Here is a 48,706-nt window from a genome sequence, read left to right on the forward strand (position 1 = left end):
GCCATCGGCACCCTGATGGCCGTCGGTATCATGATCCTGCCGGCCATTACCGCCCGTTACTGGACCAATCGTCTGAGCCACCTGCTGCTGCTGTCTGTCGCGCTGGCGATGCTCAGCAGTCTGAGCGGATTGCTGATTTCCTATCACCTGGGCTGGCCAACCAGTCCAGCCATTATCCTGACCCTGGGCGCCGGTTATTTTCTGTCGCTGCTCACCGGACACCAGAGTGGTCTGCTCTGGCGTTATATTCGCCGTTCCCATCTGCAAGCGTAAGGACTCCCCGATGCGATCTTTCTCTCTTCTTTTTTCCGTTCTGATAAGCGGCGTACTCAGTATTGCGCCGGCATGGGCGGATGAAAAAATTCCCGTCATGGCCAGTTTTTCCATTCTGGGTGATCTGGTGCAGCAGGTTGGTGGCAAACACGTGGCGGTGACCACCCTGGTGGCCAACAACAGCGATGCCCATGTCTATCAGCCCACCCCGCAGGACACCATCCGCCTGACCAAGTCGAAACTCTTTGTCGTCAACGGCCTGGGCTTTGAAGGCTGGATGGAACGCCTGGTCTCTGCCAGCCATTACAAAGGCAAGGTGATCACCGCCAGCAGTGGCATTCAGCCCCTGTCTTTCGGTGAGGATGCACATCATGAAGAGGAAGAAGAACAGCACGATGCCGCGGAACATCGGCATGGCAGTCAGGATCCGCACGCCTGGCACAGCATTCCGAACACCATTCAGTATGTCCGTAATATCGCCAATGGCTTAAGCCAGATCGACCCGGCCCATCAGGCCGATTATCAGGCCAATGCCGGCCGCTATATTCAGCAACTGGAACAGCTGGATAAAACCCTGCTGCAGGCCTTCGCAGCCATTCCGGCAGAAAAACGCAAGATGATCACCAGCCACGATGCCTTCGGTTATCTGTCCCACCGCTATCAGATCACGACCATCGCGCCGCAAGGCGTCAGTACCGAAGCGGAAGCCTCGGCCAGCGATGTCGCCAAGATCATCCGGCAGATCCGCAAAGAAAACATCAAAGCGCTGTTTGTAGAGAATATTTCTGACCCACGCCTTATGCAGCAGATCAGCAAAGAAACCGGGGTACAGCCCGGCAAGGCGCTGTTCTCGGATGCCCTGTCCGATAACAAGGGTCCGGCCTCTACCTATCTGGACATGATGCGTTACAATACTGCACAAATCCTGACCGCACTGAAGCAGTAAATGATTAACCGACTTTGCTTTCTGGTTTTACTGAGCCTCGCCGCCCCGCTGGCGGTGGCTCATCCTCATGCCTGGATGGACCTGCAGACCCGCTTTCTGATCAATGAGCAGCAGCAGCTCACCGGGCTGGATTTGATCTGGCATTTCGATGACTTCTATTCCGCCAACATCATCGAAGACATGAAACTGAAAGAAGAGCCACTGGAAAAACAATTTCAGGATTTTGCCAGACAAAGCATTGAATTCATGGCAGTGGACAACTGGCTGACACACCTGGAACTGAACGGCAAGAAACTGACCTTCAGCAACCCCACGGTCTATCGCACCGAAAAACAGGACTACCATCTGGTATTGCACTTTGTTTTACCGCTCAAAGAACCGGTGTCACTGAAAGGCAACAGTCTCAACCTGTCCATCTACGATTCGACCTATTACGTTGAAATGCTGCACCATAAAGCGAGCGCTGTCACTCTGTCGGACCAGGCCGCCAACCTGTGCGCTATCCGGCTGGAAAAACCGAATCCGCCGGAGGATATCAGCGCCTATGCCGCATCACTGGATATCACCCAGCAAAGTGAGAAAGGTCTGGGTACGCTCTTTGCCGAAAAGGTGTTACTGACATGTCAGGCATAAAAAAGACACAACCGGATCGCATGCATTTCATGCTGTTACTCGCCGGTTTTTTCACACTGTGTACTATCCTGACGCTGGCGTTACTGCACTGGCAGTGGCTGAGCTGGCAAATATTGCAATGGCAGGGGCAACTGCACCGGCAAATGGCCGTGTTACTGCGGGCCGCGTTAACGCCTTCTCTGGAAACCAAGCTGCTACTGCTCGGGCTATGCTTTCTCTATGGCGTCTTTCATGCCGCCGGACCGGGTCATGGCAAAGCCGTACTCACCACCTATCTGGCCACACACAACAGTCAGTTAAAACGGGCGATGTGGCTTTCACTTGGCGCCGCCCTGATGCAGGCGCTGGTCGCCATTCTGCTGATGACACTGGTGACCGCATTACTGGGCTGGACGCAGATCCGCGCACAGCAATTTGGTCAGCAGCTGGATAAATTCAGTTTCTGGCTGATCGTATTGCTGGGTATCGCACTATCCCTGCGGGCAGTTTACCGCCTCTGGCTACTGAGAAAATCTCGCCAGCTACTGAGTCCGATCAGGGTGCAACGATTACATCCTATCCGCCACAGTCTGACCGTTGGCGTCCGCGCTACGCACGCTCCGGCTACACGTGAAATCAGCCCTTGTGATTGTGGGCATACCCATACGCCGGATCTGCAGCAATTAAATCAGGCGCAGGACTGGCGCAGTCAGCTGGCGATCATGCTGACCATGGGTATTCGCCCCTGCACCGGCGCCTTACTGATTCTGGTCCTGGCCAAATCGCTCGGTTTGTTTACCTTAGGAATAGCCGCCATATTACTCATGGCGCTGGGAACCGCCGGTACCGTCTGCCTGCTGGCCTGGTTCAGCCACAGCATGCGTCATCTGGCACTGCGCCTGCTCAGCCACCGGGCCTCTGACGCGTGGTTAGGCTACAGCCTGGAAATGGTCTCGCTGCTGGGGGGTATTCTGCTCATTCTGATGGGATATGGCATGGCACAGGCCGTCAGTGTACAGGTATCCCCTTTCTTCCGGCCGGGTTAAGCACACGCATTCACTGCACAAAATCGAACGATTAAGTGGAAATAATCCACTTATTTTTCGACTGAGTAACAACCATACTGTAGTTGTAAACAAAATGTAGCAACAGGTGGTCGTATGTCACAGCTCAGTCGTAAAACAGAACAACTTGTACAAGGGCAGCCAACCCGTGATGGCGCAGGCGTCAATCTGGTACGAGTCTTGACGCATCAATGGCAACGTCGTCTTGATCCCTTCCTGATGCTGGATGAATTCCGCTCTGACGATCCCAACGACTATATCGCCGGTTTTCCGGAACATCCGCACCGCGGTTTTGAAACCGTCACCTACATGCTGGCAGGCCAGATGCGGCATAAAGACAATGCCGGCCATGAAGGCGTAGTCGGTCCCGGCGATGTGCAGTGGATGACGGCAGGTAAAGGTATTCTGCATTCGGAAACACCGGAGCAGGTCGCCGGCCTGATGCATGGTTTTCAGCTGTGGATCAATCTGCCGGGCAAAAACAAACTGGCGAAACCCAGCTATGCCGAAGTGCCAGCAGCACAAATTCCGGTTGTCACGACCGCTGAAGGTCATCAGGTGAAAGTGATTGCCGGATCGTGGCATGACGTTACCGGGCCGCTGCAACGTCCGGATACGCATCCGCTGTATCTGGATATTCAGCTCAACAACGAACAGCCGTTGTTTGTGCCGATTCCGGCCAGCCATAATGCCTTGGTCTATGTGGTCTCCGGCGAACCGGTGGTTGGCGGACAGCGCGTCACTGCGCGGCGCATGGCTGTGCTGGAAAATAATCCGCAGGCCACCGGCGTCTTGCTGCAGGGTCAGCCGCGAGAACAGCTCCTGGTTTTATCCGGTCAGCCGCTGGCCGAACCCATCGTACAGTGGGGGCCGTTTGTCATGAATACCCGGGAAGAAATCGAGCAGGCGATTGCCGATTATCAATCCGGCCGGTTCTGAACCCAAAAACAAAGGCGGCTCATGAGCCGCCTTTGAATATCACTTATTCCGCAAAGTAAGTGCCCCAGCCGTCATAATCGACGTGGTATTTCTTGCACAGTGGCAGCAGGGTCGCGATTTCTGTGGTGATACGTTCAACATCCAGTGACCCTTCTTTGGTCGCATCGAAACAGAACACAGTAGCACCGTCATCCAGTTCCACTTCTTCCGCATCTTCCACTTCAAATCCGGCCTTGAACAGATCAACTGCCAGCTTTTCCAGACTGTCGAAATCCACTGCCGCGAAATGATGTTCGATAGGATAATCCGCATCCGGATTGCTGCCATCTTCCATCAGTTCGGCAATAATTTCAGCGGTCTCTTCCTGCCATTCCAGTAATTCCTGATTCATTTCAGCTCCTTGCCCCGAACCATTATGCCGCGATACATCCTTCTTCGCTGATCCGGATTTTTCTTGTTTCATAGTTACAGACTAGCCAGTTTATCGGATGGCAGTGCCAGTTCCGCATTTTTATTGATACCCACACCACGTGCCAGAATGGTACGGGCGATGTCATGTGCCTCTTCCAGCGAATGCATCTGATAAGTACCGCACTGATACTCATTCAGTTCCGGGATCTTCGCCTGATCCACGACTTTCAGTACATCTTCCATGGCCGCTTTCCAGGCCGCCGCAACACGGGCTTCATCCGGCGTACCGATCAGGCTCATATAAAAGCCGGTACGACACCCCATCGGAGAAATATCAATGATTTCCACATCACTGCCATTCAGATGATCTCGCATAAAGCCGGCAAACAAATGCTCCAGGGTGTGAATCCCCCGCTCCGGCAGGATCTCCTGATTGGGTACACAAAAACGCAAATCAAATACCGTGATCGGATCACCGTGCGGCGTCCGCATCTGTTTTGCCACACGCACAGCCGGTGCCTGCATCCGGGTATGATCCACAGTAAAACTATCTAATAACGGCATGCTGCCTCCTCTGAAATTCTGTGCTTACAGTGAACTGCGACATTGCTGAAACTGAGCAGCATACCGCTTCGCCCGGGATTCTACGACACGCGAAGTTTTCAGCAACCAGCGTTTCTGATAATGGGTTCCCCGACGAAATCCGCCCCAGCCCTCATGGTAATTGAGATACTGATTATAAGCATCATTAGGCGAAATTTTGTTCACCCGGCTGGTTTTATAGGAATACCAACCCATAAAATCGATCGCATCGGCAAAATCATCCCGATCAGCCCAGCCATTGCCGGTCTGCTCTTTATAATCTTCCCAGGTCTCGTCCTTGACCTGTGCATAACCATACGCCGAGCTGCGGCGTCCCAGCGGAATAAACAGGAAATAATCCATCGGCGGCTGCGCATCGTGCCTGAAGCTCGACTCCTGATACATCATCGCCATAGAAACGGTCAGCGGCACTTTCCAGCGCTGCTGCATATCCAGCGCAGCTTCATACCAGTCATTATTCTGCCGGAAAATATCACAGATATTCTCCGGGTTATCCGGTCGCTGAGTGGTGGTGGAACTACAAGCTGTCAGCACCAGCAACATCAGCAGGACAATCGGTTTCAACATGACACTACTATCCATAAAAAACAAAACCACATCGCCGGCTGTCAGTCAAAACAGTAACGATGTGGTTGCAGGAAGAGATTAAATCGCTTCTTCGTTCTCTTCGCCGGTACGAATACGAATCACGCGTTCGACCGCAGTCACAAAAATCTTGCCATCCCCGATTTTACCGGTCTTGGCACTGCGGTTTATGGCTTCAATGCAGTTTTCCACGTCGTCATCATTGACGACCAGTTCCAGTTTTACCTTCGGCAGAAAATCGACGACATATTCAGCGCCACGATACAGTTCAGTGTGCCCTTTCTGACGGCCGAAACCTTTGACTTCAGATACGGTCATACCGCTGATGCCGATTTCGCCCAGCGCTTCCCGAACATCATCCAGTTTGAACGGTTTAATGATTGCTTCAATTTTTTTCATATCTACTGCTCTCCTGCCAGACCCTATCCTGTTATCAGCATGATACCCGCCAGGGCTGATTTCCACCACCCACTACGGTTCAGGGTTTGAACTGCGACATGATCTGATAACAATTAACATTCGTTATAGCACAAGTGCCGCTTTTTCCGGATAAAAAAAACCGCCTGGCTTGCGCCAGACGGTTTTTTCGCAACACAAATACTGAAACGTAAATATTAACGTTTGGAGTACTGTGGACGCTTACGCGCTTTATGCAGACCAACTTTCTTACGTTCAACGCGACGCGCATCACGGGTAACGAAGCCCGCTTTACGCAGTGTTGGACGCAGAGATTCGTCATATTGCATCAGTGCACGGGTGATACCGTGACGGATAGCGCCGGCCTGACCAGTGATACCACCACCAGAAACGGTGATGTACAGGTCGATTTTATCAGTCAGTTCAACCAGCTCCAGAGCCTGCATAACCACCATACGAGCGGTAGGACGACCGAAGTAATCCTGCAGTGAACGCTTGTTGATAACGATATTGCCGCTACCTACTTTAGCAAATACACGAGCGGTAGAGCTTTTGCGACGGCCAGTGCCGTAGTATTGATTTTCAGCCATTTGCCAGCTCCCGATTAGATGTCCAGTACTTGAGGTTGTTGAGCCGCATGGTTGTGCTCGGTACCTGCGTAAACTTTCAGTTTACGGAACATAGCACGACCCAGCGGGCCTTTTGGCAACATACCTTTGACTGCGATTTCGAGAACCATTTCTGGCTTACGATCAATCAGCTTTTCAAAAGTGATAGATTTCAGACCACCTGGGAAACCAGAGTATGAATAGTAAGTTTTAGCTGCTGCTTTGTTACCAGTCACAGCGATTTTCTCTGCATTGATAACTACGATGTAATCACCGGTATCAACATGCGGAGTGTATTCTGGTTTGTGCTTACCGCGCAGGCGGGAAGCGATTTCAGTGGCCAGACGACCTAAGGTTTTGCCTTCTGCGTCAACAACGTACCAGTCACGCTTAACGGTTTCTGGTTTGGCAACGAAAGTTTTCATCGAGTAAACCCAAATTACCTAAATAAAATAACGAATTACGTCTTCATTGAGACGTAACCTGTGAATGCTTTCGCTTGTACCCCTTCGAATACAAGACCAGCAGAGTTGCTAGTCCACGCGTAGCGGCGTGGGCACCGTCTACGGAGGTGGCCTGTAACGTGGGCCGCAAGATTATAGGGGAAGTTGCTGGGAAAAGCATCTTGATTTTCATTTTATCCCTGGAAAAAATATGTTCTGTTTAAGCGGTCCCGGGGGTTTTTATTGTGAAGTCACACTCCGTAGTGTCCGTTGAACAAAAGCGATACACTTACCGGAAGTCTGCGGCTATAGTGAGGCCGTGTCCTGTAATATATAAGGTGTTGTTATGACGACTGAATTCACCATGATCCTGTTTGTACTGGTTGGCCTGATTATCGGCTTTGTGGCAGGACGTTCCACTTCCCGTGCGGGTGATGCGGCCAAGCTGCACAAGGAACTGACCAAAACCCGTAAAGAATTCGAACAATATAAACGTGATGTTCAGGATCACTTCATCGGTTTTTCCGGCCTGATGGAACAACTGGATGCCCAGTATCAGCGGCTGTCGCAGCATATGACAGAACAGAGTGAAAAACTGACTAACAGCCAGACTATCTATAGCATCCAGCCTGATGTACCGGCGGAAGAAAAAGAACCGGCCGCGCCTGCAACCGAAGGCGTCCATCAGCCTAAGGATTATTCCGGCGAACCATCCGGTTTATTGAGTGATCATAAATCCTCGTGAACTCTTCCCGGTAATTCTTGTCATATAACAATGAGTTGGTAATTACCTGGTCTTGTTTGTAAGGAGCTGTAAACGCATGAGCAATACCCGACATCTGTTGAGCGCATTAGCATTAAGTTTGAGTATGGCTTTATCTGTAGCACCGGCCCAGGCGGCCCTGCCGTTGAGTGTTAACGGACAGGATATGCCAAGCCTGGCCCCGGTGGTCGAACAGGTGACGCCGGCAGTCGTCAACATTCTGGTTTCAGGCAAGAAAGTCACCCGTCAGGAGATTCCGGAGCAATTCCGTTTCTTCTTCGGTCCGGATATGCCTGATGCCCAGGTCCAGGAACAGCCGTTCCAGGCTCTGGGTTCCGGCGTGATCATTGATGCTGCCAAAGGTTATGTCATCACCAACCATCATGTGATTGATGGTGCAGACGAAATTAAAGTGACCCTCAAGGATGGCCGGGAACTCAAAGCGAAAAAAATCGGTGAAGATCAGCAATCCGATATCGCGGTGTTACAGATCAAAGCGGATAACCTGACTGAAATCAAACTGGCCAATTCCGAGCAGTTACGGGTCGGCGATTTTGCGATTGCGATTGGTAACCCGTTTGGACTGGGACAAACCGTCACTTCCGGTATTATCAGTGCACTGGGACGCAGCGGCCTGAATATCGAAAATATCGAGAACTTCATCCAGACCGATGCGGCAATTAACTCCGGAAACTCCGGTGGCGCACTGGTGAACCTGAATGGTGAGCTGATCGGTATCAACACCGCGATCCTGGGGCCAAACGGCGGCAATATCGGTATCGGTTTCGCGATCCCGTCGAATATGGTACGCGACCTGTCGGAACAGATCCTGAAATACGGTGAAGTCCGTCGCGGCGTCCTGGGGATCATGGGCGGAGAACTAACATCGGATCTCGCCAAAGCCTTTGGCACAGATAAGCAACAAGGCGCGTTTGTGAATCAGGTCATGGCGAATTCGGCCGCAGATGTCGCCGGAATCAAACCCGGTGACATTATTGTCAAACTGAATGGTAAAGCCGTGCGCTCCTTCGGCGAGCTGCGGGCCAATATCGCCACCATGGGCGCCGGTAAAACAGTCACGCTGGGTGTTATCCGGGACGGCAAAGAACAGGATGTACAGGTTACGCTGAAACAGGCCGACTTGTCAGAAACCAAAGCCAGTGTGCTGCATCCGGCTCTCGAAGGCGCCACCTTAGGCAACAGCGAGCCAGGCGCCAGCGTTACCGGAGTGGTCATTACTCAGCTGGAGCAACGTTCTGCCGCGGCCCAGGCCGGTTTGCAGAAAGGGGATGTCATCATCGGCGTTAACCGCACCCGAATCAACAATCTGCAGGAACTGCGGACAGCCATGAAAAACCGGGGCGAAATCCAGGCACTGAATATTCGCCGAGGTAACGCGACACTGTATCTGGTACTTCGTTAACAAACAGGCCTGCTGATCGACTGTCAGCAGGCCATCTTCCTGAAAGATATGCTATTCTTTTCATTCTGATTGAATGGAGAGAGCTTATGTGGATTGCAGCTTTACGTTATATCGGCAAAGCCGTGCTGTTAGGGCTGTTGCTTGCCGGATTGCTGCTCTGGGTTCCCTCCTTCCGTCAATATTTCAGTTTCGACAATATCGATCCGCGTGACGCACCGCCATTAAGTTATGCCTATGCCGCCAGCAGAGCCGGACCGGCCGTGGTCAATATCTATACCCGCAGTTTCCAGCAATCGGCTCTCAACGATAACCGGGAGTTAGTGCCCCAGAGCCTGGGCTCAGGCGTGATCATGCTGCGCAAAGGGTATGTGCTGACAAACTTTCACGTTATCTCCGATGCAGACCAAATCATTGTGGCACTGCAGGATGGCCGGGTCCTTAACGCCGAGCTGGTCGGCGTGGATGTCCCGACGGATCTGGCCGTGCTCTCCATTTCGGCGGACAATTTACCCGAGATCCCGCAGGATCCCGAGCTGTCACCGTTAGTCGGTGATGTGGTGCTGGCTATTGGCAATCCCTACAATGTGGGCCAGACCATCACACAGGGCATTATCAGCGCCACAGGCCGGATTGGGTTAAGTACCATGGGGCCGGACAGTAATGGCCGTCAGGATCTGCTGCAGACCGATGCGGCCATTAACACCGGTAATTCCGGCGGGGCGCTAGTCAACACCCGGGGGGAACTGGTGGGTATCAATGCCGGGGCCTATCATCTGGGCACATCGCAGGAAGGTTACGGGATCAACTTTGCTATCCCCTACCGGCTGGCAAAACGGATCATGGATGAACTCATTGCGCATGGTCGCGTCAAACGGGGCTATGTTGGCATATCCAGTGTCCAGATTGATTCCGTGACGGCCAAACTGCAGGATGCAGAAGTCACACATGGCCTGATTATCGAAAACATGGACAGTGCGGGTCCGGCAGTCAAAGGTGGCCTGAAGCGCGGAGATATGTTACTGCGGATCAATGACAAGCCCATTAACAACGTCAGAGATGCGATGGATATCATCGCCGAGATGCCACCGGGCACAAAGGCCAGGTTTACCGTTCTGCGTAACGGCAAGCAACTGGTTTGCACCATCACCGTAGAAGAAGATTTGCGTTTCTCTAAACTGAAAAACAATTAGAAAAAAGGCACCCGTGGGTGCCTTGATTCGTTCACAGAGAGAATTACTCGCCTTTGATACGTTCGATCTGGCCACCCAGGCCTCGCAATTTCTCTTCAATATGTTCGTAACCACGATCAATGTGGTAGATACGATCCACCATGGTGGTGCCTTGCGCCACAAAACCGGCAATCACCAGACTGGCAGAAGCCCGCAGATCCGTCGCCATCACCTGCGCACCGGATAAGCGCTCCACACCATGACAGATCACCGTATTGCTTTCGATCTCGGCATGGCCACCCATACGGATGAGCTCAGGGATGTGCATGAAACGGTTTTCAAAGATAGTTTCAGTGATAACCCCGGTCCCTTCGGCAACCATATTCAGCAGACTGAACTGAGCCTGCATATCGGTCGGGAATCCCGGATGTGGTGCGGTACGAATATTGACCGCTTTCGGACGACGTCCCACCATGTCCAGACTGATCCAGTCTTCACCCACTTCAATCTTGGCACCAGCATCCGTCAGTTTGGCCAGCACGGCATCCAGGGTATCCGGACGTGTATTCCGGCAAATCACCTTGCCACCTGTAACCGCCGCTGCAACCAGAAAGGTTCCGGTCTCGATGCGATCCGGCAGCACACGATAGACACCACCACCCAGTCGTGTCACGCCTTCAATGGTGATTTTATCGGTACCCGCGCCGCTGATTTTTGCTCCCAGAGTATTCAGGAAATTGGCGGTATCCACAATTTCCGGTTCACGGGCCGCATTTTCAATAATGGTTTTGCCTTCGGCCAGTGTCGCGGCACACATGATGGTCACGGTCGCACCGACACTCACTTTATCCATGACAATGTGAGCACCTTTCAGACGACCGTCAACCGCGGCTTTCACGTAGCCTTCTTCCAGCGTGATTTTGGCGCCGAGTTGTTCCAGACCGTTGATATGCAAGTCAACCGGGCGGGCACCAATCGCACAGCCTCCCGGCAGCGAGACTTGTCCCTGACCAAAACGCGCCACCAGCGGCCCCAGCGCCCAAATAGATGCACGCATGGTTTTCACCAGATCATACGGTGCGCAGAAAACATTAACCGGACCGGCATCTACATGTACAGAACCATTCCGTTCAACGCGGGCGCCCAACTGACTCAGCAGTTTCATGGTCGTATCAATGTCACGCAGCTTGGGAACGTTCTGGATTTCGACCGGCTCTTCAGCCAGCAGAGCAGCAAACAGAATTGGCAGCGCAGCGTTTTTGGCACCGGAAATAACAACTTCCCCAGAGAGCCGGGCTGGTCCCTGTACACGAAATTTATCCATAGTGACGATTACTCAATATTCAGACTTCATAGCGCGGACACTCCGCGCTGACTTAAAAACCGTTCAGTTTACGATCGCGTTGCCATTCTTCTGGCGTAAACGCTTTGATACTCAGGGCATGGATGGCATTGCTGGCGATATGTTCCGCTAACGGCGCATAAATAGTCTGCTGCTTTTTGACCCGGCTCATACCGGCAAACAGAGGGGAAACGGCAATAACCTGGAAGTGTCCGTTTTCACCCTGCACATATAATTCGTCCAGCGCGAGAGCGGCCCGAAGAATACTCTCAATCTCAGTTGGATGCATAATAATTTCTCGATTATTGCGGTAAATCCAGATCGAATAACGCACTGACCCCATACAGCGAGATCAGTTGCACCAATTCGGGTGAAGCGCCCTGTATTAACAAGCGCTGATGGTTTGTCTGACAGGTCTGGGCCCATTTCACTAAAAAGGCCACGCCTGACGAGTCAATCTTGTTCACAGCACTGACATCAACATTATCTTGCCGGAATAGTTCAGCTCGCTCAGGCCACCATGCGGTGACCTGCGCTGCATCCAGATTTCCGGTCAGTTTCATGACTGTTTACCCGGTAATGTGGCCGGTTTCAGATTATGTTGCTCCAGCATACTGCTGACACTGTCGATGCCTTTCTGACGAATCGAACCACCCAGTTCGGACTGTTTGGACGAAAGCAGACTGACGCCTTCCGCAATCATGTCAAACACCTTCCATTCGCCGGTTTTACTGTTTTTCCGTAACTGGAATATGACATTGATTTCCGGTTTATCCGGATCCAGCACGGTGACTTTGACAGAAATTTCTTTTTTCGCATCCAGAGGCTGACCGGATTCAACCCGGATAGTCTGCTTGTCATATTTGCCTAATGCATCTGCGTAAGTCGCAACGATGTAATCCGTAAAGGCTTTAACAAAACGCTCACGCTGCGGCGGCGTTGTACTTCTCAGCTCTTTACCAATCACCTTGTATGCCGCAAATTTATTGTCCACATAAGGCATCAATTCCTCACGGACAATCGTACGTAAATGATTCGGGTTTTGTTTAACCTGCGGCGCGTCCTGCTCCAGACGGGTAAACGTCTTTCCTGCCGCTTCTTTCACCAGCAGATAAGGATCCTGTGAATTAACAGCCAGCGCCTGTGCGGAAGCCAGTAACAGTAACCAGGCAGCACAACGGGTTACCCATTTAAACATTGCGTACTCCTCAAGGGTTTTAGTTATTAGTTTCTGTTGCAGCCGACGTCTGGTTATCTGATTTGCCATTCGCCTGACCGTAAACAAACTTGCCAATCAAATCTTCCAGTACCAATGCTGATTTGGTATCTGAAATTGAATCACCGTTTTTCAGTGTTTCCGTACCCATGTCTTCATCAGAAAAACCCGGGGTAATGCCGATATATTGTTCCCCCAGCAAACCCGAGGTCAGGATAGCGGCCGTGCTGGTATCCGACAGCTCGTTATAGCGGCTGTCGATCTGCATTTCTACTTTCGGCGTGAATGTTTTGGCATCGATAGAGACATCCGAAACCCGGCCAATCACGACCCCGCCAATTTTTACCGGGGAACGGATTTTCAGTCCGCCGATATTATCAAAACTGGCATACAGCGCGTAGGTATCCCCCTGACTGCCAAAGCTGAGGCCCGCCACTTTTAATGCCAGCATGATACCGGCGAAAATACCCGCCAGCATGAAACATCCTACCAGAAACTCAATCTTACTGAACTTCATCGCTCTCACCTGAACATGACGGCTGTCATTACAAAATCCAATCCCAATACCAGCAACGAGGCATGAACCACCGTACGGGTCGTTGCCTGACTGATCCCGGCTGCCGTTGGCAGACAGTCGTAACCATTGAATAACGCGACCCAGGTCACGACCAGCGCAAACACGATCGCTTTTAAAATTCCCTGAACAATATCTTCCTGCCAGTCCACTGCGGCCTGCATGGCCGACCAGAAACCGCCTTCATCCGCGCCGAGCCAGTCAACACCCACCAGCTTGCCGCCGAAAATACCGACAATACAAAAAATCAGCGACAATAAAGGCAGACTGATCGTTCCGGCCCAGAACCGCGGTGAAATAATGCGCCGCAGCGGGTCGACTGCCATCATTTCCAGGCTGCTTAACTGCTCGGTCGCTTTCATCAGACCAATTTCCGCCGTTAATGCCGAGCCAGCACGACCGGCAAACAACAACGCAGCCACCACCGGCCCCAGTTCACGCAACAGGGATAACGCCACTAATGGCCCCAGCGACGCTTCGGCGCCAAAATCAACCAGCACACGGTATCCCTGAAAACCGAGCACCATGCCGATAAACAGACCGGAGACCAGAATGATCAGCACCGACTCCACGCCCACCACATAAAGCTGCTGGATCAATAGCGGAAAATGCTTTCTGGGCTCCGGCCGGCCAATCAGCGCCTGATACAGCATAATGCTGGCTCGTCCGATTGCCGTCAGGCTTTGTATGCCACGCTGGCCGAGACGGCTGATTAAATCCACCAACATCTACAGCTCCTGTAATAGTTCAACGGCCGGATAGTGGAACGGCACCGGACCATCCGGCAAGCCCTGAATGAACTGCACAACCTCCGGATTGCCTTCCCGCCGCAGTTCCTCCGGCGAACCTTGTGCCACGATGGAATGATTCGCCAGCAGATAGACATAGTCCGCAATACTCATCACTTCCGCGACATCATGCGAGACGATCACAGATGTAATACCGAGCGACTGATTCAAATCCCGGATCAGTTTCACCAGTACCGCCATCGTGATCGGATCCTGCCCGGCAAAGGGTTCATCATACATGATCAGTTCCGGATCCAACGCGATCGCTCTTGCCAGTGCCGCGCGACGGGCCATACCACCGGAAAGCTGAGACGGCATCAGACTGGCCGCGCCGCGCAGCCCGACTGATTCCAGCTTCATCAGCACCAGGATACGGATGATCTCCTCCGGCAGGCGGGTATGCTCACGTAACGGATACGCCACATTATCGAACACACTGATGCCGCTGAATAAGGCACCACTCTGAAACAGCATGCTCATTCGCTTGCGTTTTTCATACAGATCGCGCCGGTTTAACCGGGGAATATCCGCACCATCGAACAGGATCTCTCCCTGATCCGGCTTCAGTTGTCCGCCAATCAGACGCAGCAGCGTTGTCTTGCCGATACCACTCGGCCCCATCAGTGCGGTGATCTTGCCTTTCGGAATATCCAGACTGATATTGTCATAAATCAACCGTTCCCCGTGGCTGAAACTTAAACCCCGGATCTGGATCAATGAATCACTCACGCAACCTCCGCTGATACCTTTCTGCGGCCCATTGTATATGCTGCAAAATTTCGTCGCCAATTAAACAGACCTTCCTGATACTCTTTTCAGGCAAAAAAGGGGCCGTTATCGCTTCTGCGCCAAGGTTTTCATATAATGTGATCTTGCGCAACACGCTCAGAGGATCGTACATGCCAACCAATTTTGATTTCCGCCAGTCTGCACAACGCGTTTTACGTCAGGAATTACAGGCTATCGAAGGCCTGTTTCAGACGCTCGATGAACAATTCACTCAAGCTTGTCAGATGCTGTTTGACTGTCAGGGCAAGGTGGTGGTGATGGGTATGGGCAAATCTGGCCATATCGGCTGCAAGATGGCAGCCAGTTTTGCCAGCACCGGAACCCCGGCTTTCTTCGTCCATCCGGGTGAAGCCAGCCATGGCGATTTAGGCATGATCAGCAGCAATGATGTGGTGATTGCCATCTCCAACTCCGGGGAAAGCAACGAAATTCTGGCAGTACTGCCGGTCCTCAAACGCTGGGGGATCCCGCTTATCTGCATGACCAGCCGCCCGGAATCCACCATGGCCAAAGAGGCCGATATTCACCTCTGTCTGCATGTGGAACAGGAAGCCTGTCCGCTTGGTCTGGCGCCGACGTCCAGTACCACGGCCACGCTGGTTCTCGGCGATGCGCTGGCCGTCTCCTTGCTGGAAGCCCGTGGTTTCACCGCAAACGATTTTGCCATGTCTCATCCCGGTGGTGCGCTGGGCCGCAAACTGCTGTTACGTAATGCCGATATCATGCATCAGGGGGAACAGATCCCGGCCGTATCCGATCAGGCAACCGTCAGTGACGCCCTGCTGGAGATGAGCCGCAAAGGTCTTGGCATGACCGCTATTCTGGATAATACCGGTACATTGGCCGGCATTTTCACAGACGGCGATCTGCGCCGGATCCTGGATCAGCAGCTGGATATACATACTACACCAATTACCCGGGTCATGACCGCCAACTGCATTACCGTACCGGCAGAAATGCTGGTGGCCCAGTCGGTAAAACTGATGCAGGAAAGAAAAATCAATGCCCTGATTGTACTGGATAAACAACGTCATCCGGTGGGCGCCTTCAATATGCATGATGTGCTGAAAGCCGGGGTAGTATGAGCGACTATGTAGCGACGCCTTATGGCACCGTAGAAAAACGCGTTCTGACTCTGGCAGCCAATATCCGGCTGCTGGTGTGTGATGTGGACGGCGTATTATCGGATGGTCTTATCTATATGGGTAATGACGGCGAAGAACTGAAAACATTCCATACTCATGATGGATTTGGTATCAAAGCGCTGCTGAATGCCGGCATTCAGGTGGCTGTTATTACCGGTCGCAGTTCCGCGATCGTGCAGCGCCGCATGCAGGCCTTGGGTGTCCAGCATATTTATCAGGGCCAAGGCGATAAAATGCCCGCCTTTGACGACTTATTGCATAAACTGGCACTCACCCCGGCACAAGCCGCCTATATCGGTGACGATGTCATCGATTTGCCGGTCATGCGCCACGCCGCTCTGGGTATTGCGGTCAGCAATGCTCACCCGCTGGTACAGCAAAAAGCCGACTGGATCACCCGTACCCGTGGAGGTTATGGTGCCGTTCGGGAAGCCTGCGATTTGATTCTGCAGGCGCAGGGTCTGCTCGATACAGCGAAAGGGACTTCGGTATGATCAGCCGGCAAACCTTGCTGATATCCCTGTTGCTGGTGGCATCCCTGCTGATATGGCAATGGTCGTCTCAGCACGAGGATCCGGACTTGCTTGCGCAGAAAAAAGATCTGTCATTGCCGAGTTTTACGGCATCACAACTGCTCAACCGCAGTTATGCAACCGATGGCCGATTAACGGATATTTTTACCGCAGATCAGGTTCTTTATTATCAGCACAACAAAGTGACCGACGCTCTTCATCCGGTATTGCAGACGTTTGAACAAAACGGTCAGCAAGCATGGAATATTTCAGCGAATACAGGACAAATGATCAGTAACGACCGTCTGATTCTGCGTGATAACGTGCTGATCAAAAATCACAATCCATCACTGAATATCGACAGGATGCAGACCAGCTATGTGGAAATGGATCTGAACAGTCGTCAGATCAGCAGCGATAAACCCGTTACTATTGACAGCCCGGACTATCATGTACAAGGTGTCGGTTTTCACGCCGACTTAAATGCCAAACGCTACCAAATTCTGGATAAAGGCCATGCAACTTACTTTAAGCCACGCTAGTTTCGGATTACTCCTGTTACTCTCGGTCAGTGTACAGGCTAAAGAGTCTGATTATCAGCAACCCGTCGTGGTTGACTCAGTCACACAGCAGGCCGAGCTGAATGAAAACAAGGTCACCTTTCTGCAGGACGTGGTGATCACACAGGGCTCCATTATCATTCATGCGGATAAAGTGGTGGTGTTACGCCATGAGAAAGGTAATGACGAGATGATTGCAACCGGTCATCCGGCAACCTTTTTTCAGATCCTGGACAACGGCAAACCGGTGAATGCCAGTGCCACCGAATTACGCTATCAGCTGAAGGATCGTCTGGTCACACTGACAGGCAAAGCCGAGCTGAAACAGGATGATAATCAGGTGAACGGCGATGTGATCCGTTACGATATTCAGAAACAGCAGATGCTCGCACAGAGCAGCGGCAAAGGTTCCCGCGTGAAGACTATTTTCCTTCCACAGGAAATCGAAGAATTCAACAAAGCAGGCAAACAGTAAATCTATGGCTCTTTTGCAAGCAAGTGGTCTCAAGAAAAGTTATAAAGGCAGACAGGTTGTACAAAACGTCAGCCTGCAGGTTACCACGGGTCAGGTTGTGGGTCTGCTGGGTCCTAACGGGGCCGGTAAAACCACCTCTTTTTATATGATCGTCGGCCTGGTACCTCAGGATGGCGGTACGGTGATGATTGATCAGCAGGATATTACTGCCATGCCCATGCATCAGCGTGCCCGCCATGGCATTGGTTATCTGCCTCAGGAAGCCTCTATTTTTCGTCGTCTGACCGTGGAAGAAAATCTGCTGGGCGTGCTACAGCTCCGCGGCGATCTGAGCCGGGCAGAACAGAAAGAAAAGATGGAGGCCCTGCTGGAAGAATTCCATATCGGCCATATTCGCAAGAATACGGGGATGAGTCTCTCCGGTGGTGAACGTCGCCGGGTCGAAATTGCCCGGGCACTGGCGGCCGAACCCCGCTTTATCCTGCTGGATGAGCCATTCGCCGGGGTTGACCCTATCTCGGTAATCGATATCAAACGCATCATTGAGCATTTACGCGATCGCGGACTCGGTGTATTAATTACCGATCATAATGTGCGTGAAACGCTGGATGTCTGCGAAAAAGCGTATATCGTCAGCCACGGTAATCTGATTGCCGAAGGGACACCTGCAGACATCCTGCAAAATGAGCACGTCAAACAAGTTTATCTGGGTGAAGGATTTACCCTGTAAACGGTGTGCCAATGGCCAGAATCAGCCATAATTAAATTACGGACTGCTTACTGCAAGCACCATACGGAAATCAGGAATTAAGGACATACCCCGTAGATGAAGCCGACCTTACAGTTGCGTCTTGGCCAACAACTTGCCATGACCCCACAATTGCAACAAGCGATTCGTCTGCTGCAACTGTCTACTTTAGAACTACAGCAGGAAATCCAGCAGGCGATTGATGCCAATCCGCTGTTAGAGCAAGAAGATGAATCGGATATTGCTACGCCGGAACTACCTGACGATGAAGATTTCACGCCGCCGGATAGTAGCGAAGAGATGGCGCAGGCTCAGGAAAACATGCCTGATGAGCTTCCTATGGATACAACCTGGGATGAGGTGTACACTGCGGCCGGCTCAGCCCCGTCCAGTGGCCTGATGAACAGTGATGAAGAATCGGTTTATCAGGGGGAAACTTCCGAAACATTGCAGGACTATCTGTTGTGGCAGATGCGTCTGACGCCATTCAGTGAGCAGGACATCGTGATTGCCATGACGATCATCGACAGTATTGATGAGTCCGGCTATCTCAATGCCACCCTGGAAGATATTCAACAGGCGGTCAGCACTGACGATGAACTGGTTGAGCTGGATGAAATCGAGACCGTCCTGAAACGTATCCAGCATTTTGATCCTATCGGTGTTGCCGCACGCTCCGTGCAGGAGTGCCTGCTGATTCAGTTAAACCAGTTCAGTGCAGCGACCCCCTGGCTAAACGAAGCCCGTCTGGCGATCAAAGATCACATGGATCTGCTCGGTGCCCGTGATTACCGTAATCTGGCCCGGAAACTGCAGTTGAAAGAAAACGATCTGAAAGAAGTTCTGCAACTGATTCAGACTCTGGAGCCGCGGCCAGGCAGCCGTGTCATGCCGAGTGAATCATCCTATGTCATCCCGGATGTAGCCGTCCTGAAAAAGAACGGTCGCTGGGTGGTGGAACTGAACCCGGATGCGATGCCAAAAATCCGGATTAATGAAACCTATGCGTCGATGGCGCGTCATGCCCGTAACAGTAGTGACAGCCAGTTTATCCGTTCACATCTGCAGGAAGCCAAATGGTTTATCAAGAGCTTAGAAAGCCGTAATGAAACCCTGCTCAAAGTTGCCAACTGCATTGTGCAGCAACAACAGGACTTTTTTGAGTACGGCGAAGAAGCGATGAAACCGATGGTTTTGAATGATGTGGCCGAAGAAGTAGAGATGCACGAGTCGACAATTTCGCGAGTTACTACACAAAAATACATGCATACGCCTCGCGGCATCTTTGAACTGAAGTATTTTTTCTCAAGTCATGTTAATACTGATAGCGGCGGAGAATGTTCTTCCACTGCAATCAGAGCCTTAATCAAAAAACTGGTCGCGGCGGAAAATCCCGCTAAACCGTTAAGCGACAGCAAGATCGCAGACTTGCTGACGGAACAAGGCATAATGGTGGCAAGAAGAACCATCGCAAAATACCGCGAGTCGTTATCTATTCCACCGTCAAGCCAACGCAAACGCCTGCTGTAGGCCAACAATAAGGAAGACGTTATGCAAATCAACCTGTCAGGTCACCATATCGAGTTAACTGATGCATTGCGTGATTATGTCACCAGTAAATTTGCCCGTTTAGAACGTCACTTTGAGCACATCAATAACGTTCAAGTGATTTTAACTGTCGAAAAACTGCAACAAATCGCAGAAGCCAAACTGAACGTCAACGGCGGCGAGCTTTTTGCTAACGCTGAAGATGAAAGCATGTATGCTGCCATTGATGCCTTAGTCGATAAACTAGATCGTCAGATCGTCAAACACAAAGAAAAATTAGCCAGCAAGTAATCATGTTGATTTCTGAAATCTTGTCTGCGGACTGCACCAAAAGTGCAGTCCCTTGCAGCAGTAAAAAACGCGTGCTGGAAATTATCAGCGAATTAGCGGCCCCGAAACTGGGGCTGGATGAACAACAAATCTTTGACAGCCTGCAGGCCCGGGAAAAAATGGGCACCACAGGAATCGGCAGTGCCATTGCTATTCCGCATGGCCGGATCCCCGATGGTTATCCGGTGACAGGTGTCCTGTTAACGCTGGAACAGCCTATCCCGTTTGATGCCATTGATAATCAGCCTGTAGACCTGCTGTTCGCCATGCTGATACCGGAAAGTGAATGTAAAATTCATCTGAAAACGCTGGCACTGGTAGCCGGAAAGTTTAACGATAAGAACTTCTGTCGTCAGTTGCGTCTTGCTGAAACTGACGAAGCACTGTACCAACAAATGATCAATGGATGATTACCGATGAAACTCATCGTTGTGAGTGGTCGCTCGGGTTCCGGAAAAACCGTCGCTCTGCGGGTTCTGGAGGATCTGGGATATTACTGTGTGGACAATCTGCCGGTTTCGCTGTTATTTCAGCTGGTCGCAGAATTGCGCGGTAAATACGATCAAATCGCGGTGAGTATTGATGTCAGAAATCTGCCCGCTACCGCAGATGATCTGGTGTCAATTCTGAAGGACATCAGACAACATCAGGATCTGCAATTTTCCAGTTTCTTCTTCGATGCCGATAATGCCACGCTGCTGAAGCGCTACGGAGAAAGCCGTCGTCTGCATCCTCTATCCCGGCAACAACTCACGCTGGAACAAGCGATCCGCCAGGAAACCAATCTGCTTTCACCGCTGTCCTCCAGTGCTGATTTACGTATCGATACCAGTCACCTCAGTATTCATGATCTCAGTGAGCAAATCCGTGAACGGGTGCTGGGCAAAAAAGAGCATGAGCTGGTGATGGTCTTTGAATCCTTCGGTTTCAAACATGGCATCGCCAAAGACGCTGATTTTGTCTTTGATGCCCGTTTTCTGCCGAATCCGCACTGGATCCCCGAGCTCAAACCCTTCACCGGGCTGGATGAACCCGTACAGCGTTATCTGCAATCCCAACCGGATGTGGTTACCTACATCAACCAGTTAATCAGTCTGCTGGAAACCTGGTTGCCACAACTGGAACGCAATAACCGCAGCTATGTCACGGTAGCCATTGGTTGTACCGGCGGTCAGCACCGTTCTGTCTTTATTGCGGAACAACTGGCAAACCATTTCCTGGCGCTGGGTAAAAATGTGCAACGCCGTCATCGTACGCTGGAGAAATCGCATGCCTAAGATTGAGAATCAGGTCGCCGTTATCAACAAGCTGGGGCTACATGCCCGGGCCGCAATAAAACTGGTACAGCTGGTGGCAAATTTCAAAGCGAAGATCACACTATGCAATGGTGAAAAGCAGGCCAGTGCGGATAGTGTCGTGGGGTTATTGATGTTGGAAGCTGCACAGGGCGAAACTATCCGGGTGATTTGTGACGGACCGGAAGCGATCGAGGTCATGGAAGCGGTACAGCATCTGTTTGAAACCCGTTTTGATGAAAGTGAGTAGCTGTAAACTCAGGCTATCAAGGTACGCCGGCGCAGCGTATTGACCAGAGTTCTGATCGCAGGCTGCTGACGATCCCCAATCCGGATAGCGGCATGCAAACGACGCCATAGTCCGTCTCCCAGTGCCTTTGAGGCAATCAGCCCCTGCGGTTCGAACTCCTGACATACCCAATCCGGTAATACCGCAATTCCCCATCCTGCGGCCACCATCTGCATTAGCATCAGCGTATTATCAACGTTCTTGATTTGTTTCGGCTTAATCCCGGCGGGTGTCATAAAATGACGTAATACATCCAGACGCTGCGGTGCGACCGGATAGCTCAGCAGAACTTCATCGCCCAGTAGATCTGGCGTGATTACATCGGGCCCTGTCAGCCGGTGCCCTACCGGTACCACCAGACGCATTTCAAAATCAAACAACGGCGCATAGTAGATCCCCTCCTCCGGCAACAGATCTGCCGTCAATACCATATCCAGATCGCCCTGCAGCAAGGCTTGCTGGGGCAGAAAATCCGGTTGTGCCGCAAAGCTCAGTTCCAGTTCCGGATGTCGTTGCTGCAGCAGCTGCAACGCCGGCGTTAACCAGCGGATACAGCTATAACATTCAACATGGAGCCGTAACTGTACCGTCGTTTGTTCCCGCCGCAGATACTGCATGACGCCGTCCACCTGCGGCAATACCGTGTCAGCCAGTGTCACCAGCCTGAGACCATCTGCCGTGAAACGGATGGGTTTACTCTTTCGCAGAAACAGCGGTCCGCCTAACCGTTGCTCCAGCTCTGAAAGCTGATGTGATAACGCGGACTGGCTCAGATACAAAGAGTCCGCGGCTGCTGCAAGCGAGCCCCGCTCTTTTAATGCCCGTAATGACCGGAGATGTTTCAGTTCAAACATGAAAAACCTGCAAGTGACAGATGAGGAGAATGCACTGGTACTCAGTAAGGTAACGCGCAAATATGGACATGTAAACATCTGGACATCTAAACATCCAAAAGGAAGCGCTATGACCTATACCACGCATACCCTTGGCTTTCCACGCGTTGGCTTGCAACGGGAACTGAAAAAAGCACTGGAAGCCTACTGGGCAGGCAATATTCCGCAAACCGCCTTACTGGAAACAGGGCGGCAATTACGTCACCGTCACTGGCAATGGCAACAACAAGCGGGGGTGGATCTCCTACCCGTCGGCGATTTTGCCTGGTACGACCATGTCCTGACCACCAGCCTGATGGTAGGCAATGTGCCGCCGCGCCACCGGAACAGCGATGGCAGCATCGATCTGGACACGCTGTTCCGGACTGCCCGCGGCCGTGCACCAACCGGAAAACCGGCTCCGGCCGCGGAAATGAGTAAATGGTTTAATACCAATTACCATTATCTGGTTCCGGAATTTCACGCAGAGCAGGCGTTTGCACTTTGCTGGACACAATTATTCGATGAGGTTGAAGAGGCGTTGACCGCCGGCTATCGGGCTAAACCCGTCCTGCTCGGTCCGCTGAGTTATCTTTGGCTGGGCAAAACCAAAGGTGTCGCATTCGATAAACTATCACTGCTGCCGCAGTTGCTGGCAGTCTATCAGCAGATCCTGCAGAAACTGGTCGCACAAAAAATCGAATGGGTGCAGATTGATGAACCCGTTCTGACCTTAGATCTTCCGGCTGAATGGCAGCAGGCCTATTTGTCGGCTTATCAGCAGTTGCAGGGTTCCGGCTGTAAATTGCTGTTAACGACGTATTTAGGCGGTATCGCGCATCAACTCGACTGGTTACCCAAACTGGATATCGACGGCCTGCATCTGGATGCCATTGCCGGTAAAAACGAATTAGCACTGACGCTGGCAGCGATTCCAACGCACTGGCAACTGTCACTGGGCATTATTAACGGGCGCAATATCTGGCGGGCTAACCTGCACGAACTGTATACAGAGCTGGCTGAAATCCGGCAAACGCACCGGAACTTCTGGCTGGGCACATCCTGCTCGTTATTACATAGTCCGATAGATTTGCAGGCAGAAAACGGACTGGATCCGGAAATCAAAAGCTGGTTTGCCTTCGCCCGCCAGAAGTGTACCGAGCTGCATCTGCTGCAACGGACACTGTGCGAACCGGACGACCAGAAGATACTGACCTTGCAGGCCTACAGTGCGCCGCTGCTGCAACGTCAGCAATCCATCCGCGTACAGGATGCAACTGTTCAGGCCGCTGTCACCGCGATCCGTCCGGAAGATGCCGAACGTAATGCGGTGTATGCCCAGCGCGCAGCCGCACAACAAATCCGTTTCCAATTACCGGACTGGCCAACCACGACCATCGGATCCTTCCCGCAAACCAGCGAGATCCGTGCTTTACGCCGCCGTTTTAAACAAGGTGAAATCAGTCTGCAAACTTATGAACAGGGTCTGCAACAGGAAATCGCTTATGCCATCACAGAGCAGGAGCAGATCGGTCTGGATGTGCTGGTACATGGAGAAGCAGAACGCAATGACATGGTGGAATATTTCGGTGAACAGCTGACGGGCTATGCGTTCACCCAAAATGGCTGGGTACAGAGTTACGGCTCCCGCTGCGTCAAACCGCCGGTGATTATCGGAGATATCAGCCGTCCGGCAGCAATGACCGTGCGCTGGAGCCAGTATGCCCAGTCGCTGACCAGCAAACCGGTGAAAGGCATGCTGACCGGCCCGATCACCATGCTGTGCTGGTCATTCCCGCGCGAAGATATTTCCCGGGAAACCATGGCGTTACAGCTGGCGCTGGCCTTGCGGCATGAGGTCCAGGATCTGGAAAAAGCCGGGATCGGGATTATCCAGATTGATGAGCCGGCACTGCGTGAAGGGTTACCACTGCGTCAGCAGGATCAGGCCGCGTATCTCAACTGGGCTGTGCGAGCCTTTAAACTGACCGCAGCCGGTATCGCGGACGATACGCAGATCCATACCCACATGTGTTACTGCGAGTTCGGCGATGTAATGCCATCCATTATCGCGCTGGATGCCGATGTGATCACCCTGGAGACATCGCGCTCCGACATGGAATTACTGGATGTGTTCCATCATCAGGCCTATCCGAACGAGATTGGTCCGGGGGTTTATGACATTCACTCACCGAATGTGCCGACGGTGGAATGGATCACCCAGTTGCTGCAAAAAGCCCGGCAACATATTCCGGCAGAGCGTCTTTGGGTCAACCCGGATTGCGGACTGAAAACGCGCGCCTGGCCGGAAACCCGTACGGCGCTCAGCAATATGGTTGAAGCCGCCCGATTATTGCGTCAATAACCCGCAAGCCCGACCAGTCAGCAATCACCCACTGGCTGGTTTTCCTCACTTCACCCTTATTCAGAGAACATGCTACTCTGTCGCCCATTCATGATTTATGTGAACTATTTCACTAACGAGAGAGAAGATGCTGTTCTGGAATGCAGATCCGATTTTAATTCAGCTCGGCCCGATTGCTGTCCACTGGTATGGCGCACTGTTCGCTGCCGGATTTTTACTGGGTTATCAGTTAATGCAACGGATCTACCGTCAGGAAGGCCGCCCTACCGAACAACTGGATAAATTGCTGACCTACATTTTCATCGGTACTGTCGTTGGCGCACGTCTGGCACATACCCTGATCTATGAACCAGGCTATTATCTGTCTCATCCCATCGACATTCTGAAAATCTGGGAAGGCGGACTGGCCAGTCATGGCGGGGGGATTGGTGTATTGCTTGCGATCTGGCTGTTTGTCCGTCAGCATCCGGAAAACAAGTTTCTCTGGCTGGCCGATCGTCTGGCCATCCCAACGGCATTAACCGGATGCTTTATTCGTCTGGGTAACTTCATGAACTCGGAAATTATCGGCAACCCGACTGATGGCAGCTGGGGCGTGGTTTTTGAACGTATCGATACACTGCCACGTCATCCGGTACAACTTTATGAAGCCGCCAGCTACTTTGCGATTTTCGTCTTGTTGCTGATGTTGTTCCGTACTGCCAAAAGTAAACAACCTGGTTTCCTGTTCGGTCTGTTTCTGACCCTAGTATTCGCCGCCCGTTTTGTTATCGAATATTTCAAAACCCCACAGGCCGCCTATGAAGCTGGCAATCTGATCTCGGTGGGCCAATGGCTGAGTGTGCCATTTGTTCTGGCGGGTATCCTGTTAATGCTGTTGTCCGGCAGAAAGAAAGCCCTCTGAACCAGACGGCAGTGATGCAGCATTAAGGCATCACTGCCGGATATGGCAGTTTCCAGAGTGCCTGCTGATACCGACAATCAGGGCCTATCCCTGATACAGCAGATTACTCATGCGCACATCCGGTTTCACTTTCCTTGAACTGCTCGTCACACTGACAGTAGCGTCGGTGTTATTACTGCTCGGCATTCCCGGTTTACAATACCTGCTTGCAGACAGCGCTTTGCAGACCGAAGGGTTTACCCTGCACCAAGCTTTGCACCGGGCCCGGACACAGGCGATAGACCATCAGACCGACGTCATCGCTTGCCTCGCCAACAGGCAGGAACAATGTGCCACACAGGATTTCACGCATCTGCTGCTGTTCAGCGATGTCGACCAGAACCGTCAATTGTCCGTTCAAGACAAAGGCGACATCATTTTGCAGCGGTCTCCGTTATCCGGCAACGCATTAAACATTACCACCAACCAGCTGCTGTTTGTCTTTCAGCCTGACGGAACACTGGCCGGTACGCCGGGAACGATCCATCTTTGCAGTCCCCGGATCAACGAAGGCACAAATATCACCATCGCCATGAGCGGAAGGGTGCGGCGACAGACGGTCGATTGTCCAGATGCACAGCCTTAATATTCCGCCACTTTACGCGGCTTCAGTGCTTCCTCTAAACGAACGGCCTGCGATGCGCAATCTGTACTGCTAGCGGTGACGCCACTCAGCCACAATTGCTGTTTTTTTGCCTGATAGGCCAGCCCCGGATTTTCCAGCAACCGGTCATAAAACTGACTCACGGCGGCGGTGCCATGAAACGAACCGGAGGCAAGATCGATTTTATACAGCCGGGTAACACCGATGGAGGTTTGCTCGCCAGCAGCAGGATTCGAAGGCGAAAAGGAAGAAAACCAGGCTGTACCCGCAATCACATAGCCATTTCCAAATACCTGCTCATGTTGGGCAGGATCCAGATTCAGATACCAGCCCCGTATTAATGCATCAGCCGGCGCCTGATCATTGTTTTGAGAATAAGCGGGATGCAAATCCGTTAATTGTAACGGGGCCGGAATAGCTGTCTCCGGCTGATAAGGTGTGATCTGGCGATCCGGCAACGCAAAATAACGGTTATGAGCAACGTCGTTTGCTGGTTCCGCCCGATTGCCGCTGCCCATTAATACCCAGTCCGCCGGAACATCCGCAACCGCATCCGTACCGGTTTTGACCCGTAGCAATGAACGCACAATCACGGGCTGTCCAAAGAAACGAAGATGCGCATTGTTGCCATGGCCGCCATCCGGACTATCACCCCCACCCAGCGCCGCCAGTTTGCTCATCCGCCAATCCGAAAAATGGCCGGACATATCCAGTCGCCAGACGTTACCCCCCATATCACCCACATATAACCGGTCTGAACTACCATCCCGTTCGTTCTCCAGTACCGCGACTGTTGCCGGGATCGCATCTGTCAGTGGTGCCTGTAAATTGGTTTGGCCATTGGCCTCCGGACTGATGGAAAATAGTTTTTTCCCCGAATCGGCATCAATGAAGTAAATAGCTTTTCCGACAGAAACCGATAGTTCCGCTGACCTCCGGTGGTGGGGCATATAACCACCCGCCACAATGACAACGGGCGTGCTGCTGGCCGACACACTGTTTTTATCAGACAGATAAACCAATTGAGGTTCGGACCAGGTTTCACCTAATAGCCGGTAAGCTCCATCAGCATCATTGCCATCAATTTTCCATTTCAGGGACGGATGATCCGGATCCGTCAGATCCAACGCATAATAACTCCGTCCGCCCTGCCGCAAACCAAAGAAAATCCAGAGCCGATCACCTTCTGCCGCTTCAATAACACCATCCCGATCTTTATCGTCATGGAACACGGTAATCACACCATCCAGAGCATACCGCCTGGATTTAAAACTCAGATCCGGTTGTTCTGCCATATGCGATAAAAATTCGGCCGGAATGAAAGCCCAGGATTCACTCACTGTATTGGCCTTATCACTGAATAAATGCAGTATGCCGTGATTGGTGCCGAGCAGAATGCGCCGATCCCGCCCTTGATGTTGAAAACCATAATCCAGAATCCGGGGCTGACTGTGCATACTGTCTCCCAGCCACGACGGGATCGCTTTTTGTTGTTCTTCCGATAACCTAACCAGCTGGAATTGCTGATTTTTAACTCCGGATGTAAATAACCGACGCATGGATTGTGTCGTCAGGATGGTATGGACTTCATCTTGCTGCCGGGAATCCGTGATCGTCGAAGCCCAGAAACTGCGTGCTTCCGATAATGCATTCCCCTGACAATTGAAAACGGAAAAACCATTCTGATCGATGACTTTCCCTTCATTTGTAAAACGAAATTTTTTTAAGTTCCCTGACCAGCCGTTTTCAGCTGAATAACCGAATGAAGATAAATAAAGCCACTCTCCGGCTATCACCGGCGCAGAAAAATAATATGAGTGAGTAAGTTGTTTTACATCTGACCAGAGGTCAACATCATCACTGTGAGCTACCGGAATTATGCCTGTGAACATGAGTGCCAGCAGACAAATAATGACTGCCCTCGAATATTTAATCATTATTTATTCCTGAATAAGTACTTTGAAAAAATGGCAACTCAACTGTCATTACGGCAGAATTTTTATTACTCAATCGTGCTGATTTGGTAAGAATAATATCAATATAACGACAACGTTTAATTACATTATTGCTACTGACCAAAGTGGTCCGGCTGCATGGCATTTTGTATTGCCTGTTGGTCTGAAACATGTCCTTCGTGCTATCTCTTTTTTCTTTACTATCCCCCGTGAACTCTTCCAGTAATTGCCGTAAGTCAGGTTGCGTCCAAAAATCCTGTACTTGAGAATCCAGACTAGCCAGAGCATTGATTCGGTGGCTGCTGGCGGCACTCATTTTCATTTGTTCCCGCCCCCACTGCATCACAGAAACCGCCATCAGAGTCAGAGGTAACATCAGAATCAATACGAGCGCCAATATCATCCCGTTCTGTTTTGTCATACCTATCAATGTAATACATTCCCCACAGCGGCATTGCGAAACTGCACACTGGATTGCAGTACCAGGCGTTGGTAACCATCATTGAACGGAGCCAGTTTTTGATCACCTAACTGATAAGTCTGTTGATTAAGAAATCCCGGAGAGGGCTCCAGCGCCCTGATCAGCAAAAAAAGCTGGATCCCGGTTATCGCAAACGTATTCCAGATTGCCGGGGTTATTTTTTCCGGCGGCAGGTATTTATCCGCCAGACCATCGGCCGGCACAGATTCATCCACCGCAACCAACACCCGCAGTCGTTCCACCCCTTGCACCAATGGCAGGCTGTATGCGGCATTCATCTGATCTGTCAGCTGGATCAACCGAAGTTCCGGGATGTTATCTAGTTGCTGGATATAATAGACATGATGCTGGAATTCCCGGATTTGGGCCGAAGACAGGGTTGATAAATCATCCGTAGCCGCCTTATCGTTACCGGCAAAAAACAGTGCCTGTCTAACATTGGCAGCCAAATAAATACGTTGCGAATTACGGCTGATTTCTAGTTTTCCAACAGGAAAACCGACTTCCCGTTTTAACGATAAGACATCACTCTCAGGCTGTAATCGCACTTTCTTTAAACAACCTAGTTCTGCATTTAAAACACCGCGCGAATCCACGTGTCTCGCCAGAAAGGGTCTTAATATGCCATTGTCACCGGATGCAGGTAATGATCCCCCCGGCTCACCCCGTTCATCCCGGCAATCATGGGCTTCCGTCAGTTTCAGTCGTGATTTAACATTGCCATCAAGACGCAGGGGCTGTCCTGTCATATCACCGAAAAACCCGGTCTGTCTTAAATCCTGCAATAACAGATTCATTGCCAGGCGGCCGTTTTCCTGTAATTCATTGTAGATCTGCAACTGATGGTTGTTATTTCGAGACATCACATAAACCGAGAATGCACCAGAAAGTAAAAACAACCCTATCGTGCTGGAAATTAACCACTCAAGAAGAGTAAATCCCCGTGATAATTTCATAACTGCATTTGCATCATATATTGCCGCCGCCCCGTCTCATGCTGACCACATGCATCATTTAAAACAGGAGCCATGAACGATTTATCCGCATTATTAACAGTCCAGTTAACCGTTAAATCAGCATTAATTGCTGATTCAGTTTTATGGCGTTTTAATGACAAGCAAACGGAGGCGGAAGATGATGGAAATGCACTGGCCAAATGTTGCTGCCACGCAGCCACGTCATGCAGGATTAAATCGGTATAACGGTTCTTTTGATTTTTATTGCTAGCCGTAAATAAAACGGATGCGGATTGATTATGAATATTTAATTGATATGAGCCATTACCCGTTAACAAAACAGACTTAAGCCAGGCTATTTTGCTCATACGCAAATGTTCCATAATGTCATTTGCAATATAGACCACCTGAGTATGTTGTCTGGCCTCATAAGAAAACTTTGAGGCGAATCCGTACATGCCGGCAATACCCAGTAAACCAACGGTCAGAATCACAGAGCTGATCATCACTTCCAGTAACGCAAAGCCTTGCTGCAGTGTGACTGAACAAGCGGGGTTATTCTTAGACATTGCGTGTTACCAGCAGCGTTCATGACTGGAGCTATCCCGGGAACCATCCTGAGCCAGAGAAAACACCTGACAATCAGGATCGCTACTTTGCGAGCCGGTAGCCACTGCTGTTAACAAAAAAGCAGAATCAGAGACGGAAGCTGTAATGTGGTAATAACCATTTTCCGTCAGATACCCGTTATCTGCCGTGGTGTCCAGACCCAGAGCTGATAGGCGGGCATAATGTTGTGCCTGCAGAAAGAATCGCTCCTGCAGACCAGCAATATACATCAGCGCATTACGCGCTTCCGCACGCCGGCATTCACGCACGTAATGAGAAAGCGCCGGATAAGCAACCGAGGCCAGTATGCCCACGATCGCCATCGTGAGAACAAGTTCAGTTAGTGTCAGACCCCGCGCCCGTCGCCACATTTATTCATTCCTGCATATGACTCTTCAATGCATTCATTTTAATAAGAGTCGGAGAATAAAAATGGCTGACAAAAACGGCAGGGGAATGCTAAATCCGCAACTCTGCTGGTACCTCAAATACGGTATCTTCAGTAACACCGTTCATTTGTTCCAGTTCGTTCCCCCCCAACTGATACAAACGATCGATGACATTCTGTACCAGCACCTCCGGCGCAGAGGCTCCCGCAGTAACACCAACGGTGTTTACACCGCTAAACCACTCATCCTGCAATTGAGAAGCATCATCCAGCAGGTAAGCCCTGGTACCAAGACGTTCGGCCAATTCCCGTAACCGGTTAGAATTGGATGAGTTTTTCGATCCAACCACCAGCATGACTTCAACCTGAGGAGCCAATGCCCTCACGGCATCCTGTCGGTTTTGCGTGGCATAACAGATATCATCTTTACGAGGCCCCTGAATGGCAGGGTAATGCTCACGTAAGGCATTAATGACATCCCGGGTTTCATCCACGCTGAGCGTCGTCTGTGTGACAAAACTGATATTTTCCGGCTGTTGCACCGGCAAGCTGTCCACCTGATTGACATCTTCTACCAGATACATTCCGGTGCCATTTTCATCATACTGCCCGAGAGTACCCTCCACTTCAGGATGGCCTTTGTGACCGATGAGGATGACTTCCTGACCTTTACGGCTAGCGCGGTGAACTTCCATATGTACTTTGGTTACCAGAGGACAGGTGGCATCAAATACCTGCAACCCCCGATTTCTGGCCTCATCACGCACACTTTTAGGTACACCGTGTGCAGAAAAAATCACCGTATTACCATCCGGGATTTCATCCAGTTCATCGACAAAAATAGCGCCCATGGCCTTCAGTTCATCAACCACATATTTGTTGTGAACCACTTCATGACGCACATAGATTGGCGCGCCAAATTTATGCAGGGCATTTTTGACAATGGTGATTGCTCTATCGACGCCGGCACAAAAACCGCGTGGATTCGCTAACAGAATTTTCATGATGCCCCCTCAGAGCCGAGTAAAACAAAGCCGGTATAAATACCGGCTTATCATATCGCAGATGTTAGTTGTTCGTTACTTATCGGTGGGTTTCTTAATAAAACCATCCAGAATAATCAGTACTGCGCCACAGCTGATGGCCATATCGGCGACATTGAATGCCGCAAAGTGATAAAGGTCCTGCCAGTGGAAATCAAGAAAATCGACGACATGGCCATAAACCAGTCGGTCAATCAAATTCCCGATCGCGCCACCAATCACCAGACTGTATGCCAGAGTGGACAGCGAACATTTAGCCGGTGCTTTTGCCATGGCAACGGCAAGGACGCCCGAAATCGCCACCGCCAATCCGCTGAACAACCAGCGCTGCCAGCCTTCGGCATCGGCCAGAAAACTGAACGCAGCACCGGTGTTATACACATGCACCAGATTAAAAAACGACGTGACATACACACCATGACCGTACGGGATCTGCTGCATAATGGTCAGCTTGGCAATTTGATCCAATACAATCGCGAACACCGCCAGCCACAGCCAGCGGAGTCCTGTTCCGGTCAGTAATTTCATCATGCGAACCGGCGAACTTCGCCTGCTCCGGCCACGTTGGTCACGCAGCGACCACAGATATCACCGTGACCTTCGTGTGAACCCACATCTTCTACATGATGCCAGCAACGCTCACACTTCGCCGCACCGCTTGCAGCTACCTGTAACCACAAACCGGCAACATCGGTCGCCTGTGCATTTTCCGGCTGCGCATCGGCGATCTGAACGGCCGCTTTAGAGGTCAGCAAGACGAAACGCAGTTCATCACCCAGCAGACGCAGTTTCGCCGCCAGTTCATCATTGGCGAACAGCGTAACTTCTGCCTGCAGTGAGCTGCCGATCAGCTTGTCGTTACGCGCCACTTCCAGTGCTTTGTTGACTTCAGCACGGACCGCCAGCAACTGAGCCCAGTAAGCATCATCCAGCGCTTCGCCCTGCTGCAGACCGAACAGGCCGGCATACCATTCATCCGTCATGACAAACTGGTCACGCTGCCCCGGCAACAATTGCCAGATCTCTTCGGCGGTGAAGCTCATGATTGGTGCCATCCAGCGCACCATGGCTTCCACAATATGGAACAGTGCGGTCTGACAGGAACGACGGGCAATACTGTCGGCTTTCGCGGTGTATTGACGATCCTTGATGATATCCAGATAGAAAGAGCCCATCTCTACCGAGCAGAACTGCATCAGTTTCTGGGTCACGATATGGAAATCATAGTTTTCATACGCGGCAATGATCTCTTCCTGCACGGCTTTCGCACGACCTACCGCCCAGCGATCCAGCACCACCATCTCTTCCGGCAGCACCATGTCCGTTTCAGGATTGAAACCGTTCAGGTTCGCCAGGAAGAAACGCGCAGTATTACGGATACGACGATAAGCATCCGCAGAACGTTTCAGGATTTCGTCAGAAACCGTCATTTCACCGGTGTAATCGGTTGAGGCAACCCACAGACGCAGAATATCCGCACCCAGTTTGTTCATCACATCCTGCGGACTGACAACGTTGCCCAGTGATTTGGACATCTTGCGGCCAGAGCCATCCACGGTGAAACCGTGTGTCAGTACCTGACGGTATGGTGCCTGATGCTTCATGGCAACACCGATCATCAGGGAAGACATGAACCAACCACGGTGCTGATCTGAACCTTCCAGATACATATCCGCAGCATGACCGTTAAACTCTGGGCGTACGTCGACGACTGAGGCATGAGTCGAGCCTGAGTCAAACCAGACATCCAGTGTATCCGGCACTTTGTCATAGTCGGCGGCTTCCGCACCCAGCAGTTCAGCCGGATCCAGATCCCACCATGCCTGAATACCTTTGGCTTCAACGCGGTTAGCGACTTCTTCCATCAGTTCCAGTGCGCGAGGATGCAGTTGCTGGGTTTCTTTGTGAACAAACAACGCAATCGGTACACCCCAGGTACGCTGACGGGAGATACACCAGTCAGGGCGGTTTTCAACCATCGCTTCGATACGGTTCTGACCCCATTCAGGGATCCAGCGCACGCCTTTAATTTCGGACAATGCTTTCTGACGCAGGCCTGCCTGTTCCATGCTGATAAACCACTGCGGAGTAGCACGGAAAATAATCGGTGTTTTATGGCGCCAGCAATGCGGATAGGAGTGCAGATAGGACTCATGATGCAGCAGTGCACCACGCTCGCGCAGTACATCCACGACTTTGTCGTTGGCTTTGAAAACATGCTGACCGGCAAACAGTGGCGTATCGGCCAGATAGGTACCGTTGCCGGCAACCGGGTTGGCAACTTCCAGATTGTATTTGTTACCCACCACGAAGTCTTCCTGACCATGACCAGGTGCAGTATGAACAGCACCGGTACCGGAGTCGGTGGTAACGTGATCACCCAGTACCACAGGAACAGTAAAGTCATAGAACGGGTGATGGAAACGCAATAATTCCAGCTCTGAACCTGAACAACGTCCCAGGATAGAGAAGTCGGTGATCTTGGCCCGGGCCAGTACGGATTCGTACAATGCCGCACCCAGCACCAGACGTTCCGGCTGTTCGCCATTGACCTGCACCAGCACGTAGTCCAGCTCCGGATGCAGTGCTACACCACGATTGGCAGGCAGTGTCCATGGCGTAGTGGTCCAGATCACGACCGACAGCGGGCCTTCGCCAGCAGCGCCAAATTTCCCCGCCACCAGCGCTTCATCTTCGGCACGGAAGCGTACGTCGATAGCAGGAGATTTCTTGTCGTAATATTCCACTTCCGCTTCAGCCAGCGCCGAACCGCAATCGGTACACCAATGCACTGGTTTGGACCCTTTGTGCAAATGGCCGTTGGCAATGATCTTGCCCAGAGAACGAATAATGTTAGCTTCGGTGTTGAAGTCCATGGTCAGGTAAGGATGTTCCCAGTCACCTAACACACCCAAACGGATAAAATCCGCTTTCTGCGCTTCTACCTGGGTCTTGGCATACTTACGACATTCTTCACGAAACTCGGCAGCCGTGACTTTTTCGCCCGGCTTGCCCACCATGCCTTCTACCTTCAGCTCAATCGGCAGACCATGACAGTCCCAACCCGGTACATATGGCGAATCAAAACCGGATAACCCTTTGGATTTGATAATAATATCTTTCAGGATTTTATTGACTGAGTGACCAATATGAATGCTGCCATTCGCATATGGCGGGCCATCGTGCAGAATGAATGGTTTTTTACCTGCTTTGGCTTTGCGGATTGCACCGTACAAATCCTGTTTGTACCAGTTCTTCAGCATTTCCGGCTCACGTTTCGCCAGATCACCACGCATCGGAAACGCTGTTTCCGGCAGGTTCAAAGTATGTTTATAGTCGCTCATCAGTCCTAAATTCCATCAGGGTTTAACACTGATGCTTTGCCAGCCATTCTCTGGCATGCAAAGCATCTGCGGTTATCTGTGTTTGTAATGCGGAAAACGAAGAAAACTTCTGTTCATCCCGCAATTTATGGCATACCCGGATTTGTAACTGTTTACCATACAAATCATCTTTAAAATCAAATATATGTACTTCAAGTTGTGAACGAGTACCGTTCACTGTCGGACGAAAACCAATATTGGCAACGCCGGAATACGTTTGCGCTGATATCACAATCTGAACAGCGTACACGCCCTGAATAGGTACCACTAACCTTTTCAGGTGAATGTTGGCCGTGGGAAATCCAATCGTACGCCCCAATTTTGCGCCATGGGCGACCCGGCCTGAAATCGTATAAGGATGACCTAACATGCGGGTAACATCATCCAGACGGCCTTCGCGCAACGCTTCGCGCAGCAGCGTACTACTGACACGTTGCTGATCATGTAACAACGTATCGGTGCTTAAGACCTGGAAAGCATGTTTTTTCCCGGCCTCAGCCAATAATGCGAAATCACCGCAACGATGCTGACCAAAACGAAAATCATCGCCTATCACCAAAAAACGCACAGCTAATTTCTGCACCAGGATTTGCTCAATAAATGCTTCCGCGCTCAGCTCAGCGAATACCTGGTCGAATTTAACACACAACAGGCGATCAATGCCTAGTACCGCGATGTCCTCATATTTGTCACGTAACCGGCTGAGCCGGGCCGGCGCCCGATCTTTAGCAAAAAACTCCAGCGGCTGTGGTTCAAAAACCATCACACAAGAAGGCAGAGATAATTGCCGTGCCCGCTCCTGCAGTTGACTCAATACAGCCTGATGACCGCGATGCACACCATCAAAGTTTCCAATTGTGAGAACACAACCAGCATGCTCTGGACGGAGATTGTGAATACCGCGGATCAATTCCATAAAAACGGAGCCCTGTTACCCTGCAAAACTATCGGATTATATACTGAACGCGGCTGCTTATCAGCCCTCTGTCACAGTTTTGAAGTGACGGGGACGCAAACCCATCAGCCCCATACCTGCGCCGTAGGTCACAAGCCCGATCAGAATCAATTTGGTTAATTCCCAGATGGAACGCCACTGCGACCATGCCGTCCAGCTGGATAATGGTGCGCTTAACCAGAACAAAACACCGGCCATCAGAACGGTGGCCAACGTCAGACGGATAATAAAGATTGCCGTATCCTTACCGGGACGATAAATATGACGGCGATACAATCCCTGAAACAGCGAGATGGCATTCACTGTACCGGATAAGGCGGTGGATAATGCCAGACCGATATATCCCAGCGGATAAATCAAAATAGCATTAAAAATCATATTGGATGCCATGGAGTGCATGCCGTAGCGCACCGGTGTTTTTGTATCCTGCCGGGCATGAAATCCCGGTGCCAGAACCCGGGCCAGCATGAGTGATAATAAACCGGATGCCGAAGCTAACAAACTGCCACCCGCCATGCTGACTTCATGCGCACCAAATTCGCCACGCATAAACAGCACCCGCAGGATAGGCTCGCGTAAGACCATGATCCCTGCCATTGCCGGTAATCCAAGGAAAAGCACCATTCTGACGCCCCAGTCCATGGTTTGTGAAAAACGCACAGGATCTGCGTCCACATGCCGCCGGGAAAGTGCAGGCAGAATCACGGTACTGATCGCCACCGCAAACATGCCGAGGGGGAATTCCAGCAGCCGGTCAGAATAATAAAGATAACTGATCGAACCGGTCGCCAGAAACGATGCCAGCATCGTATTAAACATCAGGTTGATCTGACTGACTGACACACCAAAAATCGCCGGCAGCATCAGGGTTCTGATCTTAACAACACCAGGATGATGCCAGGCCCATTTAGGTTTAACTATAAAGCCCATCTTATACAGATAAGGGATTTGATACAGCAATTGCACCAGACCACCGACGAACGTCCCCACAGCCAATGCGATTTCAGGCTGTTCCATCCCTGGTGCCACCCACCATGCCGTGGCAATCAGCACAATATTCAGAAAGGTTGGCGTAAAAGAGGAAACACCAAACCGGCCATAGGTATTCAGCACCGCGCCGGACATCGCGGTAAAGGTGACAAACCACAAATAAGGAAAGGTAATCTTTAACAGCAGGCTGGCCAGCTCAAATTTGTCGGCACCCGGCTCATCATGCCACCAGGCCATAAACCAGCCCCAGCCAAATAGTGCTGATAAGACGGTCGAACCCAGCACGCCCAACACGGTGACAATGGTGATCACCAGCCCGAGAGTTCCCGATGCGGCGCTTAATAGCTCCCTGACCGCTGTTTTATCGCCTTTCGCTTTATATTCTGTCATAACGGGAACAAAAGCCTGATTAAACGCACCATCCGCAAACAAACGGCGCAGATAATTAGGAATGCGGTTAGCAAAGAAAAAAACGTCGGAAGCCACACCTGCACCTAACAGATGAGCGATGGCAATATCACGAACCAACCCAAGAATACGTGAGGCGAAGGTGGCCATGGTCACCATCAGACCCGATTTTATTAACTTCTTGCTCAAGATAAACCTCGAAAACTGTACAGCAGCCAGATTCCTGCTAAAATCGGCCGACAGTTTAACTATCTGCGCTCTGGGTGGCTACAAGAGTACGGTGGTTATTTGCACAAAATTGATTGACATCATCGGGTTGAGAAGGCATATTTCTCGACCTTTTCAGCACACTCGCTAAGACCGTTTTTTCAGGAGTTTTACCTTGGCTAACATTAAATCTGCTAAGAAGCGCGCTATCCAGGCAGAGAAAGCCCGCAAGCACAACGCCAGCCGTCGTTCTATGACCCGTACTTTCATCAAGAAAGTTGTTGCAGCGATCGCATCTGGTGACAAAGCTGCTGCTCAGGCTGCTTTCGCGGCTGCACAGCCAATTCTGGATCGCATGGCGACCAAAGGCCTGATCCACAAGAACAAGGCTGCTCGTCATAAGTCACGTCTGTCTGCTCAGATCATCGCAATGCAGTAATTTGCGACTGAATCAGTTCAGATAAAAAAACCGGCTTCGGCCGGTTTTTTGTTTTTACACAGAGAATTCATCATCTTGATACACAATATAAACTGTGTAATGTGGCAATAATCGCCTCAACTTCACCACTACTCAGCGAATAATAGACGGTCTGAGCTTCTTTCCGGGTATTCACCAACTTATCCCTGCGAAGCAAAGCCAAATGTTGCGACAATGCCGATTGACTCAGACCAATCTTCTGATTGAGTTCACCGACAGACAACTCACCACCCTGCAGGCAACAAAGAATAATCAACCGGTGACGGTTTGCCATGGCTTTCAGTAATGACACAGCTTGATCGGCGCCAAGTTCCATTTCTTCGATGGACATGTATCTTTTCCTCCGTGCCAATAAGGTGCGTCATCATAACAGCAAATATGAGAATGATAATAAATCAGAATATTAATTATTGCTCCAGTCCCGCAAACAATGCGGAAAAATCACTTTCACAGAGTCGTTTGACAGCCGGATGCTGAATCATTCGTTCCGCAAAGATAGCGTAATACTCTTCTTTTAACGCATCAGTTTGCCCCAGTAACGCGACCGTCTGACTATCAAGGAACTCTTCCTGATAGAGTGTCGGCGCCACAAATATTCCCTGATTAAATAAACCAAAAGCTTTCATTAAAGCCGCATCGTCAAACTCACCGAATATCTGTGGTGCCAGTCCCTGCTCATCAAACCAACGGGTCAGTTGTCTTCCCATCGCCGTTCTTTTCGCCGGAATCAGCAGTTTCCGCTCCATCAGACACTCCGGAAACGCCTTTTCCGGTAATGGCATCTGACAGAAAAAGCTTACTCCGCACTCACCCAGTTTCTTGGAAAGCAAATCCGGATGTTGTGTCGAATCCAGCGGACAATCAGACAAAATAACGTCCAGTTTGTGTTCTCGTAGCTGAACCAGCAACATTTCATGCGTCGACTCAATACAACGCAAATGCACAGAACTATCGGAAGGCAACGCTGCCAGCAGGATCTTAGAAGCAATCCGCTTGGAAAGCACATCAGCAATACCTACATTAAACGAACTTTCATTTTCTTTTTGAAATGTCACGACCTCAAGCATTTCATAAGAAAGAGAAAACATCTTATCTGCATAACGAAACACCAGCTGACCAAGTTCGGTAGCTTCGATATTGCGTCCTTTACGTTTAAATAATCGCCCGCCCAATCGTTCCTCTAATTGGCGAATTTGTCCGGTAATTGTCTGCGGTGTCAGATAAAGCGCCTCCGCAGCCTGCGTCACCGACCCTTTTTTCTGTGTCATCCAGAAGTAATAAAGATGATTATAATTGAGATGAAACACGTTTCCGTTCCTTACTCCGGCGAATGCGGGTTGCATTTCTTAATAGAATATACCCGAAAACCGCAGCAATTAACGATCCAAACAAAATCCCCAGTCGAGATGATGCAAATGCATCACTGGTAGTACCAAATGCCAATCCGCTGATAAAAATAGACATGGTAAAGCCAATGCCACAGAGTACCGACAAACCGAACAATTGATACCAGCCCACATTTTCCGGTAATACAGCCAGCTTCGCTTTCACCGCCAGCCATGAAACCAGCATCACACCTAATGGCTTACCAATAATCAGACCAATAATGATGGCTAAAGGTAACCCGGAGCCCAAATCACTCCACGACACTCCACTAAAAGACAGTCCGGCGTTAGCAAATGCAAAAAACGGCAGAATAAAATAACTGCTCCAAGGGTGTAACTTGTGTTCCAGCAACCGCAATGGTGTGTGTGCCGCGCCACGAACATGAGGGATCGTAAATCCTAATATGACACCCGCAATCGTGGCATGAATACCTGACTTCAAAATAGCCAGCCAAAGCAACCCACCGATAATCAGATATGGCGTCAACGACATCACTCTGTTGCGATTGAGCATCAATAAAATCGCACTTAAGGCCGCAGCAAACAGCAAGGGGGTTGTATGCAACGTTTCTGTATAAAACAGAGCGATAACCAGAATGGCGCCGAGATCATCAATAATGGCCAACGCCAGCAGGAAAACCTTCAGAGAAAGAGGAATACGGCCACTTAATAACGAGAGCACTCCTAGTGCGAATGCAATATCCGTCGCCATCGGGATCGCCCACCCTGCCATCAGCTGGGGTGTATCATCCACTACCAACGAAAACAATACCGCAGGTACAATCATCCCCCCTATTGCGGCAATTACCGGTAAACCAGCCTGACGCCGCGTGGACAAAGAACCCTCTAATACCTCGCGCTTGATCTCCATGCCCACCAACAAGAAGAAAACAGCCATCAGGCCATCATTAATCCAGAGCAAGAGTGGTTTATGGACATCCAGGTCACCAATACGGAGCTGTACCGGAACATCAAGAAATGAAAAATAAAGTTCAGACCATGGAGAATTAGCCAGTATTAATGCCATTACTGCAGTGAAAAACAGTATGATTCCACTGGCCGCCTCCAACTGTAGAAAACGTTTAACTAAGTCGACCATTGATATACTCCTTACGATAACTTATAAAAGTATATTGATGATCTCATTTCATAAAAAATCTGTTTAACCAGACTTAAACATCGGTTTTACCGATAGTTAAACTTAAGTGGAGCCAGGATAAAAAGTCAAAATATAAAAATATTTAGCATTGTTTTCATGTAATTAAGAAAAACAAGCCTAATTAGAACCGAATGATTTTCCAATAAATGATTGCGGTAAAACCTTCAGTTTATACCTGCCCTGCACTGATATAATGGTGAGTCAATATAGAGGGCGTTGAGGTTCAGTCAGACAATTCAATGAGCCAATTATTAGGAATAAAAAATGAAGCAATACCTAGACCTCAGCCAACGCATTATTGATGAAGGTGTTTGGATTGAGAACACAAGAACCGGTAAACGTTGCCTGACCGTCGTAAACGCGGACTTAGTCTATGACGTAAAAAATAACCAGTTTCCCATTATCACTACCCGCAAAAGCTTTTGGAAAGCTGCGATTGCAGAGCTGCTTGGCTATATACGGGGCTACGATAGTGCAGCAGATTTTCGGGCGCTGGGCACGAAGTCATGGGATGCAAACGCAAACGAAAATGAAGCATGGCTGAAAAATCCGGCACGTAAAGGCCATGATGATATGGGACGTGTCTATGGTGTTCAGGGGCGTCACTGGAAAAAGCCAGATGGCACCGAGATCGATCAGCTGGGTAAGATTGTTGCTGATTTATCCAAGGGAATTGACGATCGGGGAGAGATTCTGACTTTTTACAATCCGGGAGAATTCGACCTCGGTTGCCTTCGTCCGTGCATGCACACACATACCTTTTCCCTGCTGGGAGACACTTTATATCTGACCAGTTATCAGCGTTCCTGCGATGTTCCGCTTGGATTAAATTTCAACCAGATCCAGGTGTTCACATTACTTGCTTTGATGGCACAGATTACAGGAAAAAAACCGGGTTGCGCTTATCACAAGATCGTCAATGCCCATCTCTACGAAGACCAGGTGGAGCTCATGCGCGATGTCCAGTTAAAACGAGAGCCCTACCCGTCGCCAAAACTGGAGATCAATCCGGACATTAAGAGCCTAAAGGATCTGGAGACGTGGGTAACGTTAGATGATTTCAATGTCATCGGCTATCAGCACCACGATGCCATTAAATATCCTTTTTCTGTTTAATGTGGATGATACCCGTAGAAAAACCAGAGAGTCATCGAACTGACTCTCTGGTTTATATAGGTATTTAAATAACTGATTCAGGATTTTTTACTGAGAAAACGCTGTAACCCGAGCGATTCCAGATAAGAAGAAAATATTTTTCGGATCTGTACAGAATCATTCAATTTTATTGCCTGCTCAAGCAATGGTATCAGTGCATCGGTTCTCACACGACGCAGCAGATATTTAATCTTCGCAATATTGTTCAGGTTCATACTGAAACGGCGATATCCCATCGCCAACAGTATCAGAACGCCTATCGGATCACCCGCCAGTTCACCACACACCGATACAGGTTTAGCCTGCAGGTTAGCGGTCTGGACAATCTGCTGCAACGCCCGCAATACCGCCGGATGCAACCCATCATACATATCAGCGACCCGTGCATTATTACGATCTACCGCCAGCAGATACTGAGTCAGGTCGTTGGTACCAACCGACCAGAAATCCACATAAGGCGCCAAATCTGGCAATAAATAAATGGCAGCAGGAACTTCAATCATGACACCCAGGCTGGGATAACGGATGGCACTTCCCCTGACACGGAGTTCCTCGGATACCTCAAGCCATGCCTGATCCAGTAACCGCCGGGCAACCTGGATTTCACTGACACAGGAAATCATCGGCAACATGATGGCAAGGTTATCATTATGTTCACTGGCTCTGAGCATCGCCTTCAGTTGCGCCAGAAACAATTCCGGATGATCCAGTGTGATACGAATTCCTCGCCAGCCAAGAAAAGGATTTTCTTCACTGATGGGAAAATAAGGTAGCGGTTTGTCACCACCAATATCCAGTGTTCGCATGCATACCTGACGACCACTATATTGCTCCAGTATCGTCCGGTAACGTTTTGTCTGTTCCTGTTCAGAAGGGAAACTGTCGTGCAACATAAACGGTATTTCTGTCCGGTACAGACCCACACCATCCGAACAGTCCATCATGCCATTATCAGCATCCAGGCTCAGACCTGCGTTGAGCAGAACAGAAACCGGACAACCATCCTGTGTTTCCGAAGGTAACGACGATTCTTGAGCCACCAAATCATCAAATGCTTTCGCTTGCCGGATCAGTTGCTCATATTCGGCAAGCACCGCATTACTCGGCTGAATAATGACATCACCATTGCCGCCATCAATAATCAGCTCCTGCCCATCAAGCTCTTGTAATGGCAACTCCAATCCCATGACCGCCGGAACACTCATGGTTCTCGCCAGAATGGCAGCATGGGAATTCACAGCCCCACGGATTGAAACAACCCCTGCCAAACGATCTTTGGGTATCTCCGCCAATAATGTCGCCGTGACTTCTTCAGCCAGCAAAATTACCGGCTCCTTGAAATCAAACTGATCCATGTGCCTGTGTGCAAGGCAACTCAGCAGGCGCTGTGCCACGTCGCGTATATCCAGCGCTCTTTCTCGCAGATAGGGGTCACTCATCGCAGAAAACTGAGCAATCAGGCGTTCACTGACCTGTCTGACTGCAGACGTGGCATTCCATTGGTTTTCAGTGACTTCCTGCTCAATCTGAAAAATAAAATTAGGATCGGCAAGAATGTGCTGATAGATATCAAAGATAGATTGAGAATCGATTTGCACCGCATCCTGAAAACGCATGGCCAGCGCATCGAGATCCATCTGAACCTGAAGAACAGCCTGATTAAGCAATTCCAACTGCAACTCAGGTTCATCACTATGCTTCAGATTAACTTGCGAAAGAGCCATTTTGGGCTGCCACACCCAGGCTTTGGCAATCGCCATACCAGCAGATACACCAATACCATGAACAGCGCGGTGACTACCGGCAGATGAACTGATCAAACCTTTCAATTCAGCATGCGCAATTCGCACTGCCAACTGGGCAGCCAAGGTAACCAAAAAGGATTCATCCAGTTCCGTAAACTGCCGGGATAACGCCTGCTGTACGACCAAAACCCCCAAGACATTACGTTGATGCATGATCGGCACCCCAAGAAATGTCTTGAATTCGTCCTCTCCTACTTCCGGCAAATATTTAAAACTGGGATGCGCAGGCGCATCAGCCAGATTAATCAGTTCTTCACGGCGACCAACCAGCCCCACCAGACCTTCATTAAAAGGTAATACTGCTTTACCCACGGCATCCTGTGAAAGTCCATCTGTCGCAACCAGACGGTATCTCCGACGCTGTGGTTCAGAGATATAGACCGAACAACAATCAACATGCATAGCAGCTCGGGTCTGCTGTACCAGCGTGTGCATCGCATCAAATAATGATGGTGCAGCCGTTACGCTTTCCACGATTTGCCGCAATGTTGTCAACACAGTATATCTCCTCTGTTTTCACTTATTACTAACGGTAACCTTTTCTGCGAGGGTCTTTTTTCACAGCCGGAGGTGAATAAGGCATTGCTATGGCAGCAAATTCTTTCATTACTCGACGATAGACTTCACGTTTAAAAGATACCACTTGTCTTACCGGATACCAGTAACTAACCCAACGCCAGTCATCAAACTCCGGTTGTCCATGACAACCAAACTGAATACTGGCTTCCTTAGCAGCATCAAGACGCAGTAAAAACCATTTCTGTTTTTGTCCGATGCATACCGGCTTGCTTTCCCAACGAATCAAACGCTTTGGTAGCCGATATTTCAGCCAATTACGGCTGGTAGCAAGAATCGTGACATCATCCTGCTTCAGCCCTATTTCCTCGTACAATTCACGGAACATAGCCTGCTCCGGTGTTTCCCCTTCATCTACTCCGCCTTGAGGAAACTGCCAGGAATGTTGTCCATAGCGACGAGCCCATAACACTTGACCATTGCGATTGCAGATCACAATACCTACATTCGGGCGGAAACCATCGCCATCAATCACGCAATCACCTGATGTAACAACTTGAACTAACCCGATTCTTTCATATTAATTTCAGATCAGCAAACAGACATTCCCAGAGTGAGAACTACAACGAATGCTATCTACATGGAAGTTCCTATTCCGGCAAATCACTGCTCTATTTATGTAATAAATAAAAATGAAGTGCATACTATGGTCGGGCCACTGAACTTATCCGGCAAATATCTTCATGTATCAGAATATCGACGAACTTATGCAGGCAGCAAATCAGCTCGCCGGTTTAACCCTGGCGGAACTGGCCGAACGATGCGGAATAATCATGCCATCATCATTGCGTCGAGAAAAAGGCTGGATAGGGCAGCTCATTGAACTTGCATTAGGCGCGTCTGCCGGCAGTAAACCACAGCAGGACTTCCCTGAATTAGGCGTAGAGTTAAAAACACTTCCACTTGCTAATAACGGAATACCTTTAGAAAGTACCTTCGTTTGTACTGCACCACTATTACGCCAGCAGCACATCTCATGGGAAACCTCAAATGTACATCATAAGTTATCGACTGTTCTGTGGGTTCCTGTTTTCGGCGATCGGCAGCAAGATATTGGTACCCGCATGATTGGCACTCCATGGCTCTGGCATCCGACTGCTGAGCAGGAGCAAATCCTACGCCAGGATTGGGAAGAAATAATGGAATTGATCGCGTTGGGGAAAGTAGAATCAATTAGTGCACGGCATGGAGATGCCTTGCAGTTACGACCGAAAGCAGCCAATGGACGCTCCCTGACACAGGCTATTGGTAGCGAAGGAACCCTGATTCAAACCCGCCCCCGCGGCTTTTATTTGCGCAGTACCTTTACTCGTCAATTGCTCCGTCTGCAATTTCATCTGTGAGGTCTGTCGCGATATGAATCTATGTAACACAGATTTCATAGACTTGAATAAAGCTATGCAGCTAACAATATCGGTGGTTATTTTTTACCTAATTATTTATAAAAGAGTATTGGAAGTAGTTCACGGTTAAGACTCAAGGAGTTGACATGGCAGTTACAAAGAAATTTTTGAAAACTAAACCTGAAGTTCAAGTTACGTTTGAAATCAAGGCAGATGCAACCGGGGATGCATCACGGGTCTATATAGTTGGTGAGTTTGCAGGGTGGGAGCCGGTTGAACTGAAAAAACTGAAAAGCGGGTTATTTAAAACAACTATTAATCTGCCAACGAATAAGCAGGATAGTTATCAATATTGCTATCGTCTTGTGTTACCGGATGGCACAGAAAAATTCGAGAATGAGACACAGGCGGATGCTTATTGCAGCAATCCATATGGTGGGGAAAACTCTGTTATCTCAGTGCTTCCATAACAGAAGTCATATCATTGAAAATAAAAAAGCCTACCGAAGTAGGCTTTTTTATTTTTATCAGTTGAGCTTCTCTTTGATACGAGCAGCTTTACCTGACAGATTACGCAGGTAGTACAGTTTAGCGCGGCGAACATCACCACGACGTTTCAGTTCTACACTCGCGATCAGCGGGCTATGGGTTTGGAATACACGTTCCACACCTTCACCGTTAGAAATCTTACGTACAGTGAAAGAAGAATGCAGACCACGGTTACGCTTAGCGATAACGACGCCTTCAAACGCCTGCAGACGCTCTTTACCACCTTCAATAACACGAACTTGTACACGAACGGTATCACCCTGAGCAAAAGCAGGGATATCGGTACGTAATTGTTCCTGTTCCAGTTGTTTAATAATGTTGCTCATTGTCTTTCCTACCTAGGATAAACTGAAAACTCTACTGCTGTTCAGCATTCAGCTCCTGAACATACTCAGCAAGCAACTTCGCTTGCTCGTCAGTCAGAGCTAGGTTATTAAGTAATTCCGGTCTTCTTTGCCACGTCCGCCCCAAAGACTGTTTTAAACGCCAGCGACGAATATGTTCATGATTACCACTCAGTAACACATCAGGAACCACAACCCCGTCCAGATTTTCCGGACGTGTGTAATGGGGACAATCAAGCAGACCATCGGTGAATGAATCCTGCTCCGCACTGGCCATATCGCCAAGCACACCGGGAACAAGACGTGATACAGCGTCAACTAAGGTCATAGCTGGTAATTCACCACCACTTAACACATAGTCACCTGCAGACCACTCTTCATCAATATCTGACTGAATTACCCGCTCATCGATACCTTCGTACCGGCCAGCGACTAAAATCAGTTTTTTGTAGCGAGCAAGCTCGGCTACACCTGATTGCGTTAGTTTTTTACCCTGAGGTGAAAGATAAATCACTTTCACATCATCACCAGCTGCCAGTCTAGCAGCGTGGATAGCATCCCGGAGCGGCTGCACCATCATCAGCATTCCCGGACCACCACCATAAGGGCGATCATCAACGGTGCGATGTTTATCATGGGCAAAATCCCGAGGGTTCCAACATTGAATGTTCAGTAAACCTCGTTTAACCGCCCGGCCTGTTACCCCAAAATCCGTAATAGCACGGAACATGTCCGGGAAGAGGCTAATCACCCCGATCCACATACTACCTCCGTACAACAACAAATTTCAGGATCAGAATCCCGGATCCCAATCGATTTCAATCAGACGAGCAGTGATATCAATATGCTTAATCACTTGTTCATCAATGAAAGGAATCAAACGTTCTTTCATACTAAAAGCGTCATTCAAATTAGCCTGAACGACCAATACGTCATTAGAACCTGTTTCCATCAATTCAGAGACAGTTCCAAGCTGATAGCCTTTAGTTGTTACCACCGCACAACCTATCAGGTCACGCCAGTAGTATTCACCTTGCGGTAGCGCTGGTAGCTGATCAGATAAAACAGCAATATCAACACCGGTCAGAGCTTGTGCATCTTCTCGGGAATCTACACCATCAAGTTTACAGATCAGACCATTATTGTGACGCTTCCAGCTGGTCAGCTGGATTTCACGCCACGTCCCCTTGTTCATAATAAACCAAGGAGTGTAATCAAAAATGCTTTCCGGATTATCGGTGAAAGAGTTGACCTTCAGCCAACCTTTGATGCCATACACAGCACCAAGACGACCTACAATGACAGATTTGTCCACGTTGACTCCTACCACCTACCAGATCGCAATTAAGCCGCTTTAGAAGCGTCTTTAACCAGCTTGGCAACACGATCAGACAGAGATGCACCCTGACCTACCCAATGTTGGATACGTTCCAGGTCCAGATTTACTTTCTCAGCCTGGCCAGCAGCCAGTGGGTTAAAGAAACCTACACGCTCAATAAAGCGACCATCACGCGCAAAGCGTGCATCGGCAACTACCACTTGGTAGAAAGGACGCTTTTTCGCGCCGCCACGTTGTAAACGAATGGTTACCATATCGTCCTCATTAACTTTGATTGAACAAGGCTCACAACCTAATACGAGCCCCAGCTTAGAATAAGCCGCGCAATTTTACTCAGATCGCCACGAAAAGCAACCCAGGCAGACAGCACAGCTGAAAATATATTCGTACGTTGTTACTTTATTTTTACCAAAACAAAAACCCCGCTAGTGCGGGGTTCTGTCTTTTACTTTAAATTTAAAAGCCTGGCAGTGTCCTACTCTCACATGGCGAATGCCACACTACCATCGGCGCTACAGCGTTTCACTTCTGTGTTCGGAATGGATAC

58 protein-coding genes, 1 rRNA gene and 1 pseudogene (1 of these 60 only partly in view) are annotated in these 48,706 nt (G+C 50.1%); 25 read left to right on the forward strand and 35 right to left on the reverse strand.

Annotated features, from left to right (window positions below; all coding sequences use genetic code 11):
- From HNR75_RS13215 to HNR75_RS13235, 5 genes are all read left to right on the forward strand, one after another.
- Positions 1-273, forward strand: partial view of a metal ABC transporter permease gene (locus HNR75_RS13215; protein WP_188027449.1) — the 3' end only. The gene continues 606 nt to the left of window position 1, outside the view; 273 of the gene's 879 nt are visible here — the last part of the coding sequence; its start codon lies beyond the left edge, outside the window; its stop codon occupies positions 271-273.
- A 10-nt stretch (positions 274-283) separates the two neighbouring features.
- Positions 284-1,219, forward strand: a complete 936-nt coding sequence (locus tag HNR75_RS13220; RefSeq protein WP_188027450.1) for a metal ABC transporter substrate-binding protein — start codon at positions 284-286, stop codon at positions 1,217-1,219.
- The gene (locus HNR75_RS13225) at positions 1,220-1,852 is read left to right on the forward strand and encodes a DUF1007 family protein (protein WP_188027451.1); all 633 of its coding nucleotides are present in this window, start codon (positions 1,220-1,222) and stop codon (positions 1,850-1,852) included. It abuts the gene before it with no gap.
- Positions 1,840-2,877, forward strand: a complete 1,038-nt coding sequence (locus tag HNR75_RS13230) for a nickel/cobalt transporter (protein WP_188027452.1) — start codon at positions 1,840-1,842, stop codon at positions 2,875-2,877. Before HNR75_RS13225 ends, HNR75_RS13230 begins: the two co-directional genes overlap by 13 nt.
- Positions 2,878-2,991: 114 nt before the next feature.
- Positions 2,992-3,834: a pirin family protein gene (locus tag HNR75_RS13235; RefSeq protein WP_188027453.1), complete on the forward strand. Its 843-nt coding sequence runs from the start codon at positions 2,992-2,994 to the stop codon at positions 3,832-3,834.
- 43 nt (positions 3,835-3,877) lie between these two features.
- On the opposite strand, the gene rraB is transcribed toward HNR75_RS13235, so the two are convergent.
- The 6 genes from rraB to rplM all read right to left on the reverse strand — a co-directional run bounded on the left by rraB (position 3,878) and on the right by rplM (position 6,883).
- Entirely contained in the window at positions 3,878-4,225 is a 348-nt protein-coding gene (rraB, locus tag HNR75_RS13240) for a ribonuclease E inhibitor RraB (RefSeq protein ID WP_188027454.1), read from the reverse strand.
- A 74-nt stretch (positions 4,226-4,299) separates the two neighbouring features.
- Positions 4,300-4,809: an S-ribosylhomocysteine lyase gene (gene luxS, locus HNR75_RS13245; protein WP_188027455.1), complete on the reverse strand. Its 510-nt coding sequence runs from the start codon at positions 4,807-4,809 to the stop codon at positions 4,300-4,302.
- A gap of 24 nt (positions 4,810-4,833) precedes the next feature.
- A complete protein-coding gene (locus HNR75_RS13250; RefSeq protein ID WP_188027456.1) occupies positions 4,834-5,415 on the reverse strand; it encodes a transglycosylase SLT domain-containing protein in 582 nt (193 codons plus the stop codon).
- A 78-nt stretch (positions 5,416-5,493) separates the two neighbouring features.
- The gene (locus HNR75_RS13255; RefSeq protein WP_188027457.1) at positions 5,494-5,832 is read right to left on the reverse strand and encodes a P-II family nitrogen regulator; all 339 of its coding nucleotides are present in this window, start codon (positions 5,830-5,832) and stop codon (positions 5,494-5,496) included.
- 215 nt (positions 5,833-6,047) lie between these two features.
- Positions 6,048-6,440, reverse strand: a complete 393-nt coding sequence (gene rpsI, locus HNR75_RS13260) for a 30S ribosomal protein S9 (protein WP_024872230.1) — start codon at positions 6,438-6,440, stop codon at positions 6,048-6,050.
- Between the two features lie 14 nt (positions 6,441-6,454).
- A complete protein-coding gene (gene rplM, locus HNR75_RS13265; protein ID WP_024872229.1) occupies positions 6,455-6,883 on the reverse strand; it encodes a 50S ribosomal protein L13 in 429 nt (142 codons plus the stop codon).
- Between the two features lie 364 nt (positions 6,884-7,247).
- On the opposite strand from rplM, the gene HNR75_RS13270 reads away from it, so the two are divergent.
- From HNR75_RS13270 to degS, 3 genes are all read left to right on the forward strand, one after another.
- On the forward strand, positions 7,248-7,646 hold the full coding sequence (locus HNR75_RS13270; protein WP_188027458.1) for a Z-ring associated ZapG family protein: 399 nt from the start codon (positions 7,248-7,250) through the stop codon (positions 7,644-7,646).
- 76 nt (positions 7,647-7,722) lie between these two features.
- Positions 7,723-9,087, forward strand: a complete 1,365-nt coding sequence (locus HNR75_RS13275; protein ID WP_188027459.1) for a DegQ family serine endoprotease — start codon at positions 7,723-7,725, stop codon at positions 9,085-9,087.
- Between the two features lie 86 nt (positions 9,088-9,173).
- On the forward strand, positions 9,174-10,277 hold the full coding sequence (degS, locus tag HNR75_RS13280; protein ID WP_188027460.1) for an outer membrane-stress sensor serine endopeptidase DegS: 1,104 nt from the start codon (positions 9,174-9,176) through the stop codon (positions 10,275-10,277).
- Between the two features lie 43 nt (positions 10,278-10,320).
- On the opposite strand, the gene murA is transcribed toward degS, so the two are convergent.
- From murA to mlaF, 7 genes are read right to left on the reverse strand one after another with little or no spacing between them, the layout of a single operon-like run.
- Positions 10,321-11,580: a UDP-N-acetylglucosamine 1-carboxyvinyltransferase gene (gene murA, locus HNR75_RS13285; RefSeq protein WP_188027461.1), complete on the reverse strand. Its 1,260-nt coding sequence runs from the start codon at positions 11,578-11,580 to the stop codon at positions 10,321-10,323.
- Between the two features lie 52 nt (positions 11,581-11,632).
- A complete protein-coding gene (gene ibaG, locus HNR75_RS13290; RefSeq protein WP_188027462.1) occupies positions 11,633-11,887 on the reverse strand; it encodes a BolA family iron metabolism protein IbaG in 255 nt (84 codons plus the stop codon).
- A gap of 13 nt (positions 11,888-11,900) precedes the next feature.
- On the reverse strand, positions 11,901-12,161 hold the full coding sequence (locus HNR75_RS13295) for an STAS domain-containing protein (RefSeq protein WP_188027463.1): 261 nt from the start codon (positions 12,159-12,161) through the stop codon (positions 11,901-11,903).
- On the reverse strand, positions 12,158-12,796 hold the full coding sequence (gene mlaC / locus HNR75_RS13300; protein WP_188027464.1) for a phospholipid-binding protein MlaC: 639 nt from the start codon (positions 12,794-12,796) through the stop codon (positions 12,158-12,160). The genes HNR75_RS13295 and mlaC overlap by 4 nt, the downstream gene beginning before the upstream one ends.
- A 19-nt stretch (positions 12,797-12,815) precedes the next feature.
- Complete coding sequence (mlaD, locus tag HNR75_RS13305) at positions 12,816-13,331, reverse strand: outer membrane lipid asymmetry maintenance protein MlaD (RefSeq protein ID WP_188027465.1); 516 nt, start codon at positions 13,329-13,331, stop codon at positions 12,816-12,818.
- A gap of 5 nt (positions 13,332-13,336) precedes the next feature.
- Positions 13,337-14,116 carry a lipid asymmetry maintenance ABC transporter permease subunit MlaE gene (gene mlaE, locus HNR75_RS13310; protein ID WP_188027466.1) on the reverse strand — a complete coding sequence of 260 codons (780 nt, stop codon included), beginning with the start codon at positions 14,114-14,116 and terminating at the stop codon, positions 13,337-13,339.
- Complete coding sequence (gene mlaF / locus HNR75_RS13315) at positions 14,117-14,905, reverse strand: phospholipid ABC transporter ATP-binding protein MlaF (RefSeq protein ID WP_188027467.1); 789 nt, start codon at positions 14,903-14,905, stop codon at positions 14,117-14,119.
- Between the two features lie 170 nt (positions 14,906-15,075).
- On the opposite strand from mlaF, the gene HNR75_RS13320 reads away from it, so the two are divergent.
- From HNR75_RS13320 to HNR75_RS13365, 10 genes are all read left to right on the forward strand, one after another.
- Positions 15,076-16,050 (forward strand): KpsF/GutQ family sugar-phosphate isomerase, encoded by a 975-nt coding sequence (locus HNR75_RS13320; protein WP_188027468.1) that lies wholly within the window; start codon positions 15,076-15,078, stop codon positions 16,048-16,050.
- A complete protein-coding gene (gene kdsC, locus HNR75_RS13325; protein ID WP_188027469.1) occupies positions 16,047-16,604 on the forward strand; it encodes a 3-deoxy-manno-octulosonate-8-phosphatase KdsC in 558 nt (185 codons plus the stop codon). The genes HNR75_RS13320 and kdsC overlap by 4 nt, the downstream gene beginning before the upstream one ends.
- Entirely contained in the window at positions 16,601-17,164 is a 564-nt protein-coding gene (gene lptC, locus HNR75_RS13330) for an LPS export ABC transporter periplasmic protein LptC (RefSeq protein ID WP_188027470.1), read from the forward strand. Before kdsC ends, lptC begins: the two co-directional genes overlap by 4 nt.
- Positions 17,139-17,657 carry a lipopolysaccharide transport periplasmic protein LptA gene (gene lptA / locus HNR75_RS13335; protein WP_188027471.1) on the forward strand — a complete coding sequence of 173 codons (519 nt, stop codon included), beginning with the start codon at positions 17,139-17,141 and terminating at the stop codon, positions 17,655-17,657. The genes lptC and lptA overlap by 26 nt, the downstream gene beginning before the upstream one ends.
- A gap of 4 nt (positions 17,658-17,661) precedes the next feature.
- Complete coding sequence (lptB, locus tag HNR75_RS13340; RefSeq protein ID WP_188027472.1) at positions 17,662-18,387, forward strand: LPS export ABC transporter ATP-binding protein; 726 nt, start codon at positions 17,662-17,664, stop codon at positions 18,385-18,387.
- Positions 18,388-18,483: 96 nt separating this feature from the next.
- Positions 18,484-19,935, forward strand: coding sequence for an RNA polymerase factor sigma-54 (locus tag HNR75_RS13345; protein ID WP_188027473.1), 1,452 nt, complete (start codon positions 18,484-18,486; stop codon positions 19,933-19,935).
- Between the two features lie 21 nt (positions 19,936-19,956).
- Complete coding sequence (gene hpf, locus HNR75_RS13350; RefSeq protein WP_188027474.1) at positions 19,957-20,244, forward strand: ribosome hibernation promoting factor; 288 nt, start codon at positions 19,957-19,959, stop codon at positions 20,242-20,244.
- Positions 20,245-20,246: 2 nt separating this feature from the next.
- Entirely contained in the window at positions 20,247-20,693 is a 447-nt protein-coding gene (gene ptsN, locus HNR75_RS13355) for a PTS IIA-like nitrogen regulatory protein PtsN (protein ID WP_188027475.1), read from the forward strand.
- Between the two features lie 6 nt (positions 20,694-20,699).
- A complete protein-coding gene (gene rapZ, locus HNR75_RS13360; protein ID WP_188027476.1) occupies positions 20,700-21,560 on the forward strand; it encodes an RNase adapter RapZ in 861 nt (286 codons plus the stop codon).
- On the forward strand, positions 21,553-21,828 hold the full coding sequence (locus tag HNR75_RS13365; protein ID WP_188027477.1) for an HPr family phosphocarrier protein: 276 nt from the start codon (positions 21,553-21,555) through the stop codon (positions 21,826-21,828). The genes rapZ and HNR75_RS13365 overlap by 8 nt, the downstream gene beginning before the upstream one ends.
- Before the next feature lie 8 nt (positions 21,829-21,836).
- Here HNR75_RS13365 and HNR75_RS13370 read toward each other — a convergent pair whose 3' ends face one another.
- Positions 21,837-22,721 (reverse strand): LysR substrate-binding domain-containing protein, encoded by an 885-nt coding sequence (locus HNR75_RS13370; RefSeq protein WP_188027478.1) that lies wholly within the window; start codon positions 22,719-22,721, stop codon positions 21,837-21,839.
- 109 nt (positions 22,722-22,830) lie between these two features.
- On the opposite strand from HNR75_RS13370, the gene metE reads away from it, so the two are divergent.
- From metE to HNR75_RS13385, 3 genes are all read left to right on the forward strand, one after another.
- The gene (metE, locus tag HNR75_RS13375; protein WP_188027479.1) at positions 22,831-25,104 is read left to right on the forward strand and encodes a 5-methyltetrahydropteroyltriglutamate--homocysteine S-methyltransferase; all 2,274 of its coding nucleotides are present in this window, start codon (positions 22,831-22,833) and stop codon (positions 25,102-25,104) included.
- Between the two features lie 127 nt (positions 25,105-25,231).
- Entirely contained in the window at positions 25,232-26,008 is a 777-nt protein-coding gene (lgt, locus tag HNR75_RS13380; protein WP_188027480.1) for a prolipoprotein diacylglyceryl transferase, read from the forward strand.
- A gap of 109 nt (positions 26,009-26,117) precedes the next feature.
- Positions 26,118-26,633: a GspH/FimT family pseudopilin gene (locus tag HNR75_RS13385; protein WP_188027481.1), complete on the forward strand. Its 516-nt coding sequence runs from the start codon at positions 26,118-26,120 to the stop codon at positions 26,631-26,633.
- Here the strand turns inward: HNR75_RS13385 and HNR75_RS13390 are convergent.
- The 11 genes and pseudogenes from HNR75_RS13390 to murJ form a co-directional block, all read right to left on the reverse strand.
- Positions 26,630-28,588 carry a pilus assembly protein gene (locus HNR75_RS13390; protein WP_188027482.1) on the reverse strand — a complete coding sequence of 653 codons (1,959 nt, stop codon included), beginning with the start codon at positions 28,586-28,588 and terminating at the stop codon, positions 26,630-26,632. The genes HNR75_RS13385 and HNR75_RS13390 overlap by 4 nt on opposite strands.
- Positions 28,581-29,027, reverse strand: coding sequence for a pilus assembly PilX N-terminal domain-containing protein (locus HNR75_RS13395; RefSeq protein ID WP_188027483.1), 447 nt, complete (start codon positions 29,025-29,027; stop codon positions 28,581-28,583). The genes HNR75_RS13390 and HNR75_RS13395 overlap by 8 nt, the downstream gene beginning before the upstream one ends.
- A 5-nt stretch (positions 29,028-29,032) precedes the next feature.
- Entirely contained in the window at positions 29,033-29,950 is a 918-nt protein-coding gene (locus HNR75_RS13400; RefSeq protein ID WP_188027513.1) for a PilW family protein, read from the reverse strand.
- 48 nt (positions 29,951-29,998) lie between these two features.
- Positions 29,999-30,043, reverse strand: a pseudogene (locus tag HNR75_RS15675) (prepilin-type N-terminal cleavage/methylation domain-containing protein); the annotation flags it as partial.
- Complete coding sequence (gene pilV / locus HNR75_RS13410; RefSeq protein ID WP_188027484.1) at positions 30,040-30,612, reverse strand: type IV pilus modification protein PilV; 573 nt, start codon at positions 30,610-30,612, stop codon at positions 30,040-30,042. The pseudogene HNR75_RS15675 and the gene pilV, both read right to left, overlap by 4 nt.
- Before the next feature lie 6 nt (positions 30,613-30,618).
- The gene (locus HNR75_RS13415; RefSeq protein WP_188027512.1) at positions 30,619-31,023 is read right to left on the reverse strand and encodes a type IV pilin protein; all 405 of its coding nucleotides are present in this window, start codon (positions 31,021-31,023) and stop codon (positions 30,619-30,621) included.
- 88 nt (positions 31,024-31,111) lie between these two features.
- Positions 31,112-32,044 carry a 4-hydroxy-3-methylbut-2-enyl diphosphate reductase gene (ispH, locus tag HNR75_RS13420; protein WP_188027485.1) on the reverse strand — a complete coding sequence of 311 codons (933 nt, stop codon included), beginning with the start codon at positions 32,042-32,044 and terminating at the stop codon, positions 31,112-31,114.
- Positions 32,045-32,119: 75 nt separating this feature from the next.
- Positions 32,120-32,614 carry a signal peptidase II gene (lspA, locus tag HNR75_RS13425; RefSeq protein ID WP_188027486.1) on the reverse strand — a complete coding sequence of 165 codons (495 nt, stop codon included), beginning with the start codon at positions 32,612-32,614 and terminating at the stop codon, positions 32,120-32,122.
- The gene (gene ileS / locus HNR75_RS13430; RefSeq protein WP_188027487.1) at positions 32,611-35,427 is read right to left on the reverse strand and encodes an isoleucine--tRNA ligase; all 2,817 of its coding nucleotides are present in this window, start codon (positions 35,425-35,427) and stop codon (positions 32,611-32,613) included. The genes lspA and ileS overlap by 4 nt, the downstream gene beginning before the upstream one ends.
- Positions 35,428-35,449: 22 nt before the next feature.
- Positions 35,450-36,382: a bifunctional riboflavin kinase/FAD synthetase gene (gene ribF, locus HNR75_RS13435; RefSeq protein WP_188027488.1), complete on the reverse strand. Its 933-nt coding sequence runs from the start codon at positions 36,380-36,382 to the stop codon at positions 35,450-35,452.
- A gap of 60 nt (positions 36,383-36,442) precedes the next feature.
- Positions 36,443-38,008 carry a murein biosynthesis integral membrane protein MurJ gene (gene murJ, locus HNR75_RS13440; protein WP_188027489.1) on the reverse strand — a complete coding sequence of 522 codons (1,566 nt, stop codon included), beginning with the start codon at positions 38,006-38,008 and terminating at the stop codon, positions 36,443-36,445.
- Between the two features lie 193 nt (positions 38,009-38,201).
- On the opposite strand from murJ, the gene rpsT reads away from it, so the two are divergent.
- Positions 38,202-38,465, forward strand: coding sequence for a 30S ribosomal protein S20 (gene rpsT / locus HNR75_RS13445; protein WP_188027490.1), 264 nt, complete (start codon positions 38,202-38,204; stop codon positions 38,463-38,465).
- Positions 38,466-38,535: 70 nt separating this feature from the next.
- On the opposite strand, the gene HNR75_RS13450 is transcribed toward rpsT, so the two are convergent.
- From HNR75_RS13450 to nhaA, 3 genes are all read right to left on the reverse strand, one after another.
- Positions 38,536-38,835 (reverse strand): ArsR/SmtB family transcription factor, encoded by a 300-nt coding sequence (locus HNR75_RS13450; RefSeq protein ID WP_188027491.1) that lies wholly within the window; start codon positions 38,833-38,835, stop codon positions 38,536-38,538.
- Between the two features lie 76 nt (positions 38,836-38,911).
- Entirely contained in the window at positions 38,912-39,811 is a 900-nt protein-coding gene (gene nhaR, locus HNR75_RS13455; protein ID WP_188027492.1) for a transcriptional activator NhaR, read from the reverse strand.
- The gene (gene nhaA, locus HNR75_RS13460) at positions 39,792-40,988 is read right to left on the reverse strand and encodes a Na+/H+ antiporter NhaA (RefSeq protein WP_188027493.1); all 1,197 of its coding nucleotides are present in this window, start codon (positions 40,986-40,988) and stop codon (positions 39,792-39,794) included. The genes nhaR and nhaA overlap by 20 nt, the downstream gene beginning before the upstream one ends.
- Before the next feature lie 324 nt (positions 40,989-41,312).
- On the opposite strand from nhaA, the gene HNR75_RS13465 reads away from it, so the two are divergent.
- A complete protein-coding gene (locus tag HNR75_RS13465; RefSeq protein ID WP_188027494.1) occupies positions 41,313-42,164 on the forward strand; it encodes a thymidylate synthase in 852 nt (283 codons plus the stop codon).
- 77 nt (positions 42,165-42,241) lie between these two features.
- Here the strand turns inward: HNR75_RS13465 and ptsP are convergent, their stop codons facing one another.
- Both ptsP and rppH read right to left on the reverse strand, forming a co-directional pair.
- The gene (ptsP, locus tag HNR75_RS13470) at positions 42,242-44,506 is read right to left on the reverse strand and encodes a phosphoenolpyruvate--protein phosphotransferase (RefSeq protein WP_188027495.1); all 2,265 of its coding nucleotides are present in this window, start codon (positions 44,504-44,506) and stop codon (positions 42,242-42,244) included.
- Between the two features lie 28 nt (positions 44,507-44,534).
- Entirely contained in the window at positions 44,535-45,059 is a 525-nt protein-coding gene (gene rppH / locus HNR75_RS13475) for an RNA pyrophosphohydrolase (protein ID WP_188027496.1), read from the reverse strand.
- Between the two features lie 208 nt (positions 45,060-45,267).
- On the opposite strand from rppH, the gene mutH reads away from it, so the two are divergent.
- Together mutH and HNR75_RS13485 are read left to right on the forward strand one after the other, a co-directional pair.
- Positions 45,268-45,927, forward strand: coding sequence for a DNA mismatch repair endonuclease MutH (gene mutH / locus HNR75_RS13480; protein ID WP_188027497.1), 660 nt, complete (start codon positions 45,268-45,270; stop codon positions 45,925-45,927).
- A 146-nt stretch (positions 45,928-46,073) separates the two neighbouring features.
- Complete coding sequence (locus tag HNR75_RS13485; protein WP_188027498.1) at positions 46,074-46,397, forward strand: isoamylase early set domain-containing protein; 324 nt, start codon at positions 46,074-46,076, stop codon at positions 46,395-46,397.
- A gap of 57 nt (positions 46,398-46,454) precedes the next feature.
- On the opposite strand, the gene rplS is transcribed toward HNR75_RS13485, so the two are convergent.
- From rplS to rrf, 5 genes are all read right to left on the reverse strand, one after another.
- Positions 46,455-46,802, reverse strand: a complete 348-nt coding sequence (rplS, locus tag HNR75_RS13490; RefSeq protein ID WP_188027499.1) for a 50S ribosomal protein L19 — start codon at positions 46,800-46,802, stop codon at positions 46,455-46,457.
- Positions 46,803-46,833: 31 nt separating this feature from the next.
- Positions 46,834-47,583, reverse strand: coding sequence for a tRNA (guanosine(37)-N1)-methyltransferase TrmD (gene trmD / locus HNR75_RS13495; protein ID WP_188027500.1), 750 nt, complete (start codon positions 47,581-47,583; stop codon positions 46,834-46,836).
- A gap of 30 nt (positions 47,584-47,613) precedes the next feature.
- Positions 47,614-48,135 carry a ribosome maturation factor RimM gene (gene rimM, locus HNR75_RS13500; RefSeq protein WP_188027501.1) on the reverse strand — a complete coding sequence of 174 codons (522 nt, stop codon included), beginning with the start codon at positions 48,133-48,135 and terminating at the stop codon, positions 47,614-47,616.
- A 29-nt stretch (positions 48,136-48,164) separates the two neighbouring features.
- Entirely contained in the window at positions 48,165-48,413 is a 249-nt protein-coding gene (gene rpsP, locus HNR75_RS13505; RefSeq protein WP_015880007.1) for a 30S ribosomal protein S16, read from the reverse strand.
- A gap of 208 nt (positions 48,414-48,621) precedes the next feature.
- Positions 48,622-48,706 (reverse strand): 5S ribosomal RNA (gene rrf / locus HNR75_RS15680); the annotation flags it as partial.

Source organism: Tolumonas osonensis (genome assembly GCF_014202415.1).
Classification (GTDB): Bacteria; Pseudomonadota; Gammaproteobacteria; order Enterobacterales; family Aeromonadaceae; genus Tolumonas; species Tolumonas osonensis.

Excerpts from the sequence above, each read along its gene's own strand:
- HNR75_RS13220 (WP_188027450.1), top strand. The coding sequence starts at position 284 with ATGCGATCTTTCTCTCTTCTTTTTTCCGTTCTGATAAGCGGCGTACTC.
- HNR75_RS13225 (WP_188027451.1), top strand. The coding sequence starts at position 1,220 with ATGATTAACCGACTTTGCTTTCTGGTTTTACTGAGCCTCGCCGCCCCG.
- HNR75_RS13230 (WP_188027452.1), top strand. The coding sequence starts at position 1,840 with ATGTCAGGCATAAAAAAGACACAACCGGATCGCATGCATTTCATGCTG.
- HNR75_RS13235 (WP_188027453.1), top strand. The coding sequence starts at position 2,992 with ATGTCACAGCTCAGTCGTAAAACAGAACAACTTGTACAAGGGCAGCCA.
- rraB (WP_188027454.1), bottom strand. The coding sequence starts at position 4,225 with ATGAATCAGGAATTACTGGAATGGCAGGAAGAGACCGCTGAAATTATT.
- luxS (WP_188027455.1), bottom strand. The coding sequence starts at position 4,809 with ATGCCGTTATTAGATAGTTTTACTGTGGATCATACCCGGATGCAGGCA.
- HNR75_RS13250 (WP_188027456.1), bottom strand. The coding sequence starts at position 5,415 with ATGTTGAAACCGATTGTCCTGCTGATGTTGCTGGTGCTGACAGCTTGT.
- HNR75_RS13255 (WP_188027457.1), bottom strand. The coding sequence starts at position 5,832 with ATGAAAAAAATTGAAGCAATCATTAAACCGTTCAAACTGGATGATGTT.
- rpsI (WP_024872230.1), bottom strand. The coding sequence starts at position 6,440 with ATGGCTGAAAATCAATACTACGGCACTGGCCGTCGCAAAAGCTCTACC.
- rplM (WP_024872229.1), bottom strand. The coding sequence starts at position 6,883 with ATGAAAACTTTCGTTGCCAAACCAGAAACCGTTAAGCGTGACTGGTAC.
- HNR75_RS13270 (WP_188027458.1), top strand. The coding sequence starts at position 7,248 with ATGACGACTGAATTCACCATGATCCTGTTTGTACTGGTTGGCCTGATT.
- HNR75_RS13275 (WP_188027459.1), top strand. The coding sequence starts at position 7,723 with ATGAGCAATACCCGACATCTGTTGAGCGCATTAGCATTAAGTTTGAGT.
- degS (WP_188027460.1), top strand. The coding sequence starts at position 9,174 with ATGTGGATTGCAGCTTTACGTTATATCGGCAAAGCCGTGCTGTTAGGG.
- murA (WP_188027461.1), bottom strand. The coding sequence starts at position 11,580 with ATGGATAAATTTCGTGTACAGGGACCAGCCCGGCTCTCTGGGGAAGTT.
- ibaG (WP_188027462.1), bottom strand. The coding sequence starts at position 11,887 with ATGCATCCAACTGAGATTGAGAGTATTCTTCGGGCCGCTCTCGCGCTG.
- HNR75_RS13295 (WP_188027463.1), bottom strand. The coding sequence starts at position 12,161 with ATGAAACTGACCGGAAATCTGGATGCAGCGCAGGTCACCGCATGGTGG.
- mlaC (WP_188027464.1), bottom strand. The coding sequence starts at position 12,796 with ATGTTTAAATGGGTAACCCGTTGTGCTGCCTGGTTACTGTTACTGGCT.
- mlaD (WP_188027465.1), bottom strand. The coding sequence starts at position 13,331 with ATGAAGTTCAGTAAGATTGAGTTTCTGGTAGGATGTTTCATGCTGGCG.
- mlaE (WP_188027466.1), bottom strand. The coding sequence starts at position 14,116 with ATGTTGGTGGATTTAATCAGCCGTCTCGGCCAGCGTGGCATACAAAGC.
- HNR75_RS13320 (WP_188027468.1), top strand. The coding sequence starts at position 15,076 with ATGCCAACCAATTTTGATTTCCGCCAGTCTGCACAACGCGTTTTACGT.
- kdsC (WP_188027469.1), top strand. The coding sequence starts at position 16,047 with ATGAGCGACTATGTAGCGACGCCTTATGGCACCGTAGAAAAACGCGTT.
- lptC (WP_188027470.1), top strand. The coding sequence starts at position 16,601 with ATGATCAGCCGGCAAACCTTGCTGATATCCCTGTTGCTGGTGGCATCC.
- lptA (WP_188027471.1), top strand. The coding sequence starts at position 17,139 with ATGCAACTTACTTTAAGCCACGCTAGTTTCGGATTACTCCTGTTACTC.
- lptB (WP_188027472.1), top strand. The coding sequence starts at position 17,662 with ATGGCTCTTTTGCAAGCAAGTGGTCTCAAGAAAAGTTATAAAGGCAGA.
- HNR75_RS13345 (WP_188027473.1), top strand. The coding sequence starts at position 18,484 with ATGAAGCCGACCTTACAGTTGCGTCTTGGCCAACAACTTGCCATGACC.
- hpf (WP_188027474.1), top strand. The coding sequence starts at position 19,957 with ATGCAAATCAACCTGTCAGGTCACCATATCGAGTTAACTGATGCATTG.
- ptsN (WP_188027475.1), top strand. The coding sequence starts at position 20,247 with ATGTTGATTTCTGAAATCTTGTCTGCGGACTGCACCAAAAGTGCAGTC.
- rapZ (WP_188027476.1), top strand. The coding sequence starts at position 20,700 with ATGAAACTCATCGTTGTGAGTGGTCGCTCGGGTTCCGGAAAAACCGTC.
- HNR75_RS13365 (WP_188027477.1), top strand. The coding sequence starts at position 21,553 with ATGCCTAAGATTGAGAATCAGGTCGCCGTTATCAACAAGCTGGGGCTA.
- HNR75_RS13370 (WP_188027478.1), bottom strand. The coding sequence starts at position 22,721 with ATGTTTGAACTGAAACATCTCCGGTCATTACGGGCATTAAAAGAGCGG.
- metE (WP_188027479.1), top strand. The coding sequence starts at position 22,831 with ATGACCTATACCACGCATACCCTTGGCTTTCCACGCGTTGGCTTGCAA.
- lgt (WP_188027480.1), top strand. The coding sequence starts at position 25,232 with ATGCTGTTCTGGAATGCAGATCCGATTTTAATTCAGCTCGGCCCGATT.
- HNR75_RS13385 (WP_188027481.1), top strand. The coding sequence starts at position 26,118 with ATGCGCACATCCGGTTTCACTTTCCTTGAACTGCTCGTCACACTGACA.
- HNR75_RS13390 (WP_188027482.1), bottom strand. The coding sequence starts at position 28,588 with ATGATTAAATATTCGAGGGCAGTCATTATTTGTCTGCTGGCACTCATG.
- HNR75_RS13395 (WP_188027483.1), bottom strand. The coding sequence starts at position 29,027 with ATGACAAAACAGAACGGGATGATATTGGCGCTCGTATTGATTCTGATG.
- HNR75_RS13400 (WP_188027513.1), bottom strand. The coding sequence starts at position 29,950 with ATGTCTCGAAATAACAACCATCAGTTGCAGATCTACAATGAATTACAG.
- pilV (WP_188027484.1), bottom strand. The coding sequence starts at position 30,612 with ATGTCTAAGAATAACCCCGCTTGTTCAGTCACACTGCAGCAAGGCTTT.
- HNR75_RS13415 (WP_188027512.1), bottom strand. The coding sequence starts at position 31,023 with ATGTGGCGACGGGCGCGGGGTCTGACACTAACTGAACTTGTTCTCACG.
- ispH (WP_188027485.1), bottom strand. The coding sequence starts at position 32,044 with ATGAAAATTCTGTTAGCGAATCCACGCGGTTTTTGTGCCGGCGTCGAT.
- lspA (WP_188027486.1), bottom strand. The coding sequence starts at position 32,614 with ATGATGAAATTACTGACCGGAACAGGACTCCGCTGGCTGTGGCTGGCG.
- ileS (WP_188027487.1), bottom strand. The coding sequence starts at position 35,427 with ATGAGCGACTATAAACATACTTTGAACCTGCCGGAAACAGCGTTTCCG.
- ribF (WP_188027488.1), bottom strand. The coding sequence starts at position 36,382 with ATGGAATTGATCCGCGGTATTCACAATCTCCGTCCAGAGCATGCTGGT.
- HNR75_RS13450 (WP_188027491.1), bottom strand. The coding sequence starts at position 38,835 with ATGTCCATCGAAGAAATGGAACTTGGCGCCGATCAAGCTGTGTCATTA.
- nhaA (WP_188027493.1), bottom strand. The coding sequence starts at position 40,988 with ATGGTCGACTTAGTTAAACGTTTTCTACAGTTGGAGGCGGCCAGTGGA.
- HNR75_RS13465 (WP_188027494.1), top strand. The coding sequence starts at position 41,313 with ATGAAGCAATACCTAGACCTCAGCCAACGCATTATTGATGAAGGTGTT.
- mutH (WP_188027497.1), top strand. The coding sequence starts at position 45,268 with ATGTATCAGAATATCGACGAACTTATGCAGGCAGCAAATCAGCTCGCC.
- HNR75_RS13485 (WP_188027498.1), top strand. The coding sequence starts at position 46,074 with ATGGCAGTTACAAAGAAATTTTTGAAAACTAAACCTGAAGTTCAAGTT.
- rplS (WP_188027499.1), bottom strand. The coding sequence starts at position 46,802 with ATGAGCAACATTATTAAACAACTGGAACAGGAACAATTACGTACCGAT.
- trmD (WP_188027500.1), bottom strand. The coding sequence starts at position 47,583 with ATGTGGATCGGGGTGATTAGCCTCTTCCCGGACATGTTCCGTGCTATT.
- rpsP (WP_015880007.1), bottom strand. The coding sequence starts at position 48,413 with ATGGTAACCATTCGTTTACAACGTGGCGGCGCGAAAAAGCGTCCTTTC.